Genomic DNA, 56,710 nt, shown 5'->3' with positions numbered 1-56,710 from the left:
CTCCGAGCCGATCCGTACGCACCAGCCCGAGTCCAGCGCGTACCGGCACAGCTCGGCCCCCGCGGCCCCCGCGAGATGCGGTCTGCGCTCGGTCCAGTCCAGACACGCCCGTACGACCGGCCGCCGCCCCCGCGCCCGCAGCGGCTCCAGACCCAGCGCGGCGAACCACTCCGTACCCCGGGCGGTCAGCGCGAAGCCGGACTCCTGGAGCAGCAGTCCGCGTACGGTCATCGCCTCGGTGATCGCGATCCCGAGCCGGCCCGCGAGATGGTCGTAACAGGTGCGCCCCCGGGCCATCGCGCTGCGCGCGCCCGCCGCCCGCAGCGATGCGGGCGCGGCCGGGGGCCCCGGCTCGGTGTGGGCGGCCAGCTCCTCCACCAGATACGCCGTACGGGCGTCGGCCAGCCGTACGTACCGGTGCCGTCCCTGCCGCTCCTCGGCCAGCAGCCCGCCCGCGACGAGCCTGCCCAGATGCTCGCTGGCGGTGGACGGCGCGACCCGGACATGCCGGGCCAGCTCACCGGCGGTCCAGGCGCGGCCGTCCAGCAGGGCGAGACAGAAACGGGCCCGGGTCTCGTCGGCGAGCAGCGCGGCGAAAGCGGCGAGAGCGGATGCGGTCATGCCTCCAGGGTCGCGCATCCACCTTTCGGCGCGGGCCGAACTATGCTGGTGCGACCCGGTCCCGGCCGGTCCAGGCCGTCGTACGGCACACAGCCGCCCGAAGCTAAGCGCTTGCTCAGCTTCGGGGTATGGTGTTCCCCTGCCGGTGAGAGAAGAGGCGAGCCATGGCCGCGGCCGAGGAGACCGACTGCGAGAACGTGCCGTGGGGCGAGGTCACCCCCGAAGCGGCGCGCAAGCTGCTCGTGGCCGCCGTCGAGGCGTTCGCCGAGCGCGGCTATCACGCGACGACCACCCGTGACATCGCGGGCCGCGCCGGAATGAGCCCCGCCGCCCTCTACATCCACTACAAGACCAAGGAAGAGCTGCTCCACCGGATCAGCCGGATCGGGCACGAGCGGGCGCTCGAAGTGCTGGAGACCGCCTCCGGGCGCGCCGGCACCCCCGGCGAGCGGCTCGCCGAAGCCGTCGGCTCCTTCGTCCGCTGGCACGCCGGACGGCACGACACCGCCCGTGTGGTGCAGTACGAACTGGACGCGCTCTCCGAGGAGCACCGCGCCGAGATCGTGGCGCTGCGCCGCCGCAGCGACGCCGTGGTGCGCGGCATCCTGCGCGAGGGTGTCGAGAGCGGGGAGTTCGACGTCCCCGACGTTCCGGGGACCACCCTCGCCGTGCTCTCGCTCTGCATCGACGTGGCGCGCTGGTTCAATGTCCAGGGCCGCCGCACGCCCGAAGAGGTCGGCGCGCTCTACGCCGATCTCGTGCTGCGGATGGTCTCGGCACGCCGGTAGACGGGAGTCCGGCGGCAGCCGGAGCCCCGGGCCGGCGGCGGAGGCGGAAGCTTCAGAAGTAGTAGCGGGAGAGCGACTCGGCCACGCACACCGGCTTCTCGCCGCCCTCGCGCTCGACCGTGACCAGGGCCGTCACCTGCACCCCGCCGGCCGCCGCCGCCGTGACCTCCCGCAGCTCCGCCGTGGCCCGCAGCCGGGAGCCCACCGGCACCGGAGCGGGGAAGCGCACCTTGCCGGTGCCGTAGTTGAGGCCCATGCGCGCGCCCTCGACCCGCATCACCTGGGGGACCAGGGCCGGCAGCAGCGAGAGCGTGAGATATCCGTGGGCGATGGTCGCCCCGAAGGGCCCGTCCGCCGCCCGCGCGGGATCCACATGGATCCACTGGTGGTCGCCGGTCGCCTCGGCGAAGAGGTCGATCCGCCGCTGGTCGATCTCCAGCCAGTCGCTGTGCCCCAGCGGCTCGCCCACCCCGGCGCGCAGCTCCTCGGCGGAGGCGAAGATCCTCGGCTCGGCCATCCCTGGTCCCTGCCTCTCGGTGGCGTCCTTCCGCTCACCGGCGCCGGCTCCCGGGGCCACGCCTGAGCGCTCGCTCAGCATGGTCGGCGGGTGTGCTTCTGTCAACGGAGGCGCACCGGCCCCCGCCGGGCAGGGACTACGCTTGGAGGGGTGTCCCAGTTTTCGGATAAGACTCACGAGTTGACGGTCGGTCAGCTCTCCGAGCGCAGCGGCGCCGCCGTGTCCGCCCTCCACTTCTACGAGTCCAAAGGGCTCATCAGCAGCCGCCGGACCACCGGCAATCAGCGCCGCTACCCCCGGGACGCCCTGCGCCGGGTGGCCTTCGTCCGCGCGGCGCAGCGGGTCGGCATCCCGCTCGCCACGATCCGGGAGGCGCTGGCGGAGCTGCCCGAGGAGCGCACCCCCGACCGGGACGACTGGGCCCGGCTCTCCCATGTGTGGCGCAAGGAGCTGGACGAGCGGATCAAGCAGCTCGGGCGGCTGCGGGACCATCTCACCGACTGCATCGGCTGCGGCTGTCTCTCGCTGGAGACCTGTGTGCTGTCCAACCCCGAGGACGCGTTCGGCCGCCAGATGGCCGGTTCACGGCTGATGCCCGTCCGCTACAAGGACGCCGACTGAGCCGCGGCCGGAGTGGGGTGTCCCGCCGCCCGGGGCGTGGACGGCGGGTTCGCGCTTCCTGCCGGGTGTCCGGGCCCCGGAGCGCTTCTGACGGCTCAGGCCACCGGGGCGAGGCAGCCGCGTCCCGCCTCCTTGGCGCTCGCCACGGCCTGTGACGTCAGCACGGGCCGCGGCACGACTATGCCGCAGCCCGTGCAGACCGGCCCGGTCCACGGCTCGCTGGTCAGATCCGCCCGCCACACGATCCCCGTGGCCTCGCAGACGGGACAGGAGTCACCCGGTTCGTTCTCCAGCGCGGCGATCAGCCGCCGCAGCACCTCGTCCAGCGGGGCCGCCGGATGGCAGGACGGGTGGTCGCAGCGCGCCACCCCGTGCCCGCCCCAGGTCCGCCGGTGCCAGTCGTCGACGGAGCCCGGCCTGCGCAGCCCGTCGTGCTTCTCCCGCCTGCGGCGGTCCGCGAAGCTCTCCTCGTAGGCGAGCCACACGGCCCGCGCCCGCTCCAGCTCCTCCAGCGCGGCCACCAGCCGCACCGGATCGGGCGCGCGGTCCTCGGACTCGATCCCGTGCCGCACACACAGGTGGTCCCATGTCGCCCGATGTCCATAAGGGGCGAACCTCTCCAGGCACTTGCGCAGTGAGTAGCGCCTCAGCGCCAGATCACACCGCGTGTCACGCACCTGTCTCGCAAGACTCCGGAAACCGGCCATCGCACTGCCACCTCCGTCGCTCGTCCATCGAGCGTCGATGTTTGGACGTACGCCTGCCCGATCCGGCTCCATCGAAAATGAGAAGCTCCGGACTACGGCATGTCCAGCACAAAGCAGCAGGTCAGAAGTGTGTGATCTTCCTCGCGGCAGCTGTTCGGAATATTTTTCGCCCCTCTCTCCAGCCGTCCGCCCGGCGGTCCGTTCAGCGCCCGATGCGCCCCGCGGCGACCACCACCCGGGCCAGCTCCCGATGGCAGATGTCACTGTGCGCACCGGCCGGCGGCCCGCCGCGCCGCACCACCGAGGCGGTGTCCACGCTCACACACCCCGTGCGGGGAACGCCCCGCGTCAGCGCCTCCTCCAGGGTCAGCCGCACCGGCGGCGGGGCCGAGCCCTGGAGACCGCTGTGCCCGGCGGCCCACCAACGGGGGTCGGGCCCGCCCGCGTTCCTGTCGTCCCCGGCGAGCCGGGAGGCCAGCGGGTAGATCACCCCGAGCGCGCTGTCGTGCCGCGAGTAGCAGGCCACCACCGGACCGTCGACCCGGTGCTCCATCGCCCGCAGCGCGCCCGAGTTCTGGGCCGCGTGCGGCAGGCTCGGCGCGAACGCGTAGTGCGAGAAGGCCCCCTGGAGCAGCGTCACCGACTTCACGCTGCGCACCCCGTCGGGCAGTCCGCGCAGCGCGAAGGCGACCAGCCGGGCCCCCTGGCTGTGACCGACCAGATGTACGCGCATCCCGGGCCGGCCGCGGGCGAGCCGCCCCAGCAGCGGACCGAGCCCCAGCTCCCCGACGGCCCCCGCGCGGCGCTTCATCGCGTAGTACGTGGTCTGCCGCAGCAACTCCTTCGCCCCGCGCCAGGCCGTCCGCGTCCCGCCCCCGACGACCGGCGGAGCGCCTGGCTCCGCCCCTTCCAGCGCCCGTGCGAAGCTCTGGCACAGCGTCAGGGCGTCCTCGTACAGCAGCGCGGGCGGCCCCTGCTCGTCCTGCGGCAGATCGTCTGTGAAGCAGTCCTCAAGCCCGCCCGCCGGGGCCTGGGCCAGCCGCCGCACCAGCCTGCCGAACTCGGCGAACGCCTCCGGGGCCGCCGGCCGCTCCTCCAGGAGTCCGGTGAGCCGGGCCACCGCGGCCGTGTGCCCGGGGAAGAGTTCCCGCAGGGCGGCGAGGGTCGCGGGGTCCAGCCCCGGACCGGCCGGTCCGGCCGGCCGGCCGAAGCCGGGCACCGGCTCGTCGGCGAACCGCATCGACGGCCAGCCGATCCCCGCGTACCCCAGCCGCACCCGGGGTGACACCAGCGAGGGGAAGGGCGCGAAGAAGGCGGAGTGCAGCCGGGCGGCCGTCGCGGGGGAGTTGTTCCAGCCATGCGCGAACATCACCAGATCGGTGACGTCCAGCTTCAGCAGCCGGTCCGGACCCGCCCCGTCGAGGTCGCCGTCCTGGCCGAAGGAGATGTCCTGATACGGCTCCACGCTCATGTCCGGCATGACTGTCCTTCCCCCGGTACATCCTCTTCCGACACCAGGATCCGGCGTCGGAGGAGGGACGGCCAGACCCGGGACCACCGAATCCGGCCATGTACGGGTTCGGGGCGGAGGTTTCCGCATACTCGCGGGCCGGCCGGGGAAGGCGCGCGTGCTCAGTAGCGCAGATACGCCTTCCGTACGGAGCGGAAGGCGGCCAGCTCCTCCTGCCACGCGCCGACCACCTCGTCGGGACCGGCCCCCGCGTCGATCGAGGTGCGGACCTTCACCGAGCCGGTGAGCTTGTCGATCCAGTGGTCGGGCCGCCAGGCGAAGCCGCTCCAGGACCGTTTGGCCGTCACCAGCAGCGCGACGGCGGTGCGCACCGGGTCGAAGACCTCCCGGTCGTGGACGTGGAGCTGCACCCCGCCGACGGTCTTCCCCTGGAACTTGGAGAACGTCGGAGTGAAGTACGCCTCCCGGAACCGCACCCCCGGCAGCTCCAGGGCGTTCGCCGCCTCGGCCCAGCGGCGGTCCACGCCCTCCGCGCCCAGCAGTTCGAAGGGGCGGGTCGTGCCCCGGCCCTCGGAGAGGTTGGTGCCTTCGAAGAGACAGGTGCCCGCGTAGACCAGCGCGGTCTCGGGCGTCGGCATATTGGGGCTCGGCGGCACCCACGGCAGCCCCGTCTCGTCGAAGAAGTCCGAGCGCCGCCACCCCGACATCCGTACGGTCTCCAGCTCCACCGGCCTCTCGCCCAGGAACTCGCCGTTGAAGAGCCGCGCCAGCTCGGTCACCGTCATCCCGTGCGCCTGCGGGATCGGCTCCCGTCCCACGAAGGTCGCGAAGGGGCGCTCCAGCACCGGGCCGAGGGCGGCCCGCCCGGTCACCGGGTTGGGCCGGTCCAGCACGACGAACCGTTTCCCCGCGAGCGCCGCCGCCTTCATGCAGTCGTACAGCGTCCAGATGTAGGTGTAGAAGCGCGCGCCGACGTCCTGGATGTCAAAGACGACCGTGTCCACCCCGGAGGCGGTGAAGATGTCGGCGAGCGGCTGACCGCTCTTCAGATAGGTGTCGTACACCGGCAGTCCGGTCGCCGGATCGTCGTACCGCCCCTCCGAGCCGCCCGCCTGGGCGGTGCCCCGGAAGCCGTGCTCCGGGCCGAAGACGGCGATCAGGTCGACGCGTTCGTCGGCGTGCATCACATCCACGACATGGCGTACGCCGGAGGTGACCCCGGTCGGATTGGTGACCACCCCGACCCGCTGCCCGGCCAGCCGGTCGTAGCCGTCGGCGGCGAGCCGGTCGAATCCGGTACGCACCCGCACCCGCCCGCGCCGCCCGGCCCCGGCTGCGGCCTCGGCCCCGGCCCCGGTCCGGACTCCGGTCTGGGCCGCGGCGCTCGGTCCGGCGGTCGCGGCCAGCGCCCCGGCCGCTCCGGCACCGGCCAGCAGCCCCCTTCTGGACAGGCTCATCGGACTCCCCCCGTACGGACTGTCTGTCATGGCCACGCACGCTAGCGCGCCCCGCCGCCGCGCGGAACGACCCCGGCGGAACGTTCCTCCCGGGTCCGCCGCCCGGCGCACCGCTCAGACCACGACCGCCACCGCGAACCCCGCGAGACCCACCGTGCACACCACCGCCGTCAGGGCCATCCGTCCGGGCAGCGCCGAAGGCACCGGCCCGGCCCCCAGCGTCCGTACCCGCCGGTGCGCCAGCAGCAGAAACCCCAGCCACACCAGCACACTGAGCGCCACCGCGACCGTCCCCACCGGGCCGGTCCCGCCGGTCACCGCCTGACGGCCCGCGAACACGGCCGCCACGGTGAACGCCAGCGTCGTACGGCGCCACGCCAGCCGGGTCCGCTCCGGCTGAAGCCCCGGATCCCGCTCGGGCACCGGTTCCGGTTCTTGTTCCGGTTCCGGATCCCGGTCCGGCGGCGGCGTCGTCACCGGCCGCCCTCCCAGCCGAAGAGCACCACGGCCACCATGGCCACCGCCAGGGCCGCGATCACCAGGCTCAGCACCGTCGGGAAGCGCGACACCGGAAGATCCTCGCCGCGCCGCATCGCCCGCTCGCACCGCACCCAGTGGTTGACCGCCCGCAGCGCGCACAGCACCCCCGCGCCCAGCAGCGCCAGCGCCAGCCCGGCCCGTACGCCCCAGCGCAGATCCGGCAGGAACTGGTCCACGGCGAATCCGCCGCCGATCAGCGCCAGCGCCGTCCGCAGCCAGGCCAGGAAGGTCCGCTCATTGGCGAGCGAGAACCGGTAGTCGGGCGTCCGGCCCTCCTCGCGCACCCGCTGGGGGGCGAACCACAGCCGCAGGCTCCGCGCGATGTCCTTCACCTTTCGCACACTACCCGCGAAACGATCATAGGATCAGGGGCGAAGGGCCCGGAGACGGCGGTAGGCGGCCAGCCCGTCCGGTGCCCACTCCCACACGTCCAGCAGCGATTCCAGCTCGGCCTCCGGCAGAAAAGCGTGCCAGTCGACCTCCTCCTTCTGAGGATTCACCGGCGTCTCACAGCGCACCTCGTACACCGCCGACCACCAGCTCCGCCCCGCCCCGCCCTCGTACAGAAACCTGAACAGCGGCACGGGCCGGGGGAGTCCCGTGACCCCCAGCTCCTCCTCGGCCTCCCGCAGCGCCGCCGTGTCGTAGCTCTCGCCCGCCCCCACGACACCGCCCACGAACATGTCGTACAGCGCGGGGAAGATCACCTTGTCCGCCGCCCTGCGATGGACGAAGACCCGGCCCAGGCCGTCCCTGGCCAGCACGAACACACAACGGTGGCGCAGCCCGCGGGCATAGACATCGGCCCGCCGGGCCTGCCCCGTCACCCGGTCGGACTCGTCCACCACATCAAGGATCTCGTCAGCGCTCATTCCGCGCCCACCCGTCCGTCCGCTCGATTCCCCATCCCGCCGAAACCGTTGACGGGCCCTCACACCGTACGGAAGATCGGACCGGCCGGACCGGCCGGGGCGTTCCCACCGCGCGTCCGGCCGGACCCGTACCGACCCCGCCGGACAAGGATGGAACAAGCGATGGCGTACGACGCTGATGTGATCGTGATCGGGGCAGGCCTGGCGGGGCTGGTCGCCACCGCGGAGCTGGCCGCCGCCGGGCGCAGGGTCATCCTGCTCGACCAGGAGCCGGAGCAGTCCCTCGGCGGGCAGGCCCACTGGTCCCTCGGCGGGCTCTTCCTGGTCGACTCGCCCGAGCAGCGCCGGCTGCGCGTCCGCGACAGCCGCGACCTCGCGCTCCAGGACTGGCTGGGCACGGCCGGCTTCGACCGCGAGGAGGACGGCTGGCCCCGCCGCTGGGCCGAGGCGTACGTCGACTTCGCGGCCGGCGAGAAGCGGGCCTGGCTGCACGCCCGGGGCGTACGGTTCTTCCCGGTCGTCGGCTGGGCCGAACGAGGCGGCCACGACGCCACGGGCCAGGGGAACTCCGTACCCCGCTTCCATCTCACCTGGGGCACCGGACCGGGTGTCGTCGCCCCCTTCGCCCGGCGGGTCGCCGACGGGGTCGCCCGAGGCCTGGTCCAGCTGCGCTTCCGGCACCGGGTCACCGGCCTCGGCCGCAGCGCGGGAGTGGTCGACACCGTCAGCGGCGAGGTGCTCGAACCCTCCGCCGCCCCGCGCGGCACCGCCAGCGGACGGGAGGTCGCCGGGGCCTTCGAACTGCGCGCCCAAGCCGTGATCATCACCTCCGGGGGCATCGGCGGCAACCACGATCTCGTCCGCGCCAACTGGCCCGATCGCCTGGGCACCCCGCCCGCGAAGCTGCTCTCCGGCGTCCCCGCCCATGTCGACGGGCTGATGCTGGGCGTCGCCGAGCGCGTGGGCGCGAGCCACATCAACCGCGACCGGATGTGGCACTACACCGAGGGCATCGAGAACTGGAACCCCGTCTGGGCCCGGCACGGCATCCGGATCCTCCCCGGCCCCTCCTCGCTCTGGCTCGACGCGCGCGGCCGGCGGCTCCCGGTGCCGCTCTTCCCCGGCTTCGACACCCTGGGCACCCTCGAACACATCATGCGCTCCGGCTACGACCACACCTGGTTCGTCCTGAACCGGCGGATCATCGCCAAGGAGTTCGCCCTCTCCGGCTCCGAGCAGAACCCCGACCTCACGGGGAAGTCCGTGCGCCAGGTGCTCGGGCGGGCGCGCGCCGGGGTGCCGGGGCCGGTGCGGGCCTTCATGGAAAGCGGCGCGGACTTCGTCGTCGAGCGGGATCTCGCCGCGCTGGTGCGCGGCATGAACGCGATCGGCGGGGAGCCGCTGATCGAGGAGTCGGAGCTGCGCCGCGAGATCGTCGCCCGCGACCGGGAGATCCGGCACCCCTTCACCAAGGACCTCCAGGTCATGGCGGTCCGAGGGGCCCGCAACTACCTCGGCGACCGGCTCGTCCGCACCGTCGCCCCGCACCGGATCCTGGACCCGGCCGCCGGCCCGCTGATCGCCGTACGGCTGAACATCCTCACCCGGAAATCGCTCGGCGGACTGGAGACCGACCTCTCCTCACGGGTGCTGGACGTGGACGGCGAGCCGCTGGAGGGGCTGTACGCGGCGGGGGAGGCCGCCGGCTTCGGCGGCGGCGGAATGCACGGGTACCGCTCGCTGGAGGGCACCTTCCTCGGCGGCTGCCTCTTCTCCGGCCGCGCCGCCGGCCGGGCAGCTGCGCGCGCGGTGTGAGCCGCCCGCGGGCGGGGTCGCCGGGGCGACCGGGGGCACTCACGCCAGAAGGCGTCGGGCGGACTCCTCAAGAGTCCGCCCGACGCCCCGGGTCACCGCGTGAAGCGCCGCACCGCGCTACAGCACCAGCGACAGCAGCAGCACGAAGACGATGCCGACCACCGAGATGATGGTCTCCATCACCGACCAGGTCTTGATCGTCTGGCCGACGCTCATCCCGAAGTACTCCTTCACCAGCCAGAACCCGGCGTCATTGACATGGCTGAAGAAGAGCGAACCGGCACCGATCGCCAGCACCAGCAGCGCCGACTCGGTGGTGGTCATGCCCGCCGCCAGCGGCGCGACCAGACCGGCCGCGGAGATCGTCGCGACGGTCGCCGAACCCGTCGCCAGCCGGATCGCGACCGCGATCAGCCAGGCGAGCAGCAGGGTGGGGATGGCCCAGCTCTCGGAGATGTCCAGGATCATCTGGCCCACGCCGACGTCGATCAGCGTCTGCTTGAAGCCGCCGCCCGCGCCGACGATCATCAGCACGCCCGCGATCGGGGCGAGGGACTTCTCGACGGTGGACGCCAGCCGGTCCTTGGTGAAGCCGGCCGCGGCGCCCAGCGTGAACAGACCCACCAGGACGGCCGCGAGCAGCGCGATCATCGGGGAGCCGATGATGTCGGTGACCTTCTGCACCGGGTTCTCGGGGTCGTCGACGACGATCTCGACCAGCGCGTTCGACAGCATCAGCACGACCGGCAGCATGACCGTGAAGACGGTCGCGCCGAAGCTGGGGCGCTTGTCCAGGTCCTCCGAGGGGCGGGCCGGGATCATCTTCTCCGGCGCGGGGATGTCCACCCAGCGGGCCGCGTACTTCGCGAAGATCGGACCCGCGATGATCACGGTCGGGATGGAGACGAGCACACCGAGGGCGAGCGTCACACCGAGGTTGGCGCCCAGCGCGTCGATCGCGACCAGCGGGCCGGGGTGCGGCGGGATCAGTCCGTGCATCACCGACAGACCGGCGAGGGCGGGGATGCCGATCCGCATCAGGGAGTAGTTGCCGCGCTTGGCGACCATCAGCACCACGGGGATCAGCAGCACGATGCCGACCTCGAAGAAGAGCGGCAGACCGATCACCGAGGCGATCAGCACCATCGCCCAGGGCATGGTGCGCCCGTTCGCCTTCGCCAGGATCGTGTCCACGATCTGGTCGCCGCCGCCGGAGTCGGCGAGCAGCTTGCCCAGGATCGCGCCGAGCGCGATCAGCACACCCACACCGGCGACGGTCGAGCCGAGCCCCTTGGAGAAGGACTCGATCGCCTTGCCGAGCGGGGCCCCGGCGAACGCCCCGAGCGCCAGCGACCCGATGGTCAGCGCCAGGAAGGCGTGCAGCTTGAACTTGGTGATGAGCAGGACGATGACGGCGATGCCCGCGAGGACGGCTATGCCGAGCTGGGCGTTGCCGGCCGAGGTGATCGGCTCTGTCGCGCCCGCTGCCAGCATCTCGACATTGAGACTGGTCACGGTGGTTCCTTAGAAGTGAACTCGGTGAGGACGGGAAGGGCGTGAAGGGGGTACGGGACTACTGGCCGAGCGCGCGCAGCGCGGCGGCGGCCCGTGCGCTGATGTCCTCGGGGGTGCCGGACACATCGACGGCCACGCCCGCCTCGTCGTCCTGAAGCGGCTGGAGCGTGGCGAACTGCGAGTCGAGCAGCCTGGTGGGCATGAAGTGCCCCTTGCGCTCGGACATCCGCCGCTCGATCAGCTCACGGTCGCCGGTGAGATGCAGAAAGACCGCGTCGGGGGCGGCGGCCCGCAGCCGGTCCCGGTAGGACCGCTTGAGGGCGGAGCTGGAGACCACACCGCCGATGCCCGCCCGGCTGTGCGCCCACTGGCCGATCGAGTCGAGCCAGGGCCACCGGTCGGTGTCGTCCAGCGGGGTGCCGGCCGACATCTTGGCGATGTTCGCCGGGGGATGGAAGTCGTCGCCCTCGGCGTAGGGAACGCCCAGTGCGTCGGCGAGCAGGGGGCCGATCGTGGTCTTGCCGGTCCCTGCCACGCCCATCACCACAACGACGTGAGGGGTGCTCATTACATGCCTCGCTGATTCCGTCACACCGGTGCCGACCACGGTGTCGACATCGGTCCGTCGCGCTACTGAAACCTATTAGGTACGACATATTCAAGAGGGTGAGACCTAAACGTCATACTTTTTGTTCCCGGGTCGAGCCCGGGACCCCGCCCCGTACCCTTGATCCATGACGACTGCGGGCGGCCAGGACCTCCACACACTGGTGCTCGACACCCTGGGCCTCGCGATCACCGCGGGCGAGTATCCGCACGGCAGCGTGCTGCGCACCGACGAGATCGCCCAGCGCTTCGACGTCTCGCGCAGCGTCGTCCGCGAGGTGATCCGCGTCATGGAGTCGATGCGCCTGGTCGAGTCCCGCCGCCGGGTCGGGGTGACCGTCCGCGCCATCGAGGAGTGGAACGTCTACGACCCCCGGGTCATCCGCTGGCGTCTCGCCGGCGCGGACCGCCCCCGCCAGCTGCGCTCGCTCACCGTGCTGCGCTCCGCCGTCGAGCCGGTCGCGGCCGGGCTGGCCGCCCGCAACGCCACCCCCGAGCAGTGCGCCGAACTCACCGAGTGCGCCCTCGGCATGGTCGCCACCTCGCGCGGCCATCAGCTGGAGGAGTATCTGCGGCACGACATCGCCTTCCACCGGGTGGTGCTCAACGCCTCCGGCAATGAGATGTTCGCCCGCCTCGGCGACGTGGTCGCCGAGATCCTCACCGGGCGTACCCACCATCAGGTGATGTTCGACGACCCCGACCCGGCGGCCGTGACCCTCCATGTCCAGGTCGCCGAGGCGGTGCGGGAGGGCGACGCCGCCAGGGCCGAGGCGATCACCCGCGAGATCGCGGTCGGCGCACTCGCCGAGCTGGATGTCCTCGCACCCGACCCGGCCCACTGAGGCCTCGGGCCGGGTTGCCTCCGGCCCCTCCCGGAAGGCCTCCCGCCGCCGCCGGTCGGTTTGTCCCCCTCAGCCGTGATTTACTGCCACGGTTTGCTGAGGTCCTTGCTTTGCCTGCTTGAAACCTCAAAACCACCTCAGATCTATGTCTGTGTGACCTTGAGCACTGCCAGAATCGCAGGGCTGCTGACGACCTACGCTCCCTCACGAAGGCGAACCTCCCCGCATGAGCGACCGCACCACCGCGCCCGAGCCGCCCCTCGCGGGGCCTCCGGCGAGCGCCTCCTCCCACGTGGACGCCGGCGACGCCGGGTACAGCAAGGACCTGAAGTCCCGCCACATCAACATGATCGCGATCGGCGGGGCGATCGGCACCGGGCTCTTCCTCGGCGCGGGCGGGCGGCTGGCGGGCGCGGGTCCCTCCCTCGCCATCGCCTACGCGATCTGCGGCCTCTTCGCCTTCTTCGTCGTCCGCGCCCTCGGCGAGCTGGTCCTCTACCGCCCCTCCTCCGGAGCCTTCGTCTCCTACGCCCGTGAGTTCATGGGCGAGAAGGGCGCGTACACGGCGGGCTGGCTCTACTTCCTGAACTGGTCCACCACCTGCGTCGCCGACATCACCGCCGCCGCGACCTACGCCCACTTCTGGGCCATGTTCAGCGACATCCCGCAGTGGATCCTCGCCCTGATCGCCCTCGCCGTCGTGCTGACGGCCAACCTCATCTCGGTGAAGTACTTCGGCGAGATGGAGTTCTGGTTCGCGATCATCAAGGTCGCCGCCCTGGTCGCCTTCATGCTGATCGGCATCTTCCTGCTGGTCACCCAGAAGGAGATCGGCGGCCACACCCCCGGCTTCTCCACCATCTCCGCCAATGACGGGATCTTCCCGCTCGGCATGCTGCCGATGCTGCTGGTGATCCAGGGCGTCGTCTTCGCGTACGCCTCCGTCGAGCTGTGCGGCGTCGCCGCCGGCGAGACCAAGAACCCCGAGAAGGTCATGCCCGGCGCGATCAACTCGATCATGTGGCGGGTCGGCATCTTCTACGTCGGCTCCGTGGCCCTGCTCGCGCTGCTCCTGCCGTACACCGCCTACTCCGGCGACGAGAGCCCCTTCGTCACCGTCATGGACAAGATCGGCATCCCCGGGGCCGCCGGGGTGATGAACCTGGTGGTCCTCACGGCCGCGCTCTCCAGCCTCAACGCCGGCCTCTACTCCACCGCCCGCATCCTGCGCTCCATGGCGCTCGCCGGGTCCGCGCCCCGCTTCACCGGCCGGATGAACAAGGGGCAGGTCCCCTACGGCGGAGTGCTGCTGACCGCCGCCTTCGGCATGGCGGGCGTCGGACTCAACTACGTCATGCCCGGCGAGGCCTTCGAGATCGTCCTCAACCTCGCCTCCCTCGGCATCCTCGGCACCTGGGGCATGATCATGATCTGCTCGCTGCTCTTCTGGCAGCGCGCCCAGGACGGCCGACTCACCCGCCCCTCGTACCGGCTGCCCTGGGCCCCGTACACCCAGATCGTCACCCTGGTCTTCCTCGTCAGCGTGCTCTTCCTGATGTGGTGGGGCGGCGGGATCGGCCGTACGACCGTGATGCTGCTGCCGCTGATCGCCGCGGCGCTGGTGGGCGGCTGGTTCATGGTGCGCGGACGGGTGGACACCCTCGCCGCCGAGCGCCGGGACGCCTGAGCCCGCTTCCTGGACCAGCCCTGGACCGGCTCTGGACCGGCCCTGGACCGGCCTCTCAAACCGGCCGAAAACACCCCCGTACGGCCCGGTGTGTAACGTGCGTACCGGCCGCCGCGGCATGTCCCACCGACAAGCCACCGCGGCGGCCGACCGACGCGTGCAGAAGGGCAGGAATTCGATGTCGCAGCAGGTGCAAGGCGTGATCGCACCCGGCAAGAACGAGCCGGTACGGGTGGAGACGATCATCGTCCCCGACCCCGGGCCCGGCGAGGCCGTGGTCAAGGTGCAGGCCTGCGGGGTCTGCCATACCGATCTGCACTACAAGCAGGGCGGGATCAACGACGACTTCCCCTTCCTCCTCGGCCATGAGGCGGCGGGCGTCGTCGAGTCGGTCGGCCCGGACGTCACCGATGTGGCCCCTGGCGACTTCGTCATCCTCAACTGGCGCGCGGTCTGCGGAAACTGCCGGGCCTGTCTGCGCGGCCGCCCCTGGTACTGCTTCAACACCCACAACGCCCGGCAGAGGATGACGCTGCTCGACGGCACCGAGCTCTCCCCGGCCCTCGGCATCGGAGCCTTCGCCGAGAAGACCCTCGTCGCGGCCGGCCAGTGCACCAAGGTCGACCCCGCCGTCTCCGCCTCCGTCGCCGGTCTGCTCGGCTGCGGAGTGATGGCCGGCATCGGGGCCGCGATCAACACCGGCGAGGTCGGCCGGGGCGACACCGTCGCCGTCATCGGCTGCGGCGGCGTCGGCGACGCCTCCATCGTCGGCGCGCGCCTCGCGGGCGCGGCCAGGATCATCGCGGTCGACATCGACGACCGCAAGCTGGAGACGGCGAAGACGATGGGCGCCACCCACACCGTCAACTCCCGCTCCACCGACCCCGTCGAAGCCGTCCGCGAACTCACCGGCGGCTTCGGCGCGGACGTCGTCATCGAGGCGGTCGGCCACCCCGAGACCTACCGCCAGGCCTTCTACGCCCGCGACCTCGCGGGCACGGTCGTCCTCGTCGGCGTCCCGACCCCCGAGATGAAGCTGGAACTCCCCCTCCTCGACGTCTTCGGCCGCGGCGGCTCGCTCAAGTCCTCCTGGTACGGGGACTGCCTGCCCTCCCGCGACTTCCCCATGCTGATCGACCTCCACCAGCAGGGCCGGATCGACCTCGGCGCGTTCGTCACCGAGACCATCGGACTCGGCGACGTCGAGCAGGCCTTCGCCCGTATGCACGAGGGCGACGTCCTCCGCTCGGTGGTGCGATTCTGATGAGCGTACGCATCGAACACCTCGTCACGGCCGGCACCTTCGCCCTCGACGGCGGCGTCTGGGACGTGGAGAACAACGTCTGGATCATCGGCGACGACACCGAGGCCATCGTCATCGACGCCGCCCACGACGCCGCCGCCATCGAAGCCGCGCTGGCCGGCCGCACCCTCCGGGCGATCGTCTGCACCCACGCCCACAACGACCACATCGACGCGGCCCCCGCGCTCGCCGAAGCCACCGGCGCGCCCGTCCTGCTCCACCCCGACGATCTTCCCCTGTGGCGGCAGACCCACCCCGACCGCGCCCCCGACGGCGAGCTGGCCGACGGCCAGACCCTCACCGTCGGCGGGACCGAGCTGACCGTGCTCCACACCCCCGGCCACGCGCCGGGCGCGGTCTGCCTCCACGCCCCCGCGCTCTCCACCGTCTTCACCGGGGACACCCTCTTCCACGGCGGCCCCGGAGCCACCGGACGCTCCTTCTCCGACTTCCCGACGATCATCGACTCGATCCGCGACCGGCTGCTCACCCTCCCTCCGGAGACCCAGGTCCGCACCGGCCACGGCGACGGCACCACCGTCGGCGACGAGGCCCCCCAGCTCGCCGAGTGGATCCGGCGCGGCCACTAGATCTTCTCGGCCCACCGGGCCAGCCGCAGCCGGCTCTCGAAGCGGTACGGCTCTCCCGTCACCGGATCGGTGAACTCCAGCACCCTCGCCAACAGCTGAAGCGGCCGGGAGAAGTCGTCCGGCGCGGGCCCCGGCTCCTGGACGACCGGATACAGCGGGTCGTCCAGGAGCGGCAGCCCCAGCGCGCTCATGTGCACCCGCAGCTGATGGGTACGGCCGGTGGCCGGCAGCAGCCGGTACCGGCCCACCCCGCCCCGGTGCTCCACCAGCTCGATCCCGCTCTCGCTGTTCGGCTCACCGGCCACCTCCCGCGCCGCCGGCACCCCGCGCTCCTTCTCGATCCGGCTGCGCACGGTACGGGGGAGCGCCACCCCGCTGTCGTACGGCGCGATCCCCTCGTACTCCTTGCGCACCCTCCGGTCCCGGAACAGCGTCTGATACGCCCCCGGTCCTCCGGCCGCACCACACACAGCAGCAGCCCCGCCGTCAGCCGGTCCAGCCGGTGCGCCGGCTGGAGCCCGGGCAGCCCCAGCTCCCGGCGCAGCCGCGCCACCGCCGTCTCCGTGATGTGCCGGCCGCGCGGCGTCGTCGCGAGAAAGTGCGGTTTGTCCGCGATCAGCAGCCGCTCGTCCCGGTACACGATCCCGATCTCCGCCGGCACCCGCTCCTCAGCCGCGAACTCCCGGTGGAACCAGAGATACCGCCCCACCTCGTACGGCTCGTCCACCCCCACCGCCCCCTCCTCGGAGACGACCCTCCCCTCCCGGAACATCTCCCCGACCCGCTCCGGCCCGATGGCGCCTCCGTACCGCGCCACCAGATGCTCGTACACCGTCCCCCACGCCCCACCCGGATCCTCCGGCAACCTGACCCGCACCGGATCGATCCCGTCCCGCTGCTCCAGCGGCGACGGCGGGGCCTTGCGTCTGCGTCTCACCCCACCGAGCCTATGCCCGGCCCGGGCGTCGCCCGCTCGGCGAAAGGGGCGGAAAAAGCAAAAGACCCCAGATCAACTGGGGTCTTGCGCTGGTGTCCGAGGGGGGACTTGAACCCCCACGCCCGATAAAGGGCACTAGCACCTCAAGCTAGCGCGTCTGCCATTCCGCCACCCGGACAAGGTGTCTGCCGCCTGGCCCGTGGCCTTGGCGACGTGGAAAACAATAGCAAACATTCGGGGGTGCGGATCACGCCCCCGTCCCGGCCCCGGGAGGCGGGGCGGTCGGCCTTGGGGCCGGGGGGCGGGCGCGGGAGGATGGGTGGGGACCACCAGCAGCGACAGTGGGAGGAATCAGCGTGAGCGAGTCGAATGCGGCCCGTACCGTCTCGGGCGAGGACGAGGTCGTCGACCTCTGCCGTGAGCTGATCCGGATCGACACCAGCAATTACGGGGACCACTCGGGACCGGGGGAGCGCGGGGCGGCGGAGTACATCGCCGAGAAGCTCGCGGAGGTCGGTCTGGAGCCGAAGATCATCGAGTCCCACAAGGGGCGCGCCTCCACCGTCGCCCGGATCGAGGGGGAGGACCCGAGCAGGCCTGCGCTGCTCATCCACGGCCACACCGACGTCGTGCCGGCCAACGCCGAGGACTGGACGCACCACCCCTTCTCGGGCGAGATCGCCGACGGCTGCGTCTGGGGCCGGGGCGCGGTGGACATGAAGGACATGGACGCGATGACGCTCGCCGTCGTCCGGGACCGGCTGCGCAGCGGCCGCAAGCCCCCGCGCGACATCGTCCTCGCCTTCCTCGCCGACGAGGAGGCGGGCGGCACCTACGGGGCGCGCCATCTGGTCGACAAGCACCCGGATCTCTTCGAGGGCGTCACCGAGGCCATCGGCGAGGTCGGCGGATTCTCCTTCACCGTCAACGAGAACCTGCGGCTCTATCTGGTGGAGACCGCGCAGAAGGGCATGCACTGGATGCGGCTCACCGTGGACGGCACCGCCGGGCACGGCTCGATGACCAACAACGACAACGCCATCACCGAGCTGTGCGAGGCCGTCGGCCGGCTCGGCCGCCACACCTGGCCGGTGCGGATGACCAAGACCGTACGGTCCTTCCTGGACGAGCTGTCCGACGCGCTGGGCACCCCGCTCGACCCGGAGGACATGGAGGCCACCCTCGCCAAGCTCGGCGGGATCGCCAAGATGATCGGCGCGACCCTGCGCAACTCCGCCGCGCCCACCATGCTCGGGGCCGGGTACAAGGTCAATGTCATCCCGGGCCAGGCCACCGCCCATGTCGACGGGCGTTTTCTGCCCGGGTACGAGGACGAGTTCCTCACCGATCTCGACCGGCTGCTCGGCCCCCGGGTGCGGCGCGAGGACGTCCACGGCGACAAGGCGCTGGAGACCAGCTTCGACGGCGACCTGGTGGACGCCATGCAGACCGCGCTGCGGGCCGAGGACCCCATCGCACGGGCCGTCCCGTACATGCTCTCCGGCGGCACCGACGCCAAGTCCTTCGACGACCTCGGCATCCGCTGCTTCGGCTTCGCCCCGCTGAAGCTCCCCCCGGAGCTGGACTTCGCCGGGATGTTCCACGGCGTGGACGAGCGGGTGCCCGTCGACGGCCTGAAGTTCGGGGTGCGGGTGCTCGACCGGTTCATCGACCAGGCCTGAACCGGACCGGAGGCACCGGACCGGAAGTAATCGATGATCCGTACGCCCCTGACTGGAAAGAGTGAAAGGTGGATCGGGCTCGTAGCCCCGCTCCGGCCTCCTCGTTACAGGTGATGCGGTCCGCGGCTGGGATCGCTTTGCCAACAAGGAGGAACAATGATCAAGAAGGTCGTCGCCGCTGCGGCTGCCACGGGTGGTCTGCTGCTCGCCGGTGCGGGTGTGGCCATGGCTGACGCCGGCGCCCAGGGTGCCGCTGTCGGCTCCCCCGGCGTGATCTCCGGCAACGCCGTCCAGGTGCCCGTTCACATCCCGGTGAACGTGTGCGGAAACACGATCGACGTGGTCGGGCTGCTGAACCCTGCCTTCGGCAACACTTGCGTCAACTCTTGATGTGGTGACTCAACCCATCGGGGTTTGGGTTTGAACCCGGGCGGTCCCGTGAGCGCGTGCACACGCACTCACGGGACCGCCCGGCTTTCCGCTCCCGGGCACCGCGCCCGGAGGTATTCCTGAAAGAAAAAAGGCAGGGAAGCTACCTATGCGACAGGTCACTCGCAAGGGCCTGATCACCATGGCGGCGGCGGGCGGCGCGCTCGCGCTGGGCGGCGGTTACGCCCACGCCGGCGCCGAGGCGTACGGAGGTGCGTCCAACTCGCCGGGCGTCGCGTCCGGGAACTCGGTCCAGGTGCCCGTCAGCGTGCCCGTCAACGCGTGCGGCAACTCCGTCAACGCGATCGCGCTGCTGAACCCCTCGTTCGGCAATAATTGCGCCAATGTCGACAACAGCCCCGGGCCGGTCCAGCCGGTCAAGCCGGGCGGCGGCGACACCGCGGGCCCGCAGCCCGGCGGATCCACCTCCGGGGGCGTCCAGGCCGGCGGCGGCGCGCACGCGGGCGGCGGCGCCCACAACTCTCCCGGCGTCGCCTCCGGCAACAATGTCCAGGCCCCGATCGACGTCCCGGTGAACGCCTGCGGGAACAGCGTCAACCTCGGCGGACTGCTGAACCCCACCTTCGGCAACGACTGCGCCAATGTCTCCGAGGCGAACCCGCCCGGAAAGCCCGCGCAGCCGGGCAAGCCCACTCCGCCCGTCAAGCCCGTCACCCCGGGCAACCCGCCCCCGGTCACCCCGCCGGGGCTTCCGGGCGAGCCGCCCACCACCCGCCCGAGCACCCCCGGCGACCCCGGGGTGCACGGGCGTACCACCACCAACGCCCACAAGGCGAACAGCTCCCGGATCGTGGAGCAGCCCAGGGACGTGCAGCTCGCGCAGACCGGAGCCGACTCGCTCGGCCTGATCATCCCGGTCGGCGCGGGCATGATGCTGGCCGGAGCGGTGCTCTACCGCCGCGCCCGCGTCCGCGCCTGAAGCACGCACAGCGTTCCGGCGGAGTGGGCCCCGCGATCCCGCGGGGCCCACTCCGTGCTGTTCACCAGGTGGCGCGCACCTGGCGGATGATCCGCCGGCGCAACCGCACCCTGCGGCTGCCGTCCCGGCGCAGGCTCAGTCGGTCCAACTCCCAGTGTCCGTACTCGGCATGATCGGTCAAAAGACGCGTTGCTTCCTTGCGGGAGACCCCGCGCGGCACATACACATCGACAAATTCGTATTCCGGCATCGCATCTATTGTGCGGGCACCTGCCCGGTACGGATAGCGTCTGCACTATGTCTGATGTCGCGCCGCCCACCGCTGACGAGGTACGTGCCGCCGCCGAGGCGGTCAAAGCCGCACTGGACCGCCACCTCGTGGCGGTCGAGAACCGCACTGGAGAGGACGACCCGGCCGTCTACGACGCCTTCAACGCCCTGGCCGTCGCGGCGGAGGCGTACGACGAGCGCCTCTACGACCGCTATGACGAGGTCACTCCCTTCGAGATCCCGGGGGCCGACGAACCTCTGCCGGCCTACGCGGGCCCCGACGAGCCGAACGCCCTCAGCGTGCTGATCCGGCGTGATTACGCGGTGGTCGAACCGGCCCGGCTGCTCTCGCAGGCGCGGCGCATCGCCGACCTCGACCCCGAGGAGGACGCACCCGGGCGCTCCCGGGCCGCGGGCACCGGCGTCCACGCGGCGCTCGGCCTGGTCTTCGGCGAGTACGAACCCGACGAGATCGCCTCCCGCCACAAGGAGTTCGGCCTGGAGGAGGGCGACTCCACCCTCTGGGTGTCGGCCCTGGACGAACTCGCCGAGCCGGGCGAGTGGCTGAGCACCCCCTTCGAGGCGGCCGACCCGCAGGGGATCGTGATCCGCTTCGACGTCAGCTCCGTCTTCGACGAGGACGAGCACGACGAGCTGGGCGAGGACATCGAGGACCTCGACGAGGCGGAGCGCTGACACCCGTCCGCGCCGCCCGTACGCCGGGGCCGCCGCCTCCCGGACCGCGACCGGTCCGGGAGACGGCGCTTCCCGGCGCTCTCCGTCACTCGGCGGTGGCGAGCAGCCCTTCCAGGAGGGGCCGCAGCCTGGTCGTGCGCTCCTGGGGGCCGATCTCCGCCACGGCGCGCGGCAGCGCCTGATCCACTCCGTGCACCACGGACAGATGGCGCTCGCCGCGGCTGAACGCGGTGTACACCCAGGGGCGGCTGAGCCCCCGCGCCGCGTCCCCCGGCAGCACCACGACCGCCGCCGGCCAGCGCATCCCCGCCGCCTGGTGCGCCGTCAGCGCCCAGCCGTGCCGCAGCGCCGACTCCACCCGCGCCTTCGGCACCGTCACCGGCTCGCCCTCGCAGTCCAGCCGCAGCCCCTCGGCGTCCGCCGAGACGACCGTGCCGGGGCGGGTGCGTCCCGGTGCCGCCGTGTAGGCCACGCGGTCGCCCGGGTCGAAGCCGCCGAACCGGCCGGGGCCGGGGTTCAGCCGCTGCTTGAGCGCCGCGTTGAGCGCGCGGGTGCCGGCGGAGCCGCCGTGGCCCACGGTGATCACCTGGGTCTGCTCGGCGGGCACTCCGATCGCCCGGGGCACCGAGTCGGCGACGAGCTGCACCGTACGGTGGACGGCCTCGCCCGCGTCGCGCACGGGCACGATGACGATCTCCTTGCCGGGGGCCGCCACCCGGTTCAGCTCGCCGACGCCGATCCCCGACACCAGCTCGCCGATCGGGCCGGGGTCCGGGACCCGGGAGACGATCCCGGGGCAGACCCGGGCCGCCAGCAGATCGCCGAAGACCCGGCCGGCCCCCGCCGAGCCCAGCTGGCCGGGATCGCCGCTGAGCACCAGCCGGCTGCCGTCCGGCAGCGACTCCACCAGCATCGCGGCGCTCTCCACATCGAGCAGCGGCGCGTCCAGCACCACCAGCAGATCCAGCGCGAGCGCGCCGTCGCCGTCCCGGCCGGGGCCCTCGCCGCCGGAGAGCAGCCCGGCCACGGTGACCGCCGCCGGTCCGGCGGCCCGTCGGCCGCGCTCGCTGTGGACCGCGACCACCGCGCGCAGCCCGAGCGCCTCGGCGGCCCCGGCCAGCGCCACGGGCTCGGCCCGCGCCGCCTCGCCGCCGCTGTGGGTCACCAGACCGCTCGCCGCGACCGCGCGGACCAGCTCGCCGGGCTCGGCCGCCTCCCAGCGGGCGTCCGCCCCGGACCTGGCGAGCCTGGCCAGGCCGTCCGCGAGGCTCTCCTCGGCCAGCGCGTACCGGTCGAGCCCCAGCAGCACCGGGCCCGGCGCGGCGGCCTCCACGGCCGCCTCCGCGCCCTCGTCCGGAGCCTGAGAAGCCTCCTCCGGGCCGTCCGGGGTGCCCGGGTCCTCCTCGGCGTCCTCCTGGAACACCAGCACGGCCCCGTCGGCGATCGCCCGCTCCAGGGCCGGCCCGGGGTCGGGCACCGACCGCTCGGCCAGCCCCTCGCGCACGGCGGCCGAGTCCAGCGCCGTGTGTCCGAGCAGGGCCGCGCCCTCCAGCTGCCAGACGACCAGGGCCGCCGCCCGCCGCTCGTCGTCCGGCCCGCACGCGCCGCCGAGCAGGGCCCGGGCGAACCCGTCGGCCTGCTCGGGCCGGACGCCGGGCACGGACAGCAGCCGCCAGGGGTCCTCGCGCAGCGCTTCCGCGGCCTGCTCGCCGAGCGCCTCGGCCGCCCGGGCGGCGAAGGCCTCGGGCGCGCCGCCCTCGGCGAGCACCCGCCGGACGGCCGCGACGGTCTCCGGCGCGCCGCCCGGCGCGGACGCCCGCCCGGGGGGCCTGGGTGCGGTCTCCCGGGCGGGTGGCTCGGCGACCGCCGCCGAGGGCCTCGGGGCGGGCGCGGGGGAGTCGTAGAAGGCGCTGCCGGGCTTCGCGCCGCTCTCCACGGCCCGTACCGCCGCGAGCAGATCGGCGGCCCGGCCGCTCAGCTTGGTCCCGCTCTCGATGGGACCTTCCTTCTCGGCCTTCCGCCGCTCGATCCGCTCCCGCAGCTCCCGCTGCGCGGCGATCTCCGCCTCCGCCTCGGTCGGCTTCCCGGCCTCCGCCTCCGCCTCCGCCTCCGCCTCCGCCTCAGCCGCCTCGCCGTCGGAGGCCGCCGCGTCGGAGACCTCCTCACCGCTCCCGGCCTCGGTGCTCTCCAGGCCCTCGGCCTCCTCGGCCTCCTCGGCCTCACGGTCGACAGCGGCCGGGGGTTCGGGGTTCGGCCCCCGGGAAGACGCGGTCACAGCGTGCTCCAGTCCTGATCGGGATAGCGGTGCACGGGCGCGGACACATCGTCCAGCGCCCGGCAGATCTCGTCTGGAAGCGTAAGCGCCTCCACTGACAGCGCGGCCATCAGCTGCTGCGCGTTGCGCGCGCCGACGATCGGCGCGACCACTCCGGGCCGGTCCCGCACCCAGGCCAGCGCCACATGGAGCGCGGTCGTCGCCAGCCCGTCCGCCGCCGTCAGCACCGCGTCCACGATGCCGTCCGCCATCTCGTCGAGATACGGCTCCACGAACGGCCCCAGCAGCTCGGACGCGCCCCGCGAGCCGGAGGGCGTCCCGCGCCGGTACTTGCCGGTGAGCACCCCCCGGCCCAGCGGGGAGGACGGCAGCAGCCCGATGCCCAGATCGAGGGCGGCCGGCAGCACCTCCCGCTCCACGCCCCGCTGAAGCAGCGAGTACTCCATCTGGGTGCTGGCCAGCCGGGTCCGCACCCCGGGGACCGCCAGCTGCCAGGTCGCCGCCTTGGCCAGCTGCCAGCCGCAGAAGTTCGACACCCCCGCGTACCGGGCCCGCCCGCTGCTCACCGCGATGTCGAGCGCCTGGAGCGTCTCGTCCAGCGGGGTGAGCGGGTCGAAGGCGTGCACCTGCCACAGATCCACGTAGTCCGTCCCCAGCCGGGCCAGCGAGTGGTCCAGCGAGGCGAGCAGATGGCCGCGCGAGCCGTCGAAGCGTCTCTCGGGATCGGGCACGCTGCCCGCCTTGGTCGCTATCACCAGATCCCGCCGGGGGACCAGCCGTTCCACCAGCCGGCCCAGCAGATATTCCGCGTCCCCGCCCCCGTACACATCCGCGGTGTCGACGAGCGTCCCGCCCGCCTCCCAGAACGCCTTGAGCTGATCCGCCGCGTCGTGTTCGTCGGTGTCCCGGCCCCAGGTCAGGGTGCCGAGTCCGATGCGGGACACGCGCAGGCCGGTGCGGCCGAGATGCCTCTGCTCCATGACCGGTGAGATTACTGGCCGGGGCCCCGGGCCGAGAGGGCCTGTGGACAACCCCGCGCGGCACGGGGCCCCTGACGGATCGCCGCCCCGCGCGCTAGAGTCCCCCGAACACGGACGTTACTGATCAGTAAGAGGGAGCGTTTATGCGGCTCGGCATCAACCTCGGCTACTGGGGCGCGGGCATGGACGGCGACAATCTCGCGGTCGCCCAGGAGGCCGACAGGCTCGGCTACGACGTCTGCTGGGCGGCGGAGGCGTACGGCTCCGACGCCCCCACCGTGCTGAGCTGGGTCGCCGCCCAGACCGAGCGGATCGACGTCGGCTCCGCGATCCTCCAGATCCCGGCCCGTCAGCCCGCGATGACCGCGATGACCGCCGCGACCCTCGACTCCCTCTCCGGCGGTCGCTTCCGCCTCGGCCTCGGCGTCTCGGGCCCCCAGGTCTCCGAGGGCTGGTACGGGGTCAAGTTCGACAAGCCGCTCGCCCGCACCCGGGAGTACGTCGAGATCGTCCGCCGGGCCATGAGCCGCGAGCGCCTCTCCCACCAGGGCGAGCACTGGACTCTCCCGCTGCCCGACGGCCCCGGCAAGCCGCTGCGGCTCACCGTCCACCCCACCCGGGAGCACATCCCCCTCTACATCGCCGCGATCGGCCCCAAGAACCTGGAGCAGACCGGCGAGATCGCGGACGGCGCGCTGCTGATCTTCTCCGCCGCCGAACACCTGGAGTCCACCGCGATCAGCCATCTCCGCGCGGGCCGCGAGAAGGCCGGGAAGACGATGGAGGGCTTCGACGTCTGTCCCACCCTGCCGCTGGCGGTCGGCGAGGACATCGACGCGCTGGCCGACGCCTTCCGCCCGTACACCGCCCTCTACGTCGGCGGCATGGGCAGCCGGAAGCAGAACTTCTACAACCGGCTCGCCCGGCGCATGGGATACGAGAAGGAGGCCGCCGAGATCCAGGACAAGTACCTGGCCGGCGACAAGGCGGGCGCGGCGGCGGCGATCCCCGCCCGGCTGATCGACTCCACCACGCTCCTCGGTCCCGTGGAGCGGATCGCCGACCGGATGCAGGCCTACGCGGCGGCCGGGGTCACCACCCTCACCCTCGCCCCCGCCGGTCTCACCCTCCAGGACCGGATCGCCGCCCTGCGCGCCGGCGTCGAGGCCCTGGACCGCGCCCAGCTGGCCTGAACCCTTCGGACGGCCGGGGGATCCCCCGGCCGTCCGGGCCGAAGTCCGCCATTCGGCGGAGTTTGAGGGCCCCAGCTGTTGCCCGCACCCGGCCCTCGCGCTGACGCTTGCCCTGGGAAGTCTCAGGAGGTGGCAGTCATGCTCTCGGCCCGCAGCCTTTTCCAGGAAATCATCGACGACGACAGGGCCTTCCAGCTCTTCTGCTCCATCGCCGCCAGCGGTGAGGCACAGGGCGGCTGGGAGAACGGCCGGATAGCCGCCCTGGTGCCCGAGAGCATGCGTGCCCTCGCGCCCAGGATCACCCGCCACGGCACGGACGAGGACAAACACGGCCGGATCTTCAACGGGCTCCTCAGAAGGCGCGGCCTCGACCCCGTCCCGGTACCGTCGGAGACCGACTACACCATGCTCCTGGAGCGCCGGGGCATCGGCCTCACCCATGCCAAGCTGGGCCGCGACGAACCCCTCACCGAGCGGGACATCCTCGTCTACCTCTCCCACAGCCGGGTCACCGAGCAGCGCGCGGCCGACCAGATGGACATGCTGGTCGGGTTCTTCGGCGAGCACCCCGAGGTCGGCAACGCCATCAGGATCATCAGCCGCGACGAGGAGAACCACCTCGCCTACTGCCACGAGGAACTCCTCGGCCTCGCCGCCGCCGGCCACGGCCGCGCCATCCAGCGGGTGCTGCGCGAGAGCGCGCTCGCCGAGATCGAGGTCTACCGCGATGTGAGCCTCGCCGTGATGGGGCACATGGGGCGGCTGCTGCGCTGGCCCCGGCCCAAGTCCGCCGCCCTCGCGGCGGGCGTCCGGGGGATGTACGCGTACGAGCGCTTCGGCGGCTGGCACCGTATGGTCCGGCTCGCCATGCCGGAGCTGCGCGGGGCCCTCGACGGCCCGCCCACCCCCGCTCCCGCCTTCTGACCCCGCCGTGTCCGCGTCCCCGCCGTCTACATCCAGCCCCGGCGTTTGAAGAGCCGGTACAGGCTGTAGACCGCGACCGCCATCACCAGCAGCACGGCGGGATAGCCGCCCACCCACCCCAGCTCCGGCATGTGTGCGAAATTCATCCCGTAGATCCCCGCGACCAGGGTGGGAACGGCCGCCATCGCCGCCCACGCCGAGATCTTGCGCATGTCGTCGTTCTGCCGGACGCCCTGCTGGGCCAGATGCGCGGCCAGAATGTCCGACAACAGCCGGTCCAACCCCTCCACCTGTTCGTTCGCCCGGGTCAGATGGTCGCTGACATCGCGGAAGAATGGCTGGGAATGCTCGTGGACGAACGGCACTGCCGCGCTCGCCAGCCGGGACATCGGACCCGCCAGCGGCCCGGTCGCCCGCCGGAATTCCAGCACCTGCCGTTTAAACGTGTAAATCCGCGCGGCCGTCCCCGGCCCCGACGCGCCCGCACCGCCGCCGGTGCCGCCGCCCGGGTCAAAGACGGCGGCCTCCATCTCCTCCAGGTCCACCTGAAGCTCCCCGGCGACCTCGATGTAGTGGTCCACCACCGCGTCGCTGACCGCGTACAGCACCGCCGTCGGCCCGTGCGCCAGCACATCGGGCTCGGACTCCAGCCGCTTGCGCACGTCCGACAGGGCCGCGCCCTCGCCGTGCCGGACCGTCACCACGAACGAGTCTCCGATGAAAAGCATCAGCTCACCGGTGGTGACGGTGTCGCCCCGGGGCTCGTACACCACCGGCTTCAGGACCACGAAGAGCGAGTCGTCGTACACCTCCAGCTTGGGCCGCTGATGGGCCCGCAGCGCGTCCTCCACCGCCAGCGGATGGAGCCCGAACTCCGTTCTGACGAGGCCGAACTCCTCCTCGGTCGGCTCATGCATCCCGATCCACAGAAAAGTGTCACCGCTCGCCCTGGCCAGGCCGAGCGCGTCGGAGAGGTCGCCGGGCCCCTCGGTGCGACGCCCGTCGCGATAGATGGCGCAGTCCACGATCACAGCGCGCATTCTCCCGTGCCCGCCACCCCGCCGCACCCCGGCACGATCCCGCTCACCCCGGCGTACTCCCGCGCACCCGCAGGGCCGGACCGACCTAGCAAGATCCAAAGGGGAGGCCCTAGGCTTGCGGTCATGGCCACGCTGATTCTCGTACGCCACGGACGCTCGACCGCCAACACGGCCGGACTGCTCGCCGGCTGGACCCCGGGAGTCCATCTCGACGAGCGCGGGGCCGCCCAGGCCGCCTCGCTGCCCGCACGGCTCGCCGATGTGCCGATCGCCGCGGTGGTCAGCAGCCCGCTGGAGCGCTGTCTGCAGACCCTGCGACCGCTGCTGGACGCCCGGCCCGGGCTGGAGCCGCAGACCGACGAGCGGATCGGCGAGTGCCACTACGGCGACTGGTCGGGCCGCAAGCTGGCGGAGCTGGCGGGCGAACCGCTGATGGAGGTCGTGCAGCAGCACCCCTCGGCGGCGGTCTTCCCCGGCGGGGAGTCGATGCGGGCGATGCAGGCCCGCGCGGTGGACGCGGTGCGCGAGTGGAACGACCGGGTCGACGCCGAGCACGGCGAGGACGCGGTGTATCTGATGTGCTCGCACGGCGACATCATCAAGTCGCTCGTCGCGGACGCGCTCGGCATGCACCTCGATCTCTTCCAGCGGATCCATGTGGAACCGTGCTCCGTGACCGCGATCCGCTACACCCGCACCCGCCCGTTCCTGCTGCGGCTCGGCGACACCGGCGAGCTGGGCGACCTCGCGCCGCGCGGCGGCGGGGAGCGGGCCGCGGAGGGCGACGCGGTCGTGGGGGGCGGCGCGGGCGCACCGTGATCGCCGGGCGCAGTAGGGTGGACGCGCCGAAAGACCACCGGCCCGATCGGGCCGTCCGTTGAATTTTGAGGGAGAGAGCGTGTCCCGTCAGGTGTTCCTCTACGACCCCCCGGACCGGTTCGTCGCCGGCACGGTCGGGCTCCCTGGACGCCGTACGTTCTTCCTCCAGGCGTCGGCGGGAGGGCGCGTGACCAGCGTGGCCCTGGAGAAGACCCAGGTCGCGGCGCTCGCCGAGCGCATCGACGAGCTGCTGGACGAAGTCGTACGCCGTACCGGGGGCAATGCCCCGGTGCCCGCGGTCGCCCCCGCCGATGTCGCGGACACCGCGCCGCTGGACTCCCCCGTCGAGGAGGAGTTCCGGGTCGGCACGATGGCCCTGGCCTGGGACGGCGAGGAACAGCGCATGATCGTCGAGGCGCAGGCGCTGGTCGAGCTGGACGCCGGCTCGGACGAAGAGCTGGCGGACGCCGAGGAGCGACTGCTCCAGGACGAGGAGAACGGCCCGCCGATGCTCCGCGTCCGGCTGACCGGGGCGCAGGCGAGGTCCTTCGCCAAGCGCGCCCTGGACGTGGTGAACGCCGGCCGGGCGCCCTGCCCGCTGTGCAGCCTGCCGCTCGATCCGGAAGGACACGTATGCCCGCGCCAGAACGGATACCGACGGGGAGCGTGACCTCGCTGGATCTGCTCGCCAATGGCGAGCTGGCCGTGCGCGGCCAGGTCCGCGAGGCCTCCAACGCGGTGTTGTTCTGCTCCGTCTCGTACGAGGGCGCCGAGGCCTCCTGCGTCTACAAGCCGGTCTCCGGGGAGCGCCCCCTGTGGGACTTCCCGGACGGGACGCTGGCCCAGCGCGAGGTCGCGGCGTACGAGGTCTCCGAGGCGCTGGGCTGGCACCTGGTGCCGCCCACCGTCCTGCGGGACGGGCCGTACGGCCGGGGCATGGTCCAGCTCTGGATCGAGGCGGACCCCGCCGCCTCCCTGCTGGCGCTCGTGGACGAGGAGAAGCCGGCGGACGGCTGGAAGGCGGTCGGCCTCGCGCAGGTCGGCGAGGGGCGTACGGCGCTGCTGGTCCACGCCGACGACACCCGGCTGCGCCGGCTCGCGGTGCTCGACGCGGTGATCAACAACGGCGACCGCAAGGGCGGGCATCTGCTGCCCGCGCCGGACGGGACGCTGTACGCGATCGACCACGGCGTCACCTTCAACGTCGACGACAAGCTGCGCACGCTGCTCTGGGGTTGGGCGGGGGAGCCCCTGCCGGCGGAGGCGCTGGAGGCGCTGGAGAGCCTGTCCGGCGCGCTGGCGGACGGAGCGGCGCTGGTCACCCGGCTGGGGGAGCTGCTGACACCGGCGGAGGTGGACGCGGTACGGGCCAGAGTGGCCGCCCTGCGAGCCTCGGGCACCCATCCGTCCCCCTCGGGCCAGTGGCCCGCGATCCCCTGGCCACCTGTCTGATCTTTGACGGGGCCCGGTGCGGAGTATCGCGTTCCGTGGCCCCGAACGGACATGAGTTACCCCCTCAGAGTGTCTATCCGGCCAATTCGGCTTGATCTGGTTAGTGAACGGATCAGTTGTCCGGTTACGCTCAAGGCATGCATGCCTGGCCCGCTTCTGAGGTCCCCGCCCTGCCTGGCAAGGGCCGCGACCTCCGGATCCACGACACAGCGACCGGTGGGTTCCTGACCCTCGATCCCGGTCCCGTCGCCCGAATCTATGTCTGCGGCATCACGCCGTACGACGCGACCCACATCGGTCACGCGGCGACCTACAACGCGTTCGACCTCGTCCAGCGCGTGTGGCTCGACACCAAGCGGCAGGTTCACTACGTCCAAAACGTCACCGACGTCGACGACCCGCTCCTGGAGCGCGCCATCCGCGACGGGCACGACTGGACCCGGCTCGCCGAGCGCGAGACCGCCCTCTTCCGCGAGGACATGACGGCGCTGCGGATGCTGCCGCCGCGCCACTACATCGGTGCCGTCGAAGCGATACCCGGCATCGTGCCGCTCGTCGAGCGGCTGCTGGACGCCGGTGCCGCCTATGAACTCGAAGGCGACATCTACTTCTCCGTCGAGGCGGACCCCCACTTCGGCGAGGTCTCCCACCTCGACGCCGAGGCGATGCGGCTGCTCTCCGCCGAACGCGGCGGGGACCCGGACCGGTCCGGCAAGAAGAACCCGCTCGACCCGATGCTGTGGATGGCCGCCCGCGAGGGCGAGCCGAACTGGGACGGCGGACGCCTCGGCCGGGGCCGCCCCGGCTGGCACATCGAGTGCGTGGCCATCGCCCTGGACCACCTCGGCATGGGCTTCGACATCCAGGGAGGCGGCTCCGACCTCGTCTTCCCGCACCATGAGATGGGCGCTTCGCACGCCCAGGCCCTCACCGGCGAGCACCCCTTCGCGCGGGCCTACGTCCACGCCGGGATGGTCGCCCTCGACGGCGAGAAGATGTCGAAGTCCAAGGGCAATCTGGTCTTCGTCTCCGCGCTGCGCCGCGAGGGCGTGGACCCGGCCGCCATCAGGCTCGCTCTCCTCTCCCACCACTACCGCTCCGACTGGGAGTGGACCGACCAGGTGCTCCGGGACGCCGTGGCCCGGCTGGACCACTGGCGCGCGGCGGTGTCGCGGCCCGACGGGCCGTCCGCCGACGACCTGGTCGAGGAGATCCGGGAAGCCCTCTCGGACGACCTCGACGCCCCCTCCGCACTGGCCGCCGTCGACCGCTGGGCGGCACGCCAGCACGCCGGGGGCGGTACGGACGAGGGCGCGCCCGGACTGGTCTCGCGTACGGTCGACGCCCTGCTCGGGGTCGCGCTGTAGCACCCGGAGCGAGTACGAGAAGGAGGGGCGGGGTCCGCACGGACCCCGCCCCTCCTTCTCGTACCGTCCCTCAGACCTGCGGGGGATCCCCGTCGTCCTCGTCGGCACTCTTGCTCTTGCGTTTGCGTCTGACCGGCTTCGGCCTGGACTCCGCTTCCGCTTCCGCTTCCGGTTCCGGTTTCGCTTCCGGTTTCTGTTCCTGCTTCGACTCCGGTTCGGTCCCCGGGGACTCGGCGGTCTCGGGGGACTGCTCCGGACGCGGCGGCTTCGAGGGCCGGTTCAGCCCGCCGGCGGGATCCCGCAGATACGCCCCGCCCTCCCCGCCGTCGGTCGCGACACCGGGACCGGGCCCGGGGCCGCCGTCCCGCCGCCGCAGATACCGCTCGAACTCCCGGGCGATCGCCTCCCCGGAGGCCTCCGGCAGCTCGGCCGTGTCCCGTGCCTCCTCCAGCGTCTGGACGTACTCCGCCACCTCGCCGTCCTCGGCCGCCAGTTGATCGACGCCCAGCTGCCAGGCCCTGGCGTCCTCGGGCAGTTCGCCCAGCGGGATCCGCAGACCGATCAGATCCTCCAGCCGGTTCAGCAGCGCCAGCGTCGCCTTGGGATTGGGCGGCTGCGACACATAGTGCGGCACCGCCGCCCACAGGCTCACCGCCGGCACCCCCGCGTGCGTGCACGCCTCCTGCAGAATCCCGACGATTCCGGTGGGCCCCTCGTACCGCGTCTCCTCCAGGTCCATCGTCCTGGCCAGATCCGGGTCCGAGGTGATGCCGCTCACCGGCACCGGCCGGGTGTGCGGGGTGTCCCCGAGCAGCGCGCCCAGGATCACCACCATCTCCACCCCCAGTTCATGGGCGAATCCGAGGATCTCGTTGCAGAACGAACGCCAGCGCATGGACGGCTCTATGCCCCGCACCAACACCAGGTCACGCGGTTTCTCGCCGCCGATCCGGACCACGGACAGCCGGGTCGTGGGCCAGGTGATCTTCCGTACTCCGCCGTCCAGCCACACCGTGGGCCGATTGACCTGGAAGTCGTAGTAGTCCTCGGCATCCAGTGCCGCGAACACCTCGCCCTTCCACTCCCGGTCCAGATGCGCGACCGCTGTGGAGGCGGCGTCGCCGGCGTCGTTCCAGCCCTCGAACGCGGCCACCATGACCGGGTCGATCAGCTCGGGTACCCCCTCGAGCTCGATCACCCAGTGCCTCCTTCCGACGTGCCTCTCGTACGGCCCCAACCTTACGGCTTGCGGGGTCTGTCGCCGCAGCCCTCTTGCACGGGCGGGTGAACCTTGGCCAAGACCCGCCAAGACGTGCCCGATCCGCCTCAGCTACCCATCCGCCTGCTGATTCATCCGGGCGGTGACCGGCGAATCTTCCACACGGCCCGTCGCACGGCCCGCCGCGAACGGCGTGCGGGGCGGCCCCCGACCGGGAGCCGCCCCACACCTTCCGTCACTTCGGTCCGGTTCCGGTCCGCCCTACGACCGGTCGCCGAGCAGATCCGTGACCTTGCCCCGGATCTCGTCCGTGGCCAGGCCCCGGATCGTCAGCGTCGTACGCCGGCGCAGCACATCGTCGGCCGTCTCGGCCCACTCGTGGTCACGCGCGTACACCACCTGCGCCCAGATCTCCGGCGCGTCCGGGTGGATCCGCTCGGCCAGCGCCGGGTCGTCGTTGGCCAGCCGCGCGATGTCGAAGGAGAGCGAGCCGTAGTGGGTCGCCAGGTGGCGCGCGGTGTCCGCGGCCATCCGGGGCCCCGGCGTACCGCCGTCTACCAGCAGCCGGTGCGCCACCGCGTTCGGGTTGGCTATGCCGGGCAGCGGAAGCTTCTTCGGCAGCCGCGAGATCGGCTCCATGTCCTCCGCCAGCGGCTGCCCGGGCAGCGCGGCGAGCTTGTTCATCACCGTACGACCGATGTGGCGGAACGTCGTCCACTTGCCGCCGGCCACCGACAGCATTCCGCCGGCGCCCTCCGAGACCACCGTCTCCCGCTTGGCCTTCGAGGTGTCGCCGGGACCGCCCGGCAGCACCCGCAGACCCGCGAAGGAGTACGTGATCAGATCGCGCGACAGCTGCTGGTCGCGGATCGAGAACGCGGCCTCGTCCAGGATCTGGGCGGTGTCCTTCTCATTGACCGAGACATCGGCCGGGTCGCCCTCGAACTCCTCGTCCGTGGTGCCCAGGAGCAGCATGTCCTCCCAGGGCAGGGCGAAGGTGATGCGGTACTTGTCGATCGGGGTCGCCAGCGCGGCCTTCCACGGCGAGGTGCGCTTGAGCACCAGGTGCGCGCCCTTGGAGAGCCGGATCGACGGAGCCGCGTTCGGGTCCTCCATCCGGCGCAGGTGGTCCACCCACGGGCCGGTGGCGTTCAGCACCAGCCGGGCGCTCACCCCGAACTCCGTGCCGTCCAGCCGGTCCTTCAGCTCCGCGCCCGTGACCCGGCCCTTGGTGAACCGCAGCCCGGTCACCTCGGCGTGGTTGAGCACGGTCGCGCCCGCCTCGACGGCCGCGCGGACCGTCATCAGCGCCATGCGCGAGTCGTTCATCTGGTCGTCCCCGTAGACGGCGACGGCCTTCAGACCCTCGGTCCGCAGCTCGGGCACGTCACGCTGCGCCTTGGCGGCGCTGATGACATGGCCGACGCCGTCGCCGAAGGCGGAGAGCGCGGAGTACGCGAAGACTCCCGCGCCCAGCTTCGCCGCGCCGTGCGGTCCGCCCTTGTAGACCGGCAGATAGAAGGTCAGCGGGTTGGCGAGGTGGGGGGCCACCTCGCGGGAGACCGCGCGGCGCTCGAAGTGGTTCTCCGCCACCAGCTTCACCGCGCCGGTCTGCAGATACCGCAGACCGCCGTGGAGCAGCTTGGAGGAGGCGGAGGAGGTGGCGCCGGCGAAGTCGCCGGCGTCCACCAGGGCCACCCGCAGCCCGGACTGGGCCGCATGCCAGGCGGTGGAGATGCCCAGGATGCCGCCGCCGATCACCAGGAGGTCGTACGTCGCCCTGGAGAGCTGCTCCCGTGTCTCGGCACGGCTCGGGAGGGAGCCGGCTGCCGGGTGCGCTCCGAGGGACGGAACGCTCTGCGGGGTGGTCATGTCTTACTCCTCTTCCTCAAGCCAGCCCATGGACCGCTCGACGGCCTTGAGCCAGTTCTTGTACTCGCGTTCGCGCTGCTCGGCGTCCATGCGAGGGGTCCATTCGGCGGCCCTGCGCCAGTTGGCGCGCAGTGCGTCGGTGTCCGGCCAGAAACCGACGGCCAGACCTGCGGCGTACGCCGCGCCGAGGCAGGTCGTCTCGGCGACCATCGGACGCACCACGGGCGCGTCCAGGAAGTCCGAGAGGGTCTGCATCAGCAGATTGTTGGAGGTCATCCCGCCGTCGACCTTGAGCGCGGTCAGCTCGACGCCGGAGTCCTTCGTCATGGCGTCGGTGATCTCGCGGGTCTGCCAGGCGGTGGCCTCGAGCACGGCGCGCGCGATGTGCGCCTTGGTGACATAGCGGGTGAGACCGGCGATCACACCGCGGGCGTCGGAGCGCCAGTACGGGGCGAAGAGGCCGGAGAAGGCGGGGACGAAGTACGCGCCGCCGTTGTCCTCGACCGACAGGGCCAGGGTCTCGATCTCGGCCGCGGAGTTGATCAGGCCCATCTGGTCGCGCATCCACTGCACCAGCGAACCGGTGACCGCGATCGAGCCCTCCAGGGCGTACACGGCCTTCTGGTCGCCGATGCGGTAGCCGACGGTGGTCAGCAGGCCGTTGTACGAGTTGACCGGGGTCTCACCGGTGTTCATCAGCATGAACGTGCCGGTGCCGTACGTCGACTTCGCCTCGCCCTCGGCGAAACAGGTCTGGCCGAAGAGCGCCGCCTGCTGGTCGCCGAGCGCCGAGGCGACCGGGATGCCGTCGAGGATGCCGCCCTTGGCGAGGCCGTACACCTCGGAGGAGGACCGGATCTCGGGCAGCACCGCGGCCGGGATCTCCATCGAAGCGAGGATCTTGTCGTCCCACTTCATGGTGTAGAGGTTCATCAGCATGGTGCGCGAGGCGTTGGTGACGTCGGTGACGTGCACCCCGCCCTCGGTTCCGCCGGTCAGATTCCAGATGACCCAGGAGTCCATGGTGCCGAAGAGGATCTCGCCGCGCTCGGCGCGCTCGCGCAGGCCCTCGACGTTGTCGAGCAGCCAGCGGACCTTGGGGCCGGAGAAGTAGCTGGCCAGCGGCAGCCCGGTCTCACGGCGGAAGCGGTCCTGGCCGACATTGCGGCCCAGCTCCTTGCAGAGCGCGTCGGTGCGGGTGTCCTGCCAGACGATGGCGTTGTGGACGGGCTCACCGGTCTTCTTGTCCCAGAGCAGAGTGGTCTCGCGCTGGTTGGTGATGCCGATCGCCTTGACATCGGCCGCGGTGATGCCCGCCTTGTCGAGCGCACCGGCCACGACTTCCTGGACATTCGTCCAGATCTCGACGGCGTCGTGCTCGACCCAGCCGGGCTTGGGGAAGATCTGCTCGTGCTCCTTCTGGTGGACGGAGACGATCCGGCCGTCCTTGTCGAAGACGATGCAGCGGCTGGAGGTGGTGCCCTGGTCGATGGCCGCGATGAACGGGCCATGTCCGTGGGACGAGGTTCCGGTGGTGTGTGGATCGGTCACGGTGTGCTCCTGCTCAGTACGGTGGGGATACGGCTGTACCTGTACGGCGTACGTATACGGCGTGCGCTCATGGTCAGACGAACGCGAGGTTGTAGATACCCGCGGCGAGTGCTCCGCCGGCCAGCGGACCGGCGATCGGGATCCAGGCGTAGCCCCAGTCGGAGCCGCCCTTGTTGGGCAGCGGCAGCAGGGCGTGAACGATACGGGGGCCCAGGTCACGGGCCGGGTTGATGGCGTAGCCGGTCGGGCCGCCGAGGGAGAGGCCGATACCGACGACCACGAAGGCGGTGATCAGTCCGCCGAGGATGCTCAGGCCCTTGCCCTCGTCGTTGAGGCCCTGGGTGAGCACGGCGAGCACGAGCACCGTGGTGCCCAGGATCTCGGTGGCGAGGTTCTGCCAGACGACGCGGATCTCGGGGCCGGTGGCGAAGATGCCGAGGACCGGGCCGGCCTTGCTGCCGTTGTGCGGGCCCTCGATCGGCTTCTCGGCCTGATCGCCGATGATCTCGGGATCGGTGAGATGCGACCGGAACTGGCCGTAGTAGGCGACCCAGGCCAGTGCGGCGCCGAGCATCGCGCCGAGCAGCTGGCCGGCGAGGTAGACGCCGAAGTTGTCCCAGACCCCGTCCTTGATGGCGATGCCGAGGGTGACGGCGGGGTTGAGATGGGCGCCGGAGAGCGGGCCGCTGATGTAGACGGCGGTCATCACCGCGAAGCCCCACGCCAGGGTGATGGCGAGGAAGCCGGCGCCGCGCGCCTTGGAATTCTTGAGGGTGACGGCGGCTACCACGCCACCGCCGAGCAGGATCAGAACAGCTGTTCCGATGATCTCGCCGATAAAGATGTCGGAGCTGGACACCGCGACTCCTTTGTCCTTCGTCCAGGGGAAGGCGAACCCCGGTCACTCCGGGGGTTCGCGCCCTCAGGTGAGGGCGTTGTCGGCCCTTGGCGCTTGTCACACTCTAACGGGTATCGCCGGTAGTTGTTCGACAATGCCGACCGATGAACGGCAGTTTTGTCCCTGGTCAACTTGACGTCAAGGGTCGTATGCCCCCAAAGCCCGATCGTTATCGATGATGCGCCCGTGCGCGTGGGGCCGCACGGTGCGCGGCACGGGCGGCGCGCGCCGGGCCGCCGGGGCGGGCGGGGGCGGCGCGGCGGGCGCGGGCACGCGGAGGCGTCCGGCTCGCCGGAGGGCGGCCGGAGGGGATGCGCGTCAGGGGCCGGGGTGACCGGCCCGGAGGGCGGGCGGGGGCGTCCGCCGGGTCAGAACCGGCCGGCGCCGAGATCGCGGGAGACCGAGCGGGCGCACTCGCGCACGGCCGCCACCAGCTCGGACCGCAGCTCCCGGCCCTCGCAGACCCGCTCCACGCCACCGGTGATGGCGACCGCCCCCACGGGCATCCGCCGCCGGTCGTGGATGGGCGCGGCGACCGCCGCCACACCCTCCCAGGTCTCCTCCACGTCGGCCGCCCACCCGCGCGCGCGGGTGAGGTCGAGGACCGCCTCGAACTCCGCCGGACCCGTCACCGTCCGGGAGGTGAAGGCCTCCCGCTCGGCCTCCAGGGCCTCCGTGTGCGCCACCGGGTCGTAGGCCGCCAGCACCTTGCCCAGCGCCGTGGAGTGCAGCGGCTGCATGGCCCCCACCTCCAGCACCTGGCGGCTGTCGTCGGGGCGGAAGACGTGGTGGACGATGAGCACGCCGTGCTGGTGGGCCACGCCCACATGGACGCTCTCGCCGCTGGAGCGGGCCAGGTCGTCCGTCCAGACCAGGGCGCGGGCGCGCAGCTCGTGGACGTCCAGATAGCCGGTGCCCAGCCGCAGCAGCTCGGCCCCCAGCTGATAGCGGCCGGAGGCCGGGTCCTGCTCCACGAAGCCCTCGGCCTGGAGCGTGCGCAGAATGCCGTGGGCCGTCCCCTTGGCCAGTTCCAGCGAGGAGGCGATGTCCGAGAGACCCAGCCGGCGCTCTCCGCCCGCGAGCAGACGCAGCATCGCCGCAGCGCGCTCCAGTGACTGGATGCTCTTCGCCATCGGATCGGCCCTCTCCCACTGCTGTTCGACAATGCTGAACACTATCGGTCGATGTCGACCTAGGTCAGTGTGGAGCGAGTATCTCGTGGCAGACGGGTTCACAGAAGCCCTCCGGCCAACTTGGTCCGCCCCGTGGAACACCCACGACTCCGCAGGCCCCCTGCGGTTACTCTGACTCCGTGCGCCTTCTCACCGGAAGCCGCAAAGCCGACAGCCGTCGCATCCCAGGGAGCTCATTCCATGGCCTCGTTGCCGACCTCTTCCGCCCCTTCCGCTTCCGCAGACAGCCGGACCAGGATCGCAGCCCTCCGTGAGGCTTTCGCCACGCGTGTCGTTGTCGCTGATGGTGCGATGGGGACGATGCTCCAGGAGCAGGATCCGACTCTTGAGGATTTCGAGAATCTCGAGGGCTGCAATGAGGTCCTGAATGTGACCCGCCCGGACATTGTGCGGTCCGTCCATGCCGCGTATTTCGGTGTGGGTGTCGACTGTGTCGAGACGAATACGTTCGGGGCGAATTTCGCGGCGCTGGCGGAGTATGACATTCCTGAGCGGGTGCACGAGCTGTCCGAGGCGGGCGCGCGGATCGCCCGGGAGGTCGCCGACGAGTTCACGGCGTCCACGGGACAGCAGCGCTGGGTGCTGGGGTCGATGGGGCCGGGGACCAAGCTGCCGACGCTGGGCCACGCCCCTTACACGGTGTTGCGGGACGCGTTCCAGGCGAACGCGGAGGGCATGATCGCCGGTGGTGCGGACGCGCTGCTGGTGGAGACGACGCAGGATCTGCTGCAGACGAAGGCGGCGATCCTGGGAGCCCGGCGCGCGCTGGATGTCTCGGGCCTGGATCTGCCGCTGATCTGTTCGGTGACGGTCGAGACGACGGGCACGATGCTGCTGGGCTCGGAGATCGGCGCCGCTCTGACGGCGCTGGAGCCTTTGGGCATCGACATGATCGGTCTGAATTGCGCGACGGGGCCGGCGGAGATGAGTGAGCATCTCCGTTATCTGGCCCGTCATTCGCGGATCCCTCTGTCGTGCATGCCGAACGCCGGTCTGCCGGTGCTGGGGAAGAACGGCGCGCACTATCCGCTGTCGGCGTCCGAGCTGGCGGATGCGCAGGAGACGTTCGTCGGGGAGTACGGGCTGTCGCTGGTGGGCGGGTGCTGCGGGACGACGCCGGAGCATCTGCGGCAGGTGGTGGAGCGGGTGCGGGGGCTGGTTCCGGGAGCGCGGGAGCCGCGTCCGGAGCCGGGGGCGGCGTCGCTGTACCAGACGGTGCCGTTCCGTCAGGACACCTCCTACATGGCGATCGGCGAGCGGACGAACGCGAACGGGTCGAAGAAGTTCCGCGAGGCGATGCTGGAGGCCCGCTGGGACGACTGTGTGGAGATCGCCCGGGACCAGATCCGTGAGGGCGCGCACATGCTCGATCTGTGTGTCGACTATGTCGGCCGGGACGGTGTGGCGGACATGGCGGAGCTGGCGGGCCGCTTCGCCACCGCCTCGACGCTGCCCCTGGTGCTGGACTCGACCGAGGTGGAGGTGATCCGGGCCGGTTTGGAGAAGCTGGGCGGCCGTGCGGTCATCAACTCCGTCAACTACGAGGACGGCGACGGCCCGGAATCACGGTTCGCGCAGGTCACCCGTCTCGCTCAGGAGCATGGCGCGGCGCTGATCGCGCTGACGATCGACGAGGAGGGCCAGGCCCGCACCGTCGAGCACAAGGTCGCGATCGCGGAACGCCTGATCGACGATCTGACGGGGAACTGGGGGATCCTGGAGTCGGACATTCTGATCGACACCCTCACGTTCACGATCTGCACGGGGCAGGAGGAGTCGCGGGGTGACGGGATCGCGACGATCGGCGCGATCCGGGAGCTGAAGCGCCGCCACCCCGACGTCCAGACCACCCTGGGCCTGTCGAACATCTCCTTCGGTCTGAATCCGGCGGCGCGGGTGCTGCTGAACTCGGTGTTCCTGGACGAGTGTGTGAAGGCCGGTCTGGACTCGGCGATCGTGCACGCGTCGAAGATCCTGCCGATCGCCCGCTTCGACGAGGAACAGGTCACCACCGCCCTGGACCTGATCTACGACCGGCGGGCGGAGGGCTACGACCCGCTCCAGAAGCTGATGGCCCTGTTCGAGGGAGTGAACACCAAGTCGCTGAAGGCGGGCCGGGCCGAGGAACTCCTCGCGCTCCCCCTGGAGGAGCGTCTCCAGCGGCGGATCATCGACGGGGAGAAGAACGGCCTGGAGCGCGACCTGGACGAGGCCCTCCAGGAGCGACCGGCGCTGGCGATCGTGAACGACACCCTTCTGGAGGGGATGAAGGTCGTCGGCGAGCTGTTCGGCTCGGGGCAGATGCAGCTGCCGTTCGTGCTCCAGTCCGCCGAGGTGATGAAGAACGCGGTCGCCTACCTCGAACCCCACATGGAGAAGTCCGACGCGGAGGGCAAGGGCACCATCGTCCTCGCCACGGTCCGCGGCGACGTCCACGACATCGGCAAGAACCTCGTCGACATCATTCTCTCCAACAACGGCTACAACGTGGTCAACCTCGGCATCAAACAGCCGGTGTCCGCGATCCTCGAAGCCGCTCAGGAACACCGCGCCGATGTGATCGGCATGTCCGGCCTGCTGGTCAAGTCGACGGTGATCATGAAGGAGAACCTCCAGGAACTCAACCAGCGCAACATGGCCGCCGACTACCCCGTCATCCTCGGCGGCGCCGCCCTCACCCGCGCCTATGTCGAACAGGACCTCCACGAGATCTACGAAGGAGAAGTCCGCTACGCGCGGGACGCGTTCGAGGGCCTGCGGCTGATGGACGCGCTGATCGCCGTCAAACGCGGGGTCCCCGGCGCGGTACTGCCGGAACTCAAGCAGCGCCGGGTCGCCAAACGCGACACCCCCGTCCTGGATGTGGTGGAGCCGGAGATCCCGGCGCGCTCGGATGTCGCGGTGGACAATCCGGTGCCGGTGCCGCCGTTCTGGGGGACACGGGTGATCAAGGGGATCCAGCTGAAGGAGTACGCCTCGTGGCTGGACGAGGGCGCGCTGTTCAAGGGGCAGTGGGGGCTGAAGCAGGCGCGCGCGGGTGACGGGCCCTCCTACGAGGAGCTGGTGGAGAGCGAGGGCCGCCCGCATCTGCGCGGCTGGCTCGACAAGCTCCACACCGAGAACATGCTTGAGGCCGCCGTGGTCTACGGCTATTTCCCCTGCGTGTCCAAGGGCGACGATCTGATCCTTCTCCACGAGGACGGCTCGGAGCGGACCCGGTTCACCTTCCCCCGCCAGCGCCGGGGCCGCTACCTGTGCCTGGCGGACTTCTTCCGCCCCGAGGAGTCGGGCGAGGTGGATGTGGTGGGTCTCCAGGTCGTGACGGTCGGTTCCCGGATCGGGGAGGCGACCGCCGAACTCTTCGCCCAGGACGCCTACCGCGACTACCTCGAACTCCACGGACTCTCCGTCCAGCTCGCCGAAGCCCTCGCCGAGTACTGGCACGCACGGGTCCGCGCGGAACTCGGCTACGCGGGGGAGGACCCGGCCGACGTGGAGGACATGTTCGCGCTCAAGTACCGGGGCGCGCGGTTCTCGCTGGGGTACGGGGCGTGCCCGGACCTCGAGGACCGGGCGAAGATCGCGGAACTCCTCCAGCCGGAACGGATCGGGGTCCATCTCTCGGAAGAGTTCCAGCTCCATCCCGAGCAGTCCACCGACGCCATCGTCATCCACCACCCCCAGGCGAAGTACTTCAACGCGCGGTAACCGCCCCCGTACCACCGTACGAGCCCGCCCCCGGCGCTCCGGGGGCGGGCTCGTACCGTCTCCGGGCCCCGCGCACCACCCCTCGGAGGGATGCCGCCGCTGTCCCCGGGCGCTTTCGCCCCGCCGGACGTACACTTGTCGGTCCCAAGCAGGCCGGTCGACTTGTTTCCGCGGGAGAGCCGTGGAAAAGGGCGACCGGCCTTCTCGTCCCTCCCGGAGGTGTGCCCATGACCAGCACGGTCCCCGCGTCGCTGACCAGCAGGGTCCCCGAGTCGTTCACCCTTCCGGCCGACGGGGCCGGACTTGAGGCGGTCTTCCTCGACATGGACGGCACCCTCGTGGACACCGAGGGCTTCTGGTGGGAGGCGGAGGCGGAGGTCTTTGGCGACCTCGGACACGAGCTGGACGAGGCCTGGCGCGATGTGGTGGTCGGCGGCCCCATGAGCCGCAGCGCGGGCTTCCTCATCGAGATGACCGGGGCGGACATAGCCCTGCCCGAACTCACCGTGCTGCTCAACGACCGCTTCGAGGCCAGGATCGACCGCGGTGTGCCGCTGATGCCCGGCGCCGAACGGCTGCTCGCCGAACTCGCCGCCCACCGGGTGCCCACAGCGCTGGTCTCCGCCTCGCACCGCCGCATCATCGACCGGGTCCTCGCCTCCCTGGGCCCCGCCAACTTCACGCTCTCGGTCGCCGGCGACGAGACCCCCCGCACCAAGCCGTATCCGGACCCCTATCTGCTCGCCGCCAGAGGCCTGGCCGTCGACCCCGCCCGCTGCGCCGTCATCGAGGACACCGCCACCGGGGTCGCCTCCGCCGAAGCGGCCGGCTGCCGGGTGGTCGCCGTCCCCTCCGTCGCCCCCATCGCCCCCGCCGAGGGCCGGACCGTCGTCGGATCCCTCGAAGAAGTGAACCTCAGCTTTCTCCGCGGCCTCATCACACCCATGAACTGAGACGGCACTGTCCGTGTTTCTTGAATTTCGAAGAAACACGGTTCACGCCGGTCGGATATTCCGATTGGCCTGATCTGCGTTTATGCAGGACCCCTCCGATAACTTTCTACGCGTGACGTTCATCACCGAGAATTCCCCGGACGGCCCTGTTCGGGGAGGTTCGGGCGCGCCTTGAGGTGGGTCCGGATGGTCCTTGTGTCCGCATTCATGGAGATGTGTGCGGAACATTCCGTGGCGTGACCATTCACTGATCGATACAAGCGATCACGGAGCGAATGCGCACCGGTTCCGGCCCGGTGAGACCGCGCGGCCTCCGCCGACTAATCTCTTCGCGAGTCTTCGCCGCGACACCGATGCGCCCCGGCGGTCGCACAACCGCCGCGAACACCAGGACCGATCGTCCTGATTTCACGGACCGATCGAACCGCCCCACCGGGCGGCCGCGGCGAAGCCTCCCGTACATGCTGTATCCCAGTGCCGGATGAGGAGAACGTCCAGGATGAACCGTAAGACTCTGGTGCTGCCGGCCATGGTCGGTCTGCTCGCGCCCGTACTCGTCGCCTGCGGCAGTACGGAGAGCGGGGCAGGTGGCGGCGACGCCATTGTCGTGGGCACTACGGACAAGATCATCGAGGGCAAGGACTCTCCCGCGCCCCTCGACCCGGCGTTCGCCTATGACACCGGTTCCTGGAACGTGCTGCGGCAGACCCTCCAGACGCTGATGCACGCCCCTCGCGGCGGCGGTGAGCCCGTGCCGGACGCCGCCCAGTCCTGCGCCTTCACCGACAACGCCTCGCAGAGCTACCGCTGCAAGCTCCGCAGCGGTCTCAAGTTCTCCGACGGCACCGCGGTCACGGCCGAGGACGTCAAGTTCTCCGTCGAGCGCCTGCTCAAGATCAACGACCCCAACGGCGCCGCCGCCCTGCTCTCGAACCTCGACACCATCGAGATCAAGGGCGAGCACGAACTCGTCTTCCACCTCTCCACGCCGGACGCGACGTTCCCGTACAAGCTCTCCACCCCGGCCGCCGCGATCCTGAACAAGAAGGACTACGACGGCGACAAGCTCCGCAAGGGGCTCCAGGTCAACGGCTCGGGTCCGTACACGATGAAGGCCACGGACGAGGGCGGCGCCGTCACCAAGGTCGTCTTCAGCAAGAACGACTCGTACCAGGGCGACCTGGAGCTGCGGAACAGCAAGGTCGAGCTGCGCGTCTTCAAGGACTCCGAGGCCATGACCAAGGCCCTGGAGAAGGGCGACATCGACATCGCCACCCGGGAGATCGATTCCAAGCACATAGCGAAGATGCTGGACAACCCCAGCAAGGACATCCAGCTCACCGAACTGCCCGGCCTCTCCATCCAGTACCTCGCCTTCAACACCGACCACCCCTCGGTGAAGGACAAGGCCGTACGCCAGGCCATGGCCGCCCTGATCGACCGGGGCCAGATCGCCGCCGACGTCCACGCCGCCACCGCCGAGCCGCTGTACTCGCTCATCCCCGCCAGCGTCGGAGGCCATGAGAACGCCTTCTACAACAAGTACGGCGATCCCAGCGTCAAGCGGGCCAAGCAGTATCTCCAGCGGGCCAACATCACCACCCCGGTCAAGATCTCCCTGCACTACGCGAACGACCGCTACGCGGTCGAGGAGTTCGAGGCCATCCGCGACCAGCTGAACGCCTCCGGGCTCTTCCAGGTCACCGTCAAGGGCGCCGAGTGGTCGGAGTTCCGCGCCGCCGGCCAGCGCGGTGACTACCCCGTCTACGGCCTCGGCTGGGTCCCCGACTTCCCGGACCCGGACAACTACATCGCGCCCTTCCTGGAGAAGGGGAACTTCCTCAACTCGCCGTATGTGAGCACCGAGGCCCGCAAGCTGATCCCCGAGTCCCGCCGCCTCGCCGACCGCGCCGCCGCCGACGACACCTTCGCCAGGCTTCAGCAGATCATCGCCGAGGACGTCCCCGTGCTGCCGCTCTGGCAGGGCAAGCAGTACGTCGCCTCCCGCAAGGGCGTCAACGGAGTGGAGAGCCTCCTCAACGGCAGCTCCGACCTCCAGCTCTGGGAGCTGGAGAACACCGGCAAGTAGACCCCTCGGGGTCACCCGGACAGACGAACGAGCGGCGGCGGGCATCTCGCCCGCCGCCGCTCGGCGTCGTCCACTCCCGGTCCACTCCCGGTCCGGCCGGGGGGCCTACTGCGCGCCGGGGCGCACCAGACCGCTCTCGTACGCGTACACCGCGGCCTGCACCCGGTCCCGCAGCCCCAGCTTCGTCAGCACATGGCCCACATGCGTCTTCACCGTCGTCTCGCTGACGAACAGATCGGCGGCGATCTCCGCGTTGGACAGGCCCCGCGACACCAGCTTCAGCACCTCGACCTCGCGGTCGGTCAGCGTGTGCAGCGTGTCCGGGAGCGGCTCCTCGCCCGAGGGGAGATGGCCCGCGTACTTGTCCAGCAGCCGGCGCGTGATGCTCGGCGCGAGCATCGCCTCGCCCGCCGCCACCACCCGGATCGCCTGCACCAGCTCATCCGCCGGGGCGTCCTTCAGCAGAAACCCGCTCGCCCCCGCGCGCAGCGCCTCCACCACGTACTCGTCCAGGTCGAAGGTGGTCAGCACCAGGACCTTCGCCGGACCGTCCCGCCCGGGACCGGTGATCTGCCGCGTCGCCTCGACGCCGTCCATCCGGGGCATCCGGATGTCCATCAGCACCACATCGGGCTGAAGCGCCCGCACCTGATCGAGCGCCTGGAGACCGTCCCCGGCCTCACCGACGACCGCGACATCCTGCTCGGCCTCCAAAATCATCCGGAAACCGGTACGCAGCAGCGGCTGATCATCGACCAGCAGAACGCGGATGGCCACAGGGAACTCCTCACAAGTCGGTCGGACCCATTCTGCCCTGACCCTCCCGGCTAGGAAGCGGCCGGGGAAACGCTCAGCGGATACACCGGGGGAGTGCCCCCGAACTCCGGACAGACCGACTGATGGTCACACCAGCCGCACAGCTTCGTGGGCCGGGGCCGCCACTCGCCCGACTCCGTCGCCGCCCTGATCGCCTCCCAGAGCGCCAGCAGCTTGCGCTCCACCCGCTCCAGATCCGCCGGCACCGGGTCGTACGTCAGCACATCGCCACTGCCCAGATAGACCAGCTGGAGCCGGCGCGGCACCACGGCCTTCAACCGCCAGATCACCAGCGCGTAGAACTTCATCTGGAACAGCGCGCCCTCGCTGTACTCGGGGCGGGGGGCCTTGCCGGTCTTGTAGTCGACGATCCTGACCTCGCCCGACGGGGCCACATCCACCCGGTCGATCACCCCGCGCAGCCGCAGCCCGGACTCCAGCTCCGTCTCCACGAACATCTCGCGCTCGGCCGGCTCCAGCCGCGTCGGATCCTCCAGCGAGAACCAGCGCTCCACCAGCGCCTCCGCCTCGCCCAGCCAGCCCGCCAGCCGCTCACCGCCCTCGTCCCCCGAGAACAGCTCACCCAGCTCCGGCCGGTCCGCCAGCAGCCGGTCCCACTGCCCCGGAACCAGCGACTTCGCCCGCGGAGCCGTCCGCTCCGCCGCCGGGGCGTCGAAAAGTCGCTCCAGCACCGCGTGCACCAGCGTCCCCCGGGTCGCCGCGGCACTCGGCTTCTCCGGCAGCCTGTCGATCACCCGAAACCGGTACAGCAGGGGGCATCGCATGAAATCGCTCGCCCGCGAAGGCGACAGCGACATCGGCGGCCGGCCCGGCAACGGCTCGTCACTCGTCCTCATGACCACGACCCTAAGGCCCCCCACTGACAGCGAGCGCAATACCATCGACGTCAGAGGTCGGTACACCGCATGATCGAAGGGGCGGCAGACCGCCCCGCCGAGCGGCACGGCCGCCCCACCGAGACGAAGGGAACCCGTGAACGAGGACGACAAGCGAGGCGAGCGCAAGCGGGCGCGGGCCGACGCCGGGGGAGACGATCCCCAGGGCCCCGGCCGCAAGGGCAAACCGCAGCGCCCCGGCCCCGGCGGCGGCATCCTCATGGGCCGCCCCTTCGGCGTGCCCGTCTATGTCGCCCCCAGCTGGTTCCTCGTCGCCGCCCTCATCACCTGGGTCTTCGGCGGCCAGCTCGACCGCGTCCTGCCCGACCTCGGCGGAGCCCGCTATCTGGTCTCCCTCTTCTTCGCCGTCGCCTTCTACGCCTCCGTGCTCGTCCACGAGCTGGCCCACACCGTCGCGGCCCTCCGCTTCAAGCTCCCGGTGCGCCGCATCCAGCTCCAGTTCTTCGGCGGCGTCTCGGAGATCGAGAAGGAGACCGAGACCCCCGGCCGCGAATTCATCCTCGCCTTCGTCGGCCCGCTGCTCTCCCTCGTCCTCGCCGGGGTCTTCTACCTCGGCATGCAGGCCGTCGACCCCGGCACCGTCCCCGGAGTCCTCCTCGCCGGCCTGATGATCTCCAACCTCATCGTCGCCGCCTTCAACCTCCTCCCCGGTCTCCCCCTCGACGGCGGACGCATGCTCCGCGCCGTCGTCTGGAAGATCACCGGCAAGCCCATGAGCGGCACCATCGCCGCCGCCTGGGTCGGCCGCGCCCTCGCCGTCGCCGTCCTCATCGGCCTCCCCCTCCTCACCCACACCGGCGTCCTCGGCAACCCCACCCAGGACATCGGCGGCACCGAGACCGTCACCGACGCGCTCCTCGCCGCCATCCTCGCCGCGATCATCTGGACCGGAGCGGGCAACAGCCTCCGCGTCGCCCGGCTGCGCGAGCACCTCCCCGAGCTGGAGGCCCGCACGCTCACCAGGCGCGCCGTGCCGGTCGAGTCGAGCACCCCGCTCTCCGAGGCCCTCCGCCGCGCCAACGAGTCCGGAGCCCGCGCCCTGGTCGTCGTCGACGGCCACGGAGAGCCCACCGGACTCGTCCGCGAGACCGCCATCGTCGGCGTCCCCGAGCACCGGCGGCCCTGGGTCGCCGTCAGCGGGCTCGCCCAGGACCTCACCGACGACATGAGGCTCCCCGCCGCCCTCGCCGGCGAAGCCCTCCTCGACCGCCTCAGGGCCACCCCCGCCACCGAGTACCTGGTGATCGAGGAGAGCGGCGAGATCTACGGCGTACTCTCCACCGCCGATGTCGAACGCGCCTTCGTCGCCGCCATGGCCCGCCCCCACTGACCCCCTCCGGACCCGCCTCCGGCCGCCGGCGGGCCCGGAGCGGGCGGTCAGGTGCTCAGGCCCTCCCCGGGCCCGGTACGCTGGTCACATGTCCGAACCGACCGGTGCCGCCCGCCGACGCGGGCCCTTCAAGGTCGGGGACCAGGTCCAGCTCACCGATCCCAAGGGCCGCCACTACACGTTCACGCTCGAAGCCGGGAAGAACTTCCACACCCATAAAGGGTCCTTCCCGCACGACGAGCTGATCGGCGCTCCTGAGGGCAGTGTTGTCCGAACCACGGGAAACGTGGCCTACCTCGCGCTGCGCCCCCTGCTCCCCGACTATGTCCTGTCCATGCCCCGCGGCGCCGCCGTGGTCTACCCCAAGGACGCGGGGCAGATCCTGGCCTTCGCCGACATCTTCGCCGGTGCGCGCGTCGTCGAAGCGGGAGTGGGCTCCGGCTCCCTCAGCGCCTTCCTGCTCCGCGCCATCGGCGACCACGGCATGCTCCACTCCTACGAGCGCCGTCCGGACTTCGCCGAGATCGCCCAGCAGAATGTGGAGCGCTACTTCGGCGGTCCGCACCCCGCCTGGCAGCTCACTGTCGGCGATCTTCAGGACAATCTCTCGGACGCCGACGTCGACCGAGTGATCCTCGACATGCTCGCCCCCTGGGAGTGCCTGGACGCCGTCTCCAAGGCGCTCGTCCCCGGCGGCATCCTCTGCTGCTACGTCGCGACCACCACCCAGCTCGCGCGGACCGTCGAGTCCATCCGTGAGATCGGGTGCTTCGCCGAGCCGCAGCCCTGGGAGTCGATGATCCGCAACTGGCACGTCGAAGGACTCGCCGTCCGCCCCGACCACCGGATGATCGGGCACACCGGCTTCCTCGTCACCGCGCGGCGTCTCGCCGACGGCGTCGAGCCTCCGATGCGCCGCCGCCGGCCCGCCAAGGGCGCCTACGGCGACGACTACGAAGGCCCCAACAAGGGCTGACCCCCACCGCCGGCCCGGTGGGCGAGGGACCTTCCCCCGCCTCCGTACCGGACAACGCCTCACCGCCGCCGCCGAGTTCCCCTCGCGATCCGCTTCGCGAAAGGGAACTCGGCGGCGGCGTCCTCGCGTTCGGCCCCGGGACGGTTACGAAACCCTGACAAGCGGGCCCGCACCCTGCCGTTCCCCAGCCCTGTGACGTGTGGCACGATGCAAACCTCCCTCCCGCCGCCGACGTGCCGCCGGCTTCGCCTTCACAGGAGACTTCACGCGTGCAGACCTCCGCGCTCCCGGACCTCGCGCACAATCGGAGCCGCCCGGTCCATTGGCTCGCCACCGCTGCCGCGACGGCCGCGGTCGTCGCGCTCGCGGGACTGCTCCAGCCCGGCGCGGCCACGGCCTCCCAGCCCGATCGCGCCGCCCCCGCCGCCGGGCGGCCCGCGCCCGATGTGCGCACCCCGCTCCCCCTGGAGTGCGGCTCGGTTCCCAGCGCGGTGGTACGGGAGGCTGTCGGCGATCTCGACGGCGACGGGGGGCTCGAACGAGTCGTCGTGGCCCGCTGCCAGGCCGGCTCCGGCACCCCGCCCAGCGGGATCTACGTCCTCGCGGCGGGCCGGGACGGCACCGGGAGGGTGGTCGCCACACTGATCGGCCCCGAGCGGCGGCAGAGTGTCGAGCGGCTCGCGATACGGAACGGAACGATCAGCGCCGCTCTGCTCGGCTACTCCTCGGACCAGGTGCCCAGCTGCTGCCCGGACGAGCGGGAGGAGGCCGAATGGCGCTGGTCGGACGGCAAGTTCCTGCGTACGGCACCGGACGAGGCGCGTCCGCTCTGAGCGGCGCGCCTTCCATGAGCCCGCGGCCCCGGTCCTCCGGGTAGCGGAATCGTCACTCCGCGTCGGGGCCGTACACCTCGACCCTGTCCGAAACCCGACGTACATGGATACAGTCGCCCGGGCACTCCTTCACGGAGTCCACCACGTCCAGGAGCAGCGGCAGCGGCACCGGCGTGGTGGCCCCCGGATCCTGGAGAAGCTCGTCCTCGGAGCTCTTCACATACGCCAGGCCGTCGATGTCGAGCTCGAAGACGTCCGGGGCGTACTGCGCGCAGATACCGTCCCCGGTGCAGAGGTCCTGGTCGATCCAGACCTCCAGATCCTCGGCGGCGCCCTCGGGCGGGGCCTCATGCTGCACGGTCATGTCTCCTGCCGTTTCCTGCGTCGGGTCGAGCGTCCGGCCAAGCGATCTGTCGCAAGTCGCGCCAGCCCTGACGGGTGTTGAACACTTCGACCTTACAACCGCCCGCTTTCCGATGTTGATGGGTGGGTATTCCCCTGACGTGAGGAAGAGCGCAAGGGTGAAGATCGGACACACCCCGACCGTCTTTGTGATCTAGGGGTTTCAATCACCACCCACCCAGGTAGGGTCAGGAAGCGTCCAGCTCCCCTTGGAGGAGGTGAGGACCGTGGCAGCCCACGACGACGACATCAACCGCGGCATCCGGCCGGGGCGGGGGTCTGAAGACCCAGCCGGCCAGGTCGCCTATCTTGAGCAGGAAATCGCCGTCCTGCGCCGCAAGCTCGCCGACTCTCCGCGTCACACGAGGATTCTCGAAGAGCGGATCGTCGAACTGCAGACCAATCTGGCCGGCGTGTCCGCGCAGAACGAGCGGCTCGCCAATACCCTCCGTGAGGCCCGCGACCAGATCGTGGCCCTCAAGGAGGAAGTCGACCGGCTCGCGCAGCCGCCGGCCGGCTTCGGTGTCTTCCTGCAGGCCAATGAGGACGGCACATGCGACATCTTCACCGGGGGCCGCAAGCTCCGGGTGAACGTCAGCCCAGGCGTCGAGCTCGACGAGCTACGGCGCGGCCAGGAAGTCATGCTCAACGAAGCGCTCAATGTGGTCGAGGCCATGGCGTACGAGCGCGCGGGCGACATCGTCACCCTCAAGGAGATCCTTGAGGACGGCGAGCGCGCCCTGGTCGTCGGCCACACCGACGAAGAACGAGTGGTGAGACTCGCCGAGCCCCTGCTGGACATCACCATCCGGCCCGGCGACGCACTGCTCCTCGAACCCCGCTCGGGCTATGTCTACGAAGTGGTCCCCAAGAGCGAGGTCGAGGAGCTGGTCCTCGAAGAGGTCCCGGACGTCGACTACAACAAGATCGGCGGCCTGGGCAACCAGATCGAGCTGATCCGCGACGCGGTCGAGCTTCCCTACCTCTACCCGGACCTCTTCAAGGAGCACGAACTGCGACCGCCGAAGGGCATCCTGCTCTACGGCCCGCCCGGCTGCGGCAAGACGCTCATCGCCAAGGCCGTCGCCAACTCCCTTGCGAAGAAGGTCGCCGAAGTCACCGGCCAGCCCGCCGGAAAGAGCTATTTCCTCAACATCAAGGGCCCGGAACTCCTCAACAAGTACGTCGGCGAGACCGAGCGGCACATCCGCCTGGTCTTCCAGCGCGCTCGTGAGAAGGCCAGCGAGGGCACTCCCGTCATCGTCTTCTTCGACGAGATGGAATCCCTCTTCCGCACCCGTGGCTCGGGCGTCAGCTCGGACGTGGAGAACACGATCGTCCCCCAGCTCCTCGCCGAGATCGACGGCGTCGAGGGCCTGGAGAACGTCATCGTCATCGGTGCCTCCAACCGCGAGGACATGATCGACCCCGCGATTCTGCGCCCCGGCCGTCTCGATGTGAAGATCAAGATCGAGCGTCCGGACGCGGAGGCCGCCAAGGACATCTTCGCGAAGTACCTCACCGCCTCACTGCCCCTGCACTCCGACGACCTCTCCGAGCACAACGGGTCCAAGGAAGCCGCCGCCCACGCGATGATCCAGTCGGTGGTGGAGCAGATGTACGCGGAATCCGAGGAGAACCGCTTCCTCGAGGTCACCTACGCCAACGGCGACAAGGAAGTCCTCTACTTCAAGGACTTCAACTCCGGAGCGATGATCCAGAACATCGTGGACCGGGCGAAGAAAATGGCCATCAAGGCATTCCTCGACCACAACCAGAAAGGTCTGCGCGTCGCCCATCTCCTCCAGGCGTGCGTGGACGAATTCAAGGAGAACGAGGACCTGCCCAACACCACCAACCCGGACGACTGGGCCCGGATCTCCGGAAAGAAGGGCGAGCGGATCGTCTTCATCCGCACGCTCGTCACCGGAAAGCAGGGCGCGGACACCGGTCGCTCCATCGACACGGTGGCGAACACCGGACAGTACCTGTAGAGGCGCACCGGCCGCGGACGCCCCCGGCCGGGCGTCCGCGGCCGGCCGCTTCCCCGCCGGGCCACACCGGCCCGGCGGGCCGGATCAGCCACACCCCAGCAATGACGCGATCGATCTCCCCCCGCGGCGCGGAGGCGTTCTAGGCTCTTCGGTACCGCCGGCTCGCGCAGCGCGGGGACGGGCACCGCATGCGCACCGGAGCACCAGCGGTACTTGAGCGCCGCCCCGGACGGGAGCGTCGCAGGGCAAGGAGGGCCGCATGACCGTACGGCGAGTAATGGGAATCGAGACGGAGTACGGCATCTCCGTCCCGGGCCATCCCAACGCCAATGCCATGCTCACCTCATCCCAGATCGTCAACGCCTACGCGGCGGCGATGCACCGGGCGCGCCGCGCCCGCTGGGACTTCGAGGAGGAGAACCCGCTGCGGGACGCCCGGGGCTTCGACCTCGCCCGAGAGGTCGCCGACTCCAGTCAGCTCACCGACGAGGACATCGGCCTGGCCAATGTGATCCTCACCAACGGCGCGCGGCTCTACGTCGACCACGCGCACCCCGAGTACAGCTCCCCCGAGGTCACCAACCCGCGCGACGCCGTCCTGTGGGACAAGGCCGGCGAACGGATCATGGCCGAGGCCGCCGACCGCGCGGCCCAGCTCCCCGGCGCCCTGCCGATCCATCTCTACAAGAACAACACGGACAACAAGGGCGCCTCGTACGGTACGCACGAGAACTACCTGATGAAGCGGGAGACGCCGTTCTCCGACATCGTGCGCCATCTGACCCCGTTCTTCGTCTCACGGCAGGTGGTCACCGGCGCGGGACGCGTCGGCATCGGCCAGGACGGGCACGAGCACGGCTTCCAGATCAGTCAGCGGGCCGACTATTTCGAGGTCGAGGTCGGCCTGGAGACCACACTCAAGCGCCCCATCATCAACACCAGGGACGAGCCGCACTCCGACGCCGAGAAGTACCGCCGGCTCCATGTGATCATCGGCGACGCGAATCTGTCGGAGATCTCGACCTATCTCAAGCTCGGCACCACCGCGCTGGTCCTCTCGATGATCGAGGACGGCTTCATCGCCGTCGATCTCGCCGTCGACCAGCCGGTGCGCACCCTGCACCAGGTCTCCCACGACCCCGGGCTGAAGCAGCTGGTCACGCTGCGCAGCGGGCGGACACTCACCGCGGTCCAGCTCCAGATGGAGTACTACGAGCTGTCCAGGAAGTATGTCGAGGAGCGGTTCGGGGCCGACGCGGACGAGCAGACCAAGGATGTGCTGGCCCGCTGGGAGGACACGCTCAACCGGCTGGAGAACGATCCGATGAGCCTTTCGGGCGAGCTGGACTGGATCGCCAAGAAGGAGCTGATGGAGGGCTACCGCCGCCGGGACGGGCTGGGCTGGGAGGCCGCCCGGCTGCATCTGGTGGATCTCCAGTACGCCGACGTACGGCCCGAGAAGGGTCTCTACAACCGGCTGGCCGCCCGGGGCAGGATGAAACGGCTGCTGGACGAGACGGACGTGGTGCGGGCCCGCGCCAAGCCTCCCGAGGACACCCGCGCCTACTTCCGGGGCCGCTGTCTGGAGCAGTACGCGGACGATGTGGCCGCGGCCTCCTGGGACTCCGTGATCTTCGACCTCCCGGGCCGTGACTCGCTTCAGCGGGTCCCGACCCTGGAGCCGCTGCGCGGCACCCGCAATCACGTCAAGGAGCTGCTGGACCGGTGCCGGACGGCGGAAGACCTGGTCCGGGTGTTGTCAGGGGGCTAAAAGGGCCTGGTTCGGGAATCATCAACGGGAATCGCGGGGACGGCCCCAGGGCGTTGAGGAAAGTACGGGGCCGATGTCGGACCGGGCTTGTAGGGTCTGATCTTGACAGGAACGAACTCACGTCAGGGCAAACCGAGCGGGGTGAGGGACATGGCGACCAAGGACACCGGCGGCGGACAGCAGAAGGCCACGCGTTCCACGGAGGAGGCCGAGGAGCAGGCGCAGGACGCGCAGGTCTCCGAGGATCTCAAGGAGCGCCAGGAGAAGCTGTCGGACGACGTGGACTCCGTACTGGACGAGATCGACGACGTGCTCGAAGAGAACGCCGAGGACTTCGTCCGCTCATTCGTACAAAAAGGCGGACAGTAGCGGAGCCGTCGGGCTCTGCCGGGCCGACGCGCCGTTCCGTGTGCCGGGCCGCCCGGGGGCGAGCAGCGCCTTCCCGGGGCCCGTGCCGCACGACCGCGGCCGAACACTGCGTGATGACCGCCGGACAGAGGGCCCAGCGCCGGCTGTCCGGCGGCTTCCGCCGCACATGTGGATCACTGCCATGAGACGGGTAGGGTCCGTGGCGTACCGTGCTTCAACCGTCATTCGGCCATCGGCACGTTGGGAGACCATCCCGACACCGTCCGTCGGGCTGCCGCCTACGTGGAAGGAAACTCGTGGAAGCCAACACTCGTGGCGCCGGACGTCTGCCGGCTGCCTTTCTGACGCCTGGCTCCTCCTCCTTCATGGACTTCCTGGGGGAGCACACCCCGGAAATGCTCCCGGGGAACCGTGCTCTTCCGACCGTGCAGGGAGCCTTCGAGGCCCCGCACGGCACGACCATCCTCGCCGTCACCTTCTCCGGCGGCGTGGTGCTCGCCGGTGACCGGCGCGCGACCATGGGAAATGTGATCGCCCAGCGCGACATGGAGAAGGTCTTCCCGGCCGACGAGTACTCGGCCGTGGGCATCGCGGGCACCGCGGGCCTCGCGGTGGAGATGGTGAAGCTCTTCCAGCTGGAGCTGGAGCACTTCGAGAAGGTGGAGGGCGTCCAGCTCTCCCTGGAGGGCAAGGCGAACCGGCTGTCGACCATGATCCGGGGCAATCTGGGCATGGCCATGCAGGGGCTCGCGGTCGTTCCGCTCTTCGCGGGGTACGACGTGGACCGCGGCAGGGGGCGGATCTTCTCGTACGACGTGACGGGCGGCCGTTCGGAGGAGCGGGGCTACGCGGCGACCGGCTCGGGTTCGGTCTATGCGCGCAGCTCCATGAAGAAGCTCTACCACGAGGATCTGACCGAGGAGCAGGCCGCCACGCTGGCGGTGCAGGCGCTCTACGACGCGGCGGACGACGACTCGGCGACCGGCGGCCCCGACGTCGCCCGGCGGATCTTCCCGATCATCACGGTGATCACCGAGGACGGGGTCCGCAAGCTCACCGACGACGAGGCCTCCGAGATCGCCCGGGCGATTCTGGAGCGCCGCCTCGAACGGCCCGACGGGCCGCGCGCCGCGCTGCTCTGATGTTTTTCCGGCTACTACTCGGCGGGGCTTTCACGCCACTGACAGAAAGGGACGGATAACCGGTGACGACGCCGTTCTATGTCTCGCCCGCACAGGCCATGCAGGATCGGGCGGAATATGCCCGCAAGGGCATTGCCCGAGGTCGCAGCCTGGTTGTGATCCAGTACGCCGACGGAATTGTCTTCGTCGGCGAGAACCCGTCCCGCGCGCTGCACAAGTTCAGCGAGATCTACGACCGGATCGGTTTCGCGGCGGCCGGCAAGTACAACGAGTACGAGAATCTCCGGATCGGCGGTGTGCGCTACGCGGATCTGCGCGGATACACCTATGACCGTGACGATGTGACCGCCCGAGGTCTGGCGAATGTCTACGCGCAGACGCTGGGCACGATCTTCTCCAGTTCGGCCGAGAAGCCGTACGAGGTGGAGCTGGTGGTCGCCGAGGTCGGGGCGACGCCCGACGGCGACCAGATCTACCGGCTGCCGCACGACGGGTCGATCGTGGACGAGCACGGCTCGGTCGCGGTCGGCGGCAGCGCCGAGCAGATCAGCGCGTTCCTGGACCAGCGCCACCGGGACGGCATGTCGCTCGCGGAGGCGCTGAAGCTCGCGGTGCAGGCGCTCTCCACCCAGACCAACGGCACCGAGCGGGAGATCCCGGCGGAGCGCCTCGAGGTCGCGGTGCTGGACCGCACCCGCCCCCAGAAGCGGAAGTTCAAGCGCATCGTGGGCCGTCAGCTGTCCCGGCTGCTGGAGGCCGACGGGGCGGCATCGGTTCCGACCGACGCCCCTTCGGACATCGAGGAGACCGAGGAGAGCGGCGGGACCGGCGAGAGCCGCGAGAGCGGCGAGTAGTCCGCCGGCCCAGCCGTGAGCGTGCCCCGGGAGCGGTCCGACGACCGATCCCGGGGCACGGCCGCGTTTCGGGGCGGGCTCACGGCCGGCGGGCCGCCGTGCCGCCGGCGGGTCAGGGCAGTGACCAGCGGCGGAGGCCGCCGGTGTGCCGGGTCAGCCACGTCCCGTCGCCGAGCGGGGTGACCCAGCCGACGGGCGCCGGATAGCGGACCCGCCCCAGCGGCCGGAGCGTGGCGGCGTCGCAGAGCCAGTGCCGGATCACCGCGGGGCGTCCCGGGGGATAGGTCCGGCCGGTGACCAGGAGATGCCTGTCGTCCAGGAGGAACGCCCCGTCGAACTCGTCGCTGTCGCGCCCGGTGGTGAGCCGGGCCAGGTCGTACAGCGCGGTGGGCTCGTCGGCGGCGACGTCGTGGGCCGCGAGTTCATTGCGGTCGTCGTTGGCCGCGATCCGTTCGGCGCGGCGGAGCGTGAGCAGCTGCGGCGGCGCGTCGGGCCCGCCGCCGGGCGGGCGCGGCAGAAAGTCGATGATCTCCCGCATGGTGGTGGTGCCCCGGATGTGGAGCCCGTCCCGGCGCGGCTCTATCCACCAGCTGGTCCAGCTGTACCAGGCGGTCCAGGAGGAGAGGGCGAGCAGCGCGCCGTCCGGACGCCAGCGCTGGGTGGCGACGGACGAGATGCCGCCGATCGGACGGCGGGCCCGGATCCTGCCGGACTCGGTGTCGAGCAGCAGCAGCGTGTCATTGCCGTAGGGGAGCCCGGACGCGCCGCCCCCGGGGCGGGCCGTCGCCGTCCCCCCGACGGCGAGGGTGGGCACCAGCACGCTGACCAGGCCGCCCCCCGGGTGCGGGGCGGGCGGCCCCGGCG

The 56,710-nt window shown here is 70.9% G+C and carries 51 protein-coding genes, 1 tRNA gene and 2 pseudogenes (2 of these 54 only partly in view); 29 read left to right on the top strand and 25 right to left on the bottom strand.

Features of this window, described 5'->3' with window-relative positions:
• Positions 1-621, bottom strand: the 5' portion of a protein-coding gene (locus tag ABD371_RS09570; protein WP_344474839.1) for an ArsR/SmtB family transcription factor. The gene continues 78 nt to the left of window position 1, outside the view; only the first 621 of its 699 coding nucleotides appear in the window; the start codon lies at positions 619-621; its stop codon lies beyond the left edge, outside the window.
• A 164-nt stretch (positions 622-785) separates the two neighbouring features.
• On the opposite strand from ABD371_RS09570, the gene ABD371_RS09565 reads away from it, so the two are divergent.
• Positions 786-1,409, top strand: a complete 624-nt coding sequence (locus ABD371_RS09565) for a TetR/AcrR family transcriptional regulator (RefSeq protein WP_344474837.1) — start codon at positions 786-788, stop codon at positions 1,407-1,409.
• A gap of 52 nt (positions 1,410-1,461) precedes the next feature.
• Here ABD371_RS09565 and ABD371_RS09560 read toward each other — a convergent pair whose 3' ends face one another.
• A complete protein-coding gene (locus tag ABD371_RS09560) occupies positions 1,462-1,926 on the bottom strand; it encodes a MaoC family dehydratase (RefSeq protein ID WP_344474835.1) in 465 nt (154 codons plus the stop codon).
• A 150-nt stretch (positions 1,927-2,076) separates the two neighbouring features.
• Between ABD371_RS09560 and soxR the strand changes: the two genes are divergently transcribed.
• The gene (gene soxR / locus ABD371_RS09555) at positions 2,077-2,547 is read left to right on the top strand and encodes a redox-sensitive transcriptional activator SoxR (RefSeq protein ID WP_344474833.1); all 471 of its coding nucleotides are present in this window, start codon (positions 2,077-2,079) and stop codon (positions 2,545-2,547) included.
• A gap of 95 nt (positions 2,548-2,642) precedes the next feature.
• On the opposite strand, the gene ABD371_RS09550 is transcribed toward soxR, so the two are convergent.
• The 6 genes from ABD371_RS09550 to ABD371_RS09525 all read right to left on the bottom strand — a co-directional run bounded on the left by ABD371_RS09550 (position 2,643) and on the right by ABD371_RS09525 (position 7,594).
• Positions 2,643-3,254 (bottom strand): hypothetical protein, encoded by a 612-nt coding sequence (locus ABD371_RS09550; protein ID WP_344474831.1) that lies wholly within the window; start codon positions 3,252-3,254, stop codon positions 2,643-2,645.
• Between the two features lie 202 nt (positions 3,255-3,456).
• Positions 3,457-4,734, bottom strand: coding sequence for a serine-threonine protein kinase (locus tag ABD371_RS09545; protein ID WP_381734632.1), 1,278 nt, complete (start codon positions 4,732-4,734; stop codon positions 3,457-3,459).
• Between the two features lie 152 nt (positions 4,735-4,886).
• Positions 4,887-6,182: an exo-beta-N-acetylmuramidase NamZ family protein gene (locus ABD371_RS09540; RefSeq protein ID WP_344474829.1), complete on the bottom strand. Its 1,296-nt coding sequence runs from the start codon at positions 6,180-6,182 to the stop codon at positions 4,887-4,889.
• A gap of 114 nt (positions 6,183-6,296) precedes the next feature.
• Complete coding sequence (locus ABD371_RS09535; RefSeq protein WP_344474827.1) at positions 6,297-6,659, bottom strand: DUF202 domain-containing protein; 363 nt, start codon at positions 6,657-6,659, stop codon at positions 6,297-6,299.
• Positions 6,656-7,054, bottom strand: a complete 399-nt coding sequence (locus ABD371_RS09530; RefSeq protein WP_190124471.1) for a YidH family protein — start codon at positions 7,052-7,054, stop codon at positions 6,656-6,658. Before ABD371_RS09530 ends, ABD371_RS09535 begins: the two co-directional genes overlap by 4 nt.
• Before the next feature lie 33 nt (positions 7,055-7,087).
• The gene (locus ABD371_RS09525; RefSeq protein WP_344474824.1) at positions 7,088-7,594 is read right to left on the bottom strand and encodes an NUDIX hydrolase; all 507 of its coding nucleotides are present in this window, start codon (positions 7,592-7,594) and stop codon (positions 7,088-7,090) included.
• 162 nt (positions 7,595-7,756) lie between these two features.
• On the opposite strand from ABD371_RS09525, the gene ABD371_RS09520 reads away from it, so the two are divergent.
• Positions 7,757-9,409, top strand: coding sequence for an FAD-binding dehydrogenase (locus tag ABD371_RS09520; protein ID WP_344474822.1), 1,653 nt, complete (start codon positions 7,757-7,759; stop codon positions 9,407-9,409).
• A gap of 117 nt (positions 9,410-9,526) precedes the next feature.
• Here ABD371_RS09520 and ABD371_RS09515 read toward each other — a convergent pair whose 3' ends face one another.
• Positions 9,527-10,924: a GntT/GntP/DsdX family permease gene (locus ABD371_RS09515; protein ID WP_344474820.1), complete on the bottom strand. Its 1,398-nt coding sequence runs from the start codon at positions 10,922-10,924 to the stop codon at positions 9,527-9,529.
• Positions 10,925-10,982: 58 nt separating this feature from the next.
• Positions 10,983-11,492, bottom strand: coding sequence for a gluconokinase (locus ABD371_RS09510; RefSeq protein ID WP_344474818.1), 510 nt, complete (start codon positions 11,490-11,492; stop codon positions 10,983-10,985).
• Between the two features lie 166 nt (positions 11,493-11,658).
• Between ABD371_RS09510 and ABD371_RS09505 the strand changes: the two genes are divergently transcribed.
• From ABD371_RS09505 to ABD371_RS09490, 4 genes are all read left to right on the top strand, one after another.
• On the top strand, positions 11,659-12,375 hold the full coding sequence (locus tag ABD371_RS09505; protein ID WP_344474816.1) for a FadR/GntR family transcriptional regulator: 717 nt from the start codon (positions 11,659-11,661) through the stop codon (positions 12,373-12,375).
• Between the two features lie 226 nt (positions 12,376-12,601).
• Entirely contained in the window at positions 12,602-14,062 is a 1,461-nt protein-coding gene (locus ABD371_RS09500) for an amino acid permease (RefSeq protein WP_344474814.1), read from the top strand.
• Between the two features lie 178 nt (positions 14,063-14,240).
• Positions 14,241-15,326, top strand: coding sequence for an S-(hydroxymethyl)mycothiol dehydrogenase (locus ABD371_RS09495; protein WP_344474812.1), 1,086 nt, complete (start codon positions 14,241-14,243; stop codon positions 15,324-15,326).
• A complete protein-coding gene (locus ABD371_RS09490) occupies positions 15,326-15,955 on the top strand; it encodes an MBL fold metallo-hydrolase (protein WP_344474810.1) in 630 nt (209 codons plus the stop codon). Before ABD371_RS09495 ends, ABD371_RS09490 begins: the two co-directional genes overlap by 1 nt.
• Here ABD371_RS09490 and ABD371_RS09485 read toward each other — a convergent pair.
• A pseudogene (locus ABD371_RS09485) lies at positions 15,952-16,892 on the bottom strand (pseudouridine synthase). The gene ABD371_RS09490 and the pseudogene ABD371_RS09485 overlap by 4 nt on opposite strands.
• A gap of 90 nt (positions 16,893-16,982) precedes the next feature.
• Positions 16,983-17,070: transfer RNA gene (locus tag ABD371_RS09480), tRNA-Leu, on the bottom strand.
• Positions 17,071-17,248: 178 nt separating this feature from the next.
• Between ABD371_RS09480 and ABD371_RS09475 the strand changes: the two genes are divergently transcribed.
• From ABD371_RS09475 to ABD371_RS09465, 3 genes are all read left to right on the top strand, one after another.
• A complete protein-coding gene (locus ABD371_RS09475; RefSeq protein ID WP_344474808.1) occupies positions 17,249-18,574 on the top strand; it encodes a M20/M25/M40 family metallo-hydrolase in 1,326 nt (441 codons plus the stop codon).
• A 156-nt stretch (positions 18,575-18,730) separates the two neighbouring features.
• On the top strand, positions 18,731-18,964 hold the full coding sequence (locus ABD371_RS09470) for a chaplin (protein WP_190124457.1): 234 nt from the start codon (positions 18,731-18,733) through the stop codon (positions 18,962-18,964).
• Between the two features lie 148 nt (positions 18,965-19,112).
• On the top strand, positions 19,113-19,943 hold the full coding sequence (locus ABD371_RS09465) for a chaplin (protein ID WP_344474805.1): 831 nt from the start codon (positions 19,113-19,115) through the stop codon (positions 19,941-19,943).
• A gap of 61 nt (positions 19,944-20,004) precedes the next feature.
• Here ABD371_RS09465 and ABD371_RS09460 read toward each other — a convergent pair whose 3' ends face one another.
• Positions 20,005-20,193 (bottom strand): DUF5703 family protein, encoded by a 189-nt coding sequence (locus ABD371_RS09460; protein ID WP_018535088.1) that lies wholly within the window; start codon positions 20,191-20,193, stop codon positions 20,005-20,007.
• A 47-nt stretch (positions 20,194-20,240) separates the two neighbouring features.
• Between ABD371_RS09460 and ABD371_RS09455 the strand changes: the two genes are divergently transcribed.
• Positions 20,241-20,909: a hypothetical protein gene (locus tag ABD371_RS09455; protein WP_344474803.1), complete on the top strand. Its 669-nt coding sequence runs from the start codon at positions 20,241-20,243 to the stop codon at positions 20,907-20,909.
• 85 nt (positions 20,910-20,994) lie between these two features.
• Here ABD371_RS09455 and ABD371_RS09450 read toward each other — a convergent pair whose 3' ends face one another.
• Together ABD371_RS09450 and ABD371_RS09445 are read right to left on the bottom strand one after the other, a co-directional pair.
• Positions 20,995-23,184 carry a helix-hairpin-helix domain-containing protein gene (locus ABD371_RS09450; protein WP_344474801.1) on the bottom strand — a complete coding sequence of 730 codons (2,190 nt, stop codon included), beginning with the start codon at positions 23,182-23,184 and terminating at the stop codon, positions 20,995-20,997.
• Positions 23,181-24,164 (bottom strand): aldo/keto reductase, encoded by a 984-nt coding sequence (locus ABD371_RS09445; RefSeq protein WP_344474799.1) that lies wholly within the window; start codon positions 24,162-24,164, stop codon positions 23,181-23,183. The genes ABD371_RS09450 and ABD371_RS09445 overlap by 4 nt, the downstream gene beginning before the upstream one ends.
• A 143-nt stretch (positions 24,165-24,307) precedes the next feature.
• On the opposite strand from ABD371_RS09445, the gene ABD371_RS09440 reads away from it, so the two are divergent.
• Positions 24,308-25,357, top strand: coding sequence for an LLM class F420-dependent oxidoreductase (locus tag ABD371_RS09440; RefSeq protein WP_344474797.1), 1,050 nt, complete (start codon positions 24,308-24,310; stop codon positions 25,355-25,357).
• A gap of 138 nt (positions 25,358-25,495) precedes the next feature.
• A complete protein-coding gene (locus ABD371_RS09435) occupies positions 25,496-26,281 on the top strand; it encodes a ferritin-like domain-containing protein (RefSeq protein WP_344474795.1) in 786 nt (261 codons plus the stop codon).
• Positions 26,282-26,307: 26 nt separating this feature from the next.
• On the opposite strand, the gene ABD371_RS09430 is transcribed toward ABD371_RS09435, so the two are convergent.
• Entirely contained in the window at positions 26,308-27,321 is a 1,014-nt protein-coding gene (locus tag ABD371_RS09430) for a magnesium and cobalt transport protein CorA (RefSeq protein WP_344474793.1), read from the bottom strand.
• Positions 27,322-27,444: 123 nt separating this feature from the next.
• Here ABD371_RS09430 and ABD371_RS09425 point away from each other — a divergent pair, with 123 nt between their 5' ends.
• The 4 genes from ABD371_RS09425 (at position 27,445) to mshC (ending at position 30,959) form a co-directional block, all read left to right on the top strand.
• A complete protein-coding gene (locus tag ABD371_RS09425; RefSeq protein WP_344474791.1) occupies positions 27,445-28,140 on the top strand; it encodes a histidine phosphatase family protein in 696 nt (231 codons plus the stop codon).
• Between the two features lie 79 nt (positions 28,141-28,219).
• Positions 28,220-28,810, top strand: a complete 591-nt coding sequence (locus ABD371_RS09420) for a DUF3090 domain-containing protein (protein WP_190124448.1) — start codon at positions 28,220-28,222, stop codon at positions 28,808-28,810.
• A complete protein-coding gene (locus tag ABD371_RS09415) occupies positions 28,774-29,592 on the top strand; it encodes an SCO1664 family protein (RefSeq protein ID WP_344474788.1) in 819 nt (272 codons plus the stop codon). Before ABD371_RS09420 ends, ABD371_RS09415 begins: the two co-directional genes overlap by 37 nt.
• Before the next feature lie 137 nt (positions 29,593-29,729).
• Positions 29,730-30,959 (top strand): cysteine--1-D-myo-inosityl 2-amino-2-deoxy-alpha-D-glucopyranoside ligase, encoded by a 1,230-nt coding sequence (mshC, locus tag ABD371_RS09410; protein WP_344474786.1) that lies wholly within the window; start codon positions 29,730-29,732, stop codon positions 30,957-30,959.
• 70 nt (positions 30,960-31,029) lie between these two features.
• On the opposite strand, the gene ABD371_RS09405 is transcribed toward mshC, so the two are convergent.
• The 5 genes from ABD371_RS09405 to ABD371_RS09385 all read right to left on the bottom strand — a co-directional run bounded on the left by ABD371_RS09405 (position 31,030) and on the right by ABD371_RS09385 (position 37,632).
• On the bottom strand, positions 31,030-32,157 hold the full coding sequence (locus ABD371_RS09405) for a PAC2 family protein (RefSeq protein ID WP_344474784.1): 1,128 nt from the start codon (positions 32,155-32,157) through the stop codon (positions 31,030-31,032).
• Between the two features lie 282 nt (positions 32,158-32,439).
• Positions 32,440-34,050, bottom strand: coding sequence for a glycerol-3-phosphate dehydrogenase/oxidase (locus ABD371_RS09400; protein WP_344474782.1), 1,611 nt, complete (start codon positions 34,048-34,050; stop codon positions 32,440-32,442).
• 3 nt (positions 34,051-34,053) lie between these two features.
• Positions 34,054-35,601 (bottom strand): glycerol kinase GlpK, encoded by a 1,548-nt coding sequence (gene glpK / locus ABD371_RS09395; protein ID WP_344474780.1) that lies wholly within the window; start codon positions 35,599-35,601, stop codon positions 34,054-34,056.
• Positions 35,602-35,674: 73 nt separating this feature from the next.
• On the bottom strand, positions 35,675-36,460 hold the full coding sequence (locus tag ABD371_RS09390; RefSeq protein WP_344474778.1) for an MIP/aquaporin family protein: 786 nt from the start codon (positions 36,458-36,460) through the stop codon (positions 35,675-35,677).
• A 407-nt stretch (positions 36,461-36,867) separates the two neighbouring features.
• The gene (locus ABD371_RS09385; RefSeq protein WP_344475010.1) at positions 36,868-37,632 is read right to left on the bottom strand and encodes an IclR family transcriptional regulator; all 765 of its coding nucleotides are present in this window, start codon (positions 37,630-37,632) and stop codon (positions 36,868-36,870) included.
• Positions 37,633-37,872: 240 nt separating this feature from the next.
• Between ABD371_RS09385 and metH the strand changes: the two genes are divergently transcribed.
• From metH to ABD371_RS09370, 3 genes are all read left to right on the top strand, one after another.
• Complete coding sequence (metH, locus tag ABD371_RS09380; RefSeq protein WP_344474776.1) at positions 37,873-41,400, top strand: methionine synthase; 3,528 nt, start codon at positions 37,873-37,875, stop codon at positions 41,398-41,400.
• A gap of 251 nt (positions 41,401-41,651) precedes the next feature.
• Complete coding sequence (locus ABD371_RS09375) at positions 41,652-42,353, top strand: HAD family hydrolase (protein WP_381734658.1); 702 nt, start codon at positions 41,652-41,654, stop codon at positions 42,351-42,353.
• 499 nt (positions 42,354-42,852) lie between these two features.
• Entirely contained in the window at positions 42,853-44,442 is a 1,590-nt protein-coding gene (locus ABD371_RS09370; protein WP_344474772.1) for an ABC transporter substrate-binding protein, read from the top strand.
• A 105-nt stretch (positions 44,443-44,547) separates the two neighbouring features.
• On the opposite strand, the gene ABD371_RS09365 is transcribed toward ABD371_RS09370, so the two are convergent.
• The gene (locus tag ABD371_RS09365; RefSeq protein WP_190124439.1) at positions 44,548-45,219 is read right to left on the bottom strand and encodes a response regulator; all 672 of its coding nucleotides are present in this window, start codon (positions 45,217-45,219) and stop codon (positions 44,548-44,550) included.
• A 10-nt stretch (positions 45,220-45,229) separates the two neighbouring features.
• Positions 45,230-46,115 (bottom strand): annotated as a pseudogene (locus tag ABD371_RS09360) (RecB family exonuclease).
• Positions 46,116-46,251: 136 nt separating this feature from the next.
• Here ABD371_RS09360 and ABD371_RS09355 point away from each other — a divergent pair.
• From ABD371_RS09355 to ABD371_RS09345, 3 genes are all read left to right on the top strand, one after another.
• Positions 46,252-47,505, top strand: a complete 1,254-nt coding sequence (locus ABD371_RS09355; protein WP_344474770.1) for a site-2 protease family protein — start codon at positions 46,252-46,254, stop codon at positions 47,503-47,505.
• A gap of 88 nt (positions 47,506-47,593) precedes the next feature.
• Positions 47,594-48,481 (top strand): tRNA (adenine-N1)-methyltransferase, encoded by an 888-nt coding sequence (locus ABD371_RS09350; RefSeq protein WP_190124436.1) that lies wholly within the window; start codon positions 47,594-47,596, stop codon positions 48,479-48,481.
• Between the two features lie 269 nt (positions 48,482-48,750).
• A complete protein-coding gene (locus ABD371_RS09345; RefSeq protein ID WP_344474768.1) occupies positions 48,751-49,314 on the top strand; it encodes a hypothetical protein in 564 nt (187 codons plus the stop codon).
• A gap of 52 nt (positions 49,315-49,366) precedes the next feature.
• On the opposite strand, the gene ABD371_RS09340 is transcribed toward ABD371_RS09345, so the two are convergent.
• Positions 49,367-49,678, bottom strand: a complete 312-nt coding sequence (locus ABD371_RS09340; protein WP_344474766.1) for a ferredoxin — start codon at positions 49,676-49,678, stop codon at positions 49,367-49,369.
• Between the two features lie 265 nt (positions 49,679-49,943).
• Here ABD371_RS09340 and arc point away from each other — a divergent pair, with 265 nt between their 5' ends.
• From arc to prcA, 6 genes are all read left to right on the top strand, one after another.
• A complete protein-coding gene (gene arc / locus ABD371_RS09335) occupies positions 49,944-51,710 on the top strand; it encodes a proteasome ATPase (protein WP_190124433.1) in 1,767 nt (588 codons plus the stop codon).
• A gap of 259 nt (positions 51,711-51,969) precedes the next feature.
• Entirely contained in the window at positions 51,970-53,481 is a 1,512-nt protein-coding gene (dop, locus tag ABD371_RS09330) for a depupylase/deamidase Dop (protein WP_344474764.1), read from the top strand.
• 150 nt (positions 53,482-53,631) lie between these two features.
• Positions 53,632-53,850, top strand: a complete 219-nt coding sequence (locus tag ABD371_RS09325) for a ubiquitin-like protein Pup (RefSeq protein ID WP_161226477.1) — start codon at positions 53,632-53,634, stop codon at positions 53,848-53,850.
• A 168-nt stretch (positions 53,851-54,018) separates the two neighbouring features.
• Complete coding sequence (locus ABD371_RS09320; protein WP_381734620.1) at positions 54,019-54,195, top strand: endonuclease domain-containing protein; 177 nt, start codon at positions 54,019-54,021, stop codon at positions 54,193-54,195.
• Positions 54,147-54,992, top strand: coding sequence for a proteasome subunit beta (prcB, locus tag ABD371_RS09315; protein ID WP_344474759.1), 846 nt, complete (start codon positions 54,147-54,149; stop codon positions 54,990-54,992). Before ABD371_RS09320 ends, prcB begins: the two co-directional genes overlap by 49 nt.
• A gap of 62 nt (positions 54,993-55,054) precedes the next feature.
• Positions 55,055-55,846 (top strand): proteasome subunit alpha, encoded by a 792-nt coding sequence (gene prcA / locus ABD371_RS09310; RefSeq protein WP_344474757.1) that lies wholly within the window; start codon positions 55,055-55,057, stop codon positions 55,844-55,846.
• 112 nt (positions 55,847-55,958) lie between these two features.
• Here the strand turns inward: prcA and ABD371_RS09305 are convergent, their stop codons facing one another.
• On the bottom strand, positions 55,959-56,710 hold the 3' portion of the coding sequence (locus ABD371_RS09305; protein WP_344474755.1) for a hypothetical protein. The gene runs 322 nt beyond the window's last position; the window shows 752 of its 1,074 coding nt (coding positions 323-1,074); its start codon lies beyond the right edge, outside the window — the gene reads right to left on this strand; its stop codon occupies positions 55,959-55,961.

It is taken from the genome of Streptomyces amakusaensis (genome assembly GCF_039532665.1).
Lineage (GTDB): Bacteria > Actinomycetota > Actinomycetes > Streptomycetales > Streptomycetaceae > Streptomyces > Streptomyces amakusaensis.
This window is presented reverse-complemented; position numbering and strand designations above follow the sequence as displayed.

Bases quoted from the DNA above. Each gene is read 5' to 3' on its own strand.
- ABD371_RS09415 (WP_344474788.1), top strand. From the start codon at position 28,774: ATGCCCGCGCCAGAACGGATACCGACGGGGAGCGTGACCTCGCTGGAT.
- ABD371_RS09340 (WP_344474766.1), bottom strand. From the start codon at position 49,678: ATGACCGTGCAGCATGAGGCCCCGCCCGAGGGCGCCGCCGAGGATCTG.
- ABD371_RS09325 (WP_161226477.1), top strand. From the start codon at position 53,632: ATGGCGACCAAGGACACCGGCGGCGGACAGCAGAAGGCCACGCGTTCC.
- ABD371_RS09435 (WP_344474795.1), top strand. From the start codon at position 25,496: ATGCTCTCGGCCCGCAGCCTTTTCCAGGAAATCATCGACGACGACAGG.
- metH (WP_344474776.1), top strand. From the start codon at position 37,873: ATGGCCTCGTTGCCGACCTCTTCCGCCCCTTCCGCTTCCGCAGACAGC.
- ABD371_RS09500 (WP_344474814.1), top strand. From the start codon at position 12,602: ATGAGCGACCGCACCACCGCGCCCGAGCCGCCCCTCGCGGGGCCTCCG.
- ABD371_RS09400 (WP_344474782.1), bottom strand. From the start codon at position 34,050: ATGACCACCCCGCAGAGCGTTCCGTCCCTCGGAGCGCACCCGGCAGCC.
- ABD371_RS09510 (WP_344474818.1), bottom strand. From the start codon at position 11,492: ATGAGCACCCCTCACGTCGTTGTGGTGATGGGCGTGGCAGGGACCGGC.
- ABD371_RS09550 (WP_344474831.1), bottom strand. From the start codon at position 3,254: ATGGCCGGTTTCCGGAGTCTTGCGAGACAGGTGCGTGACACGCGGTGT.
- dop (WP_344474764.1), top strand. From the start codon at position 51,970: ATGACCGTACGGCGAGTAATGGGAATCGAGACGGAGTACGGCATCTCC.
- ABD371_RS09445 (WP_344474799.1), bottom strand. From the start codon at position 24,164: ATGGAGCAGAGGCATCTCGGCCGCACCGGCCTGCGCGTGTCCCGCATC.
- ABD371_RS09465 (WP_344474805.1), top strand. From the start codon at position 19,113: ATGCGACAGGTCACTCGCAAGGGCCTGATCACCATGGCGGCGGCGGGC.
- ABD371_RS09430 (WP_344474793.1), bottom strand. From the start codon at position 27,321: ATGCGCGCTGTGATCGTGGACTGCGCCATCTATCGCGACGGGCGTCGC.
- ABD371_RS09425 (WP_344474791.1), top strand. From the start codon at position 27,445: ATGGCCACGCTGATTCTCGTACGCCACGGACGCTCGACCGCCAACACG.
- ABD371_RS09490 (WP_344474810.1), top strand. From the start codon at position 15,326: ATGAGCGTACGCATCGAACACCTCGTCACGGCCGGCACCTTCGCCCTC.
- ABD371_RS09520 (WP_344474822.1), top strand. From the start codon at position 7,757: ATGGCGTACGACGCTGATGTGATCGTGATCGGGGCAGGCCTGGCGGGG.
- ABD371_RS09545 (WP_381734632.1), bottom strand. From the start codon at position 4,734: ATGCCGGACATGAGCGTGGAGCCGTATCAGGACATCTCCTTCGGCCAG.
- ABD371_RS09565 (WP_344474837.1), top strand. From the start codon at position 786: ATGGCCGCGGCCGAGGAGACCGACTGCGAGAACGTGCCGTGGGGCGAG.
- ABD371_RS09350 (WP_190124436.1), top strand. From the start codon at position 47,594: ATGTCCGAACCGACCGGTGCCGCCCGCCGACGCGGGCCCTTCAAGGTC.
- ABD371_RS09505 (WP_344474816.1), top strand. From the start codon at position 11,659: ATGACGACTGCGGGCGGCCAGGACCTCCACACACTGGTGCTCGACACC.
- ABD371_RS09460 (WP_018535088.1), bottom strand. From the start codon at position 20,193: ATGCCGGAATACGAATTTGTCGATGTGTATGTGCCGCGCGGGGTCTCC.
- ABD371_RS09560 (WP_344474835.1), bottom strand. From the start codon at position 1,926: ATGGCCGAGCCGAGGATCTTCGCCTCCGCCGAGGAGCTGCGCGCCGGG.
- mshC (WP_344474786.1), top strand. From the start codon at position 29,730: ATGCATGCCTGGCCCGCTTCTGAGGTCCCCGCCCTGCCTGGCAAGGGC.
- ABD371_RS09525 (WP_344474824.1), bottom strand. From the start codon at position 7,594: ATGAGCGCTGACGAGATCCTTGATGTGGTGGACGAGTCCGACCGGGTG.
- ABD371_RS09370 (WP_344474772.1), top strand. From the start codon at position 42,853: ATGAACCGTAAGACTCTGGTGCTGCCGGCCATGGTCGGTCTGCTCGCG.
- ABD371_RS09495 (WP_344474812.1), top strand. From the start codon at position 14,241: ATGTCGCAGCAGGTGCAAGGCGTGATCGCACCCGGCAAGAACGAGCCG.
- ABD371_RS09540 (WP_344474829.1), bottom strand. From the start codon at position 6,182: ATGAGCCTGTCCAGAAGGGGGCTGCTGGCCGGTGCCGGAGCGGCCGGG.
- ABD371_RS09470 (WP_190124457.1), top strand. From the start codon at position 18,731: ATGATCAAGAAGGTCGTCGCCGCTGCGGCTGCCACGGGTGGTCTGCTG.
- ABD371_RS09455 (WP_344474803.1), top strand. From the start codon at position 20,241: ATGTCTGATGTCGCGCCGCCCACCGCTGACGAGGTACGTGCCGCCGCC.
- ABD371_RS09440 (WP_344474797.1), top strand. From the start codon at position 24,308: ATGCGGCTCGGCATCAACCTCGGCTACTGGGGCGCGGGCATGGACGGC.
- ABD371_RS09385 (WP_344475010.1), bottom strand. From the start codon at position 37,632: ATGGCGAAGAGCATCCAGTCACTGGAGCGCGCTGCGGCGATGCTGCGT.